56 protein-coding genes, 1 pseudogene and 1 riboswitch (1 of these 58 running past the window's edge) are annotated in these 57,671 nt (G+C 44.0%); of the genes and pseudogenes, 17 read left to right on the forward strand and 40 right to left on the reverse strand.

What is annotated here, in order from left to right; translation table 11 throughout:
- A pseudogene (locus tag L5L97_RS19445) lies at positions 1-233 on the forward strand (IS4 family transposase); the annotation flags it as partial.
- 88 nt (positions 234-321) lie between these two features.
- Here the strand turns inward: L5L97_RS19445 and L5L97_RS19450 are convergent.
- From L5L97_RS19450 to L5L97_RS19470, 6 genes are all read right to left on the reverse strand, one after another.
- Positions 322-627 (reverse strand): hypothetical protein, encoded by a 306-nt coding sequence (locus L5L97_RS19450; protein WP_263181016.1) that lies wholly within the window; start codon positions 625-627, stop codon positions 322-324.
- Complete coding sequence (locus tag L5L97_RS22995) at positions 593-961, reverse strand: DUF5677 domain-containing protein (protein ID WP_372835315.1); 369 nt, start codon at positions 959-961, stop codon at positions 593-595. The genes L5L97_RS19450 and L5L97_RS22995 overlap by 35 nt, the downstream gene beginning before the upstream one ends.
- A 784-nt stretch (positions 962-1,745) precedes the next feature.
- On the reverse strand, positions 1,746-4,580 hold the full coding sequence (locus L5L97_RS19455; protein WP_263181018.1) for an ExeM/NucH family extracellular endonuclease: 2,835 nt from the start codon (positions 4,578-4,580) through the stop codon (positions 1,746-1,748).
- A gap of 283 nt (positions 4,581-4,863) precedes the next feature.
- Positions 4,864-5,379 carry a GDYXXLXY domain-containing protein gene (locus L5L97_RS19460; protein WP_105252757.1) on the reverse strand — a complete coding sequence of 172 codons (516 nt, stop codon included), beginning with the start codon at positions 5,377-5,379 and terminating at the stop codon, positions 4,864-4,866.
- A complete protein-coding gene (locus L5L97_RS19465; protein ID WP_263181020.1) occupies positions 5,379-6,542 on the reverse strand; it encodes a DUF4401 domain-containing protein in 1,164 nt (387 codons plus the stop codon). The genes L5L97_RS19460 and L5L97_RS19465 overlap by 1 nt, the downstream gene beginning before the upstream one ends.
- The gene (locus L5L97_RS19470) at positions 6,529-7,626 is read right to left on the reverse strand and encodes a DUF2157 domain-containing protein (RefSeq protein WP_263181021.1); all 1,098 of its coding nucleotides are present in this window, start codon (positions 7,624-7,626) and stop codon (positions 6,529-6,531) included. Before L5L97_RS19470 ends, L5L97_RS19465 begins: the two co-directional genes overlap by 14 nt.
- A gap of 137 nt (positions 7,627-7,763) precedes the next feature.
- On the opposite strand from L5L97_RS19470, the gene L5L97_RS19475 reads away from it, so the two are divergent.
- Entirely contained in the window at positions 7,764-8,579 is an 816-nt protein-coding gene (locus L5L97_RS19475; RefSeq protein WP_263181022.1) for a substrate-binding periplasmic protein, read from the forward strand.
- A gap of 65 nt (positions 8,580-8,644) precedes the next feature.
- On the opposite strand, the gene L5L97_RS19480 is transcribed toward L5L97_RS19475, so the two are convergent.
- The 13 genes from L5L97_RS19480 to L5L97_RS19540 all read right to left on the reverse strand — a co-directional run bounded on the left by L5L97_RS19480 (position 8,645) and on the right by L5L97_RS19540 (position 19,460).
- Complete coding sequence (locus L5L97_RS19480; protein ID WP_105252761.1) at positions 8,645-9,040, reverse strand: hypothetical protein; 396 nt, start codon at positions 9,038-9,040, stop codon at positions 8,645-8,647.
- 328 nt (positions 9,041-9,368) lie between these two features.
- Positions 9,369-9,773, reverse strand: a complete 405-nt coding sequence (locus L5L97_RS19485; protein ID WP_105252762.1) for a hypothetical protein — start codon at positions 9,771-9,773, stop codon at positions 9,369-9,371.
- A gap of 32 nt (positions 9,774-9,805) precedes the next feature.
- Entirely contained in the window at positions 9,806-10,270 is a 465-nt protein-coding gene (locus L5L97_RS19490; RefSeq protein ID WP_131525841.1) for a GNAT family N-acetyltransferase, read from the reverse strand.
- 19 nt (positions 10,271-10,289) lie between these two features.
- Positions 10,290-10,895 (reverse strand): GNAT family N-acetyltransferase, encoded by a 606-nt coding sequence (locus tag L5L97_RS19495; RefSeq protein WP_131525840.1) that lies wholly within the window; start codon positions 10,893-10,895, stop codon positions 10,290-10,292.
- Positions 10,896-11,280: 385 nt separating this feature from the next.
- Positions 11,281-11,904, reverse strand: a complete 624-nt coding sequence (locus tag L5L97_RS19500) for a 2OG-Fe(II) oxygenase (protein ID WP_028760290.1) — start codon at positions 11,902-11,904, stop codon at positions 11,281-11,283.
- A gap of 193 nt (positions 11,905-12,097) precedes the next feature.
- Positions 12,098-12,595: a GNAT family N-acetyltransferase gene (locus tag L5L97_RS19505; protein ID WP_263181023.1), complete on the reverse strand. Its 498-nt coding sequence runs from the start codon at positions 12,593-12,595 to the stop codon at positions 12,098-12,100.
- A 31-nt stretch (positions 12,596-12,626) separates the two neighbouring features.
- Positions 12,627-13,175 carry an NAD(P)H nitroreductase gene (locus L5L97_RS19510; protein WP_263138254.1) on the reverse strand — a complete coding sequence of 183 codons (549 nt, stop codon included), beginning with the start codon at positions 13,173-13,175 and terminating at the stop codon, positions 12,627-12,629.
- Between the two features lie 185 nt (positions 13,176-13,360).
- Positions 13,361-13,954 (reverse strand): DoxX family protein, encoded by a 594-nt coding sequence (locus L5L97_RS19515; RefSeq protein ID WP_263181024.1) that lies wholly within the window; start codon positions 13,952-13,954, stop codon positions 13,361-13,363.
- Positions 13,955-14,035: 81 nt separating this feature from the next.
- Complete coding sequence (locus L5L97_RS19520; RefSeq protein WP_263181025.1) at positions 14,036-14,893, reverse strand: DUF6279 family lipoprotein; 858 nt, start codon at positions 14,891-14,893, stop codon at positions 14,036-14,038.
- A gap of 192 nt (positions 14,894-15,085) precedes the next feature.
- The gene (locus L5L97_RS19525) at positions 15,086-16,183 is read right to left on the reverse strand and encodes a phosphotransferase (protein ID WP_263181026.1); all 1,098 of its coding nucleotides are present in this window, start codon (positions 16,181-16,183) and stop codon (positions 15,086-15,088) included.
- Positions 16,183-16,836, reverse strand: a complete 654-nt coding sequence (pnuC, locus tag L5L97_RS19530) for a nicotinamide riboside transporter PnuC (RefSeq protein WP_263181028.1) — start codon at positions 16,834-16,836, stop codon at positions 16,183-16,185. The genes L5L97_RS19525 and pnuC overlap by 1 nt, the downstream gene beginning before the upstream one ends.
- A 46-nt stretch (positions 16,837-16,882) precedes the next feature.
- The gene (locus tag L5L97_RS19535; protein ID WP_028760297.1) at positions 16,883-17,143 is read right to left on the reverse strand and encodes a hypothetical protein; all 261 of its coding nucleotides are present in this window, start codon (positions 17,141-17,143) and stop codon (positions 16,883-16,885) included.
- Positions 17,144-17,240: 97 nt separating this feature from the next.
- A complete protein-coding gene (locus L5L97_RS19540; protein ID WP_263181030.1) occupies positions 17,241-19,460 on the reverse strand; it encodes a TonB-dependent receptor in 2,220 nt (739 codons plus the stop codon).
- 54 nt (positions 19,461-19,514) lie between these two features.
- Positions 19,515-19,653: riboswitch (TPP riboswitch) on the reverse strand.
- 197 nt (positions 19,654-19,850) lie between these two features.
- Here L5L97_RS19540 and L5L97_RS19545 point away from each other — a divergent pair.
- Entirely contained in the window at positions 19,851-20,522 is a 672-nt protein-coding gene (locus L5L97_RS19545; RefSeq protein WP_263181031.1) for a Crp/Fnr family transcriptional regulator, read from the forward strand.
- Between the two features lie 67 nt (positions 20,523-20,589).
- Here the strand turns inward: L5L97_RS19545 and tsgA are convergent, their stop codons facing one another.
- The 6 genes from tsgA to hinT all read right to left on the reverse strand — a co-directional run bounded on the left by tsgA (position 20,590) and on the right by hinT (position 24,751).
- On the reverse strand, positions 20,590-21,765 hold the full coding sequence (tsgA, locus tag L5L97_RS19550; RefSeq protein WP_263176032.1) for an MFS transporter TsgA: 1,176 nt from the start codon (positions 21,763-21,765) through the stop codon (positions 20,590-20,592).
- A 50-nt stretch (positions 21,766-21,815) separates the two neighbouring features.
- On the reverse strand, positions 21,816-22,520 hold the full coding sequence (gene deoD / locus L5L97_RS19555) for a purine-nucleoside phosphorylase (protein ID WP_263181032.1): 705 nt from the start codon (positions 22,518-22,520) through the stop codon (positions 21,816-21,818).
- Positions 22,521-22,821: 301 nt separating this feature from the next.
- Complete coding sequence (locus tag L5L97_RS19560) at positions 22,822-23,217, reverse strand: YcfL family protein (RefSeq protein WP_263138248.1); 396 nt, start codon at positions 23,215-23,217, stop codon at positions 22,822-22,824.
- A 169-nt stretch (positions 23,218-23,386) separates the two neighbouring features.
- Entirely contained in the window at positions 23,387-23,884 is a 498-nt protein-coding gene (locus L5L97_RS19565) for a PaaI family thioesterase (protein WP_168823948.1), read from the reverse strand.
- The gene (locus L5L97_RS19570; protein ID WP_028760303.1) at positions 23,871-24,398 is read right to left on the reverse strand and encodes a PaaI family thioesterase; all 528 of its coding nucleotides are present in this window, start codon (positions 24,396-24,398) and stop codon (positions 23,871-23,873) included. The genes L5L97_RS19565 and L5L97_RS19570 overlap by 14 nt, the downstream gene beginning before the upstream one ends.
- A complete protein-coding gene (hinT, locus tag L5L97_RS19575; protein WP_263181034.1) occupies positions 24,395-24,751 on the reverse strand; it encodes a purine nucleoside phosphoramidase in 357 nt (118 codons plus the stop codon). The genes L5L97_RS19570 and hinT overlap by 4 nt, the downstream gene beginning before the upstream one ends.
- 406 nt (positions 24,752-25,157) lie before the next feature.
- Here hinT and L5L97_RS19580 point away from each other — a divergent pair, with 406 nt between their 5' ends.
- A complete protein-coding gene (locus L5L97_RS19580) occupies positions 25,158-26,924 on the forward strand; it encodes a M61 family metallopeptidase (RefSeq protein ID WP_263181037.1) in 1,767 nt (588 codons plus the stop codon).
- A gap of 117 nt (positions 26,925-27,041) precedes the next feature.
- Here L5L97_RS19580 and L5L97_RS19585 read toward each other — a convergent pair whose 3' ends face one another.
- A complete protein-coding gene (locus L5L97_RS19585) occupies positions 27,042-27,677 on the reverse strand; it encodes a LuxR C-terminal-related transcriptional regulator (protein WP_028760305.1) in 636 nt (211 codons plus the stop codon).
- 297 nt (positions 27,678-27,974) lie between these two features.
- On the opposite strand from L5L97_RS19585, the gene L5L97_RS19590 reads away from it, so the two are divergent.
- A complete protein-coding gene (locus tag L5L97_RS19590) occupies positions 27,975-28,721 on the forward strand; it encodes a cytochrome b/b6 domain-containing protein (RefSeq protein WP_263181038.1) in 747 nt (248 codons plus the stop codon).
- Positions 28,722-28,818: 97 nt separating this feature from the next.
- On the opposite strand, the gene cctA is transcribed toward L5L97_RS19590, so the two are convergent.
- The 3 genes from cctA to L5L97_RS19605 form a co-directional block, all read right to left on the reverse strand.
- Positions 28,819-29,169, reverse strand: a complete 351-nt coding sequence (cctA, locus tag L5L97_RS19595) for a tetraheme c-type cytochrome CctA (RefSeq protein ID WP_105252823.1) — start codon at positions 29,167-29,169, stop codon at positions 28,819-28,821.
- Between the two features lie 509 nt (positions 29,170-29,678).
- Positions 29,679-30,761, reverse strand: coding sequence for an AI-2E family transporter (locus tag L5L97_RS19600; RefSeq protein WP_028760308.1), 1,083 nt, complete (start codon positions 30,759-30,761; stop codon positions 29,679-29,681).
- A gap of 224 nt (positions 30,762-30,985) precedes the next feature.
- Positions 30,986-31,219 (reverse strand): sulfurtransferase TusA family protein, encoded by a 234-nt coding sequence (locus L5L97_RS19605; protein ID WP_131523892.1) that lies wholly within the window; start codon positions 31,217-31,219, stop codon positions 30,986-30,988.
- A 111-nt stretch (positions 31,220-31,330) separates the two neighbouring features.
- On the opposite strand from L5L97_RS19605, the gene L5L97_RS19610 reads away from it, so the two are divergent.
- The 4 genes from L5L97_RS19610 to L5L97_RS19625 all read left to right on the forward strand — a co-directional run bounded on the left by L5L97_RS19610 (position 31,331) and on the right by L5L97_RS19625 (position 35,964).
- The gene (locus L5L97_RS19610) at positions 31,331-32,800 is read left to right on the forward strand and encodes a M48 family metalloprotease (protein WP_173496555.1); all 1,470 of its coding nucleotides are present in this window, start codon (positions 31,331-31,333) and stop codon (positions 32,798-32,800) included.
- 128 nt (positions 32,801-32,928) lie between these two features.
- Positions 32,929-33,279, forward strand: a complete 351-nt coding sequence (gene arsC / locus L5L97_RS19615; RefSeq protein ID WP_105252827.1) for an arsenate reductase (glutaredoxin) — start codon at positions 32,929-32,931, stop codon at positions 33,277-33,279.
- Between the two features lie 52 nt (positions 33,280-33,331).
- On the forward strand, positions 33,332-33,706 hold the full coding sequence (locus L5L97_RS19620) for a DUF2069 domain-containing protein (protein WP_028760312.1): 375 nt from the start codon (positions 33,332-33,334) through the stop codon (positions 33,704-33,706).
- A 302-nt stretch (positions 33,707-34,008) separates the two neighbouring features.
- Positions 34,009-35,964: a hypothetical protein gene (locus L5L97_RS19625; protein ID WP_263181041.1), complete on the forward strand. Its 1,956-nt coding sequence runs from the start codon at positions 34,009-34,011 to the stop codon at positions 35,962-35,964.
- A gap of 118 nt (positions 35,965-36,082) precedes the next feature.
- On the opposite strand, the gene hda is transcribed toward L5L97_RS19625, so the two are convergent.
- Both hda and L5L97_RS19635 read right to left on the reverse strand, forming a co-directional pair.
- Complete coding sequence (hda, locus tag L5L97_RS19630) at positions 36,083-36,793, reverse strand: DnaA inactivator Hda (RefSeq protein WP_168823935.1); 711 nt, start codon at positions 36,791-36,793, stop codon at positions 36,083-36,085.
- Between the two features lie 62 nt (positions 36,794-36,855).
- Complete coding sequence (locus tag L5L97_RS19635; RefSeq protein ID WP_219250545.1) at positions 36,856-37,947, reverse strand: DUF2066 domain-containing protein; 1,092 nt, start codon at positions 37,945-37,947, stop codon at positions 36,856-36,858.
- 215 nt (positions 37,948-38,162) lie between these two features.
- On the opposite strand from L5L97_RS19635, the gene L5L97_RS19640 reads away from it, so the two are divergent.
- Complete coding sequence (locus tag L5L97_RS19640) at positions 38,163-39,413, forward strand: uracil-xanthine permease family protein (protein WP_028760316.1); 1,251 nt, start codon at positions 38,163-38,165, stop codon at positions 39,411-39,413.
- Between the two features lie 161 nt (positions 39,414-39,574).
- Here L5L97_RS19640 and grxD read toward each other — a convergent pair whose 3' ends face one another.
- Entirely contained in the window at positions 39,575-39,907 is a 333-nt protein-coding gene (grxD, locus tag L5L97_RS19645; protein WP_011846572.1) for a Grx4 family monothiol glutaredoxin, read from the reverse strand.
- A gap of 225 nt (positions 39,908-40,132) precedes the next feature.
- Between grxD and sodB the strand changes: the two genes are divergently transcribed.
- From sodB to L5L97_RS19665, 4 genes are all read left to right on the forward strand, one after another.
- Positions 40,133-40,717 carry a superoxide dismutase [Fe] gene (gene sodB, locus L5L97_RS19650; protein WP_028760317.1) on the forward strand — a complete coding sequence of 195 codons (585 nt, stop codon included), beginning with the start codon at positions 40,133-40,135 and terminating at the stop codon, positions 40,715-40,717.
- 286 nt (positions 40,718-41,003) lie between these two features.
- On the forward strand, positions 41,004-42,938 hold the full coding sequence (locus tag L5L97_RS19655; RefSeq protein ID WP_105253139.1) for a PrkA family serine protein kinase: 1,935 nt from the start codon (positions 41,004-41,006) through the stop codon (positions 42,936-42,938).
- A gap of 66 nt (positions 42,939-43,004) precedes the next feature.
- Entirely contained in the window at positions 43,005-44,273 is a 1,269-nt protein-coding gene (locus tag L5L97_RS19660) for a YeaH/YhbH family protein (RefSeq protein ID WP_006081286.1), read from the forward strand.
- 9 nt (positions 44,274-44,282) lie between these two features.
- Positions 44,283-45,809 (forward strand): SpoVR family protein, encoded by a 1,527-nt coding sequence (locus L5L97_RS19665; RefSeq protein WP_173496550.1) that lies wholly within the window; start codon positions 44,283-44,285, stop codon positions 45,807-45,809.
- A gap of 84 nt (positions 45,810-45,893) precedes the next feature.
- On the opposite strand, the gene fadR is transcribed toward L5L97_RS19665, so the two are convergent.
- Entirely contained in the window at positions 45,894-46,610 is a 717-nt protein-coding gene (fadR, locus tag L5L97_RS19670; protein ID WP_028760321.1) for a fatty acid metabolism transcriptional regulator FadR, read from the reverse strand.
- A gap of 301 nt (positions 46,611-46,911) precedes the next feature.
- Here fadR and nhaB point away from each other — a divergent pair, with 301 nt between their 5' ends.
- The 3 genes from nhaB to L5L97_RS19685 all read left to right on the forward strand — a co-directional run bounded on the left by nhaB (position 46,912) and on the right by L5L97_RS19685 (position 51,921).
- Positions 46,912-48,513: a sodium/proton antiporter NhaB gene (gene nhaB / locus L5L97_RS19675; protein ID WP_263181042.1), complete on the forward strand. Its 1,602-nt coding sequence runs from the start codon at positions 46,912-46,914 to the stop codon at positions 48,511-48,513.
- An 89-nt stretch (positions 48,514-48,602) separates the two neighbouring features.
- Positions 48,603-49,130: a disulfide bond formation protein DsbB gene (gene dsbB / locus L5L97_RS19680; RefSeq protein ID WP_263181043.1), complete on the forward strand. Its 528-nt coding sequence runs from the start codon at positions 48,603-48,605 to the stop codon at positions 49,128-49,130.
- Positions 49,131-49,290: 160 nt separating this feature from the next.
- Positions 49,291-51,921, forward strand: coding sequence for a PAS domain-containing protein (locus L5L97_RS19685; RefSeq protein WP_263181044.1), 2,631 nt, complete (start codon positions 49,291-49,293; stop codon positions 51,919-51,921).
- An 11-nt stretch (positions 51,922-51,932) separates the two neighbouring features.
- Here L5L97_RS19685 and L5L97_RS19690 read toward each other — a convergent pair whose 3' ends face one another.
- The 7 genes from L5L97_RS19690 to speA form a co-directional block, all read right to left on the reverse strand.
- On the reverse strand, positions 51,933-52,295 hold the full coding sequence (locus L5L97_RS19690; RefSeq protein WP_263181045.1) for an STAS/SEC14 domain-containing protein: 363 nt from the start codon (positions 52,293-52,295) through the stop codon (positions 51,933-51,935).
- Positions 52,296-52,718: 423 nt separating this feature from the next.
- Positions 52,719-53,075, reverse strand: coding sequence for a DUF3802 family protein (locus L5L97_RS19695; protein ID WP_028760326.1), 357 nt, complete (start codon positions 53,073-53,075; stop codon positions 52,719-52,721).
- Between the two features lie 176 nt (positions 53,076-53,251).
- On the reverse strand, positions 53,252-53,827 hold the full coding sequence (locus L5L97_RS19700; RefSeq protein WP_028760327.1) for a YceI family protein: 576 nt from the start codon (positions 53,825-53,827) through the stop codon (positions 53,252-53,254).
- A gap of 155 nt (positions 53,828-53,982) precedes the next feature.
- Positions 53,983-54,435, reverse strand: a complete 453-nt coding sequence (locus L5L97_RS19705; protein ID WP_006081277.1) for a YaiI/YqxD family protein — start codon at positions 54,433-54,435, stop codon at positions 53,983-53,985.
- Positions 54,436-54,503: 68 nt separating this feature from the next.
- Positions 54,504-55,142 carry a pyridoxamine 5'-phosphate oxidase gene (pdxH, locus tag L5L97_RS19710; protein ID WP_131523902.1) on the reverse strand — a complete coding sequence of 213 codons (639 nt, stop codon included), beginning with the start codon at positions 55,140-55,142 and terminating at the stop codon, positions 54,504-54,506.
- 28 nt (positions 55,143-55,170) lie between these two features.
- A complete protein-coding gene (locus L5L97_RS19715) occupies positions 55,171-56,112 on the reverse strand; it encodes an S-adenosylmethionine decarboxylase proenzyme (protein WP_263181175.1) in 942 nt (313 codons plus the stop codon).
- 159 nt (positions 56,113-56,271) lie between these two features.
- Positions 56,272-57,671 carry the 3' portion of a biosynthetic arginine decarboxylase gene (gene speA / locus L5L97_RS19720; protein WP_028760330.1) on the reverse strand. The gene runs 514 nt beyond the window's last position, so 1,400 of the gene's 1,914 nt are visible here — the last part of the coding sequence; its start codon lies off the right edge, out of view — the gene reads right to left on this strand; the stop codon is at positions 56,272-56,274.

Consider the following 57,671-nt stretch of genomic DNA (forward strand, 5'->3'; position numbering starts at 1 on the left):
TCTCTATGCTGGCTGAAATCGTGTTGTGGTGTATTGGGTTAGCGGCACAACACCTTGGATGGCAAAGATATTTTCAAGCCAATACAGTGAGAAAGCAGGCTGTGCTATCAATTGTTAGACTTGGAAAGGAAGTACGCAAAAGAGACAAATATCCGGTAAAGGAGACAATTTTTCGCTGGGCATTAATCGAATATATAAACTTAGTTCATGACGCTGGAAAACCTCAATTATGAGGGGATCCCCCAGCGCCGCGCTAAGCGGACAAAAATTGTTGAGGCATGAAACATAACAAACTGTTTTTTGTTACGTTTAATCGCCTTATTATAAAGCTTTATTAATTTTATCTATGATTTTAGTTGGGTACTCTACTGAGGCGAAATCAAAATTATAGAAAACTAAGGTATCTTTAATAGACAGCGCAACTAGATTAATAGCTTGATCAAAATATTGTAAAGATTTCTCATCATTGAATGCAGATCCAAGTAAAACTTGCTCTCCGACAGAATTTTCAACCAAAGCACCGACGTTTCCATGAGAGTACATAGAAAGAACTGAATAATACCCATTGTATAACTCAACCAATTCCGATTTATTAAAGCGTTCCCAAACAGATAGTTTTTTTCCCACGTTTTTTGTGCTCTTCCGCAGTATCACTCTTTACATGTTTATGGAGTTCGTAAAGTCGCCAGTATTGTGCCTTAGTCATAGCGTCTGGGTGATTAGTATCTTTTATACAACATTGAAGGTCTGCATACGACTCTAAAGCTGAACGAAGGACAATAGGAACCGATGTCATTCTATGATTGTTTAAAAGTATTACTGCATCTAAGCATAATTCAGTAACTCTTATGCTCAAAGCGAGAATGTATTTCTCTTGCAAGTTACTATGACTTAGAGATTTGAATTTTTCATCTCGAAACTTTAGTAAGCCGATCCAATCATCTACCGTACCAGAACTCATAGCTACCTTGCTTTATAACGTCTTAGTATTTATACACTGCGCTGTTTGCAGGGCATAAATCGCTTGTTGGACTTGGCCGATGCCACATCCGTGTCAATTGGTATAAATGATGCTATAGGAATTTGCTTTTTTGCGGTAGCGGTTTTTTATACAGTTTGATTGGTAATCACTTGATATCGTTTTAGCTTTCTCATTTTTCGCGCTTATTTTTTGCTGATGAATCGCTATCTAACGACTCGAAACTCCAAGGAATATACCTCCCCTCGGAGTTGCCGCAGGGCGAATAGACAAATTGCGTGAGTTCGGTCATGGATGACCGACTAGCTTTCGCAGGTGCAGGGACGCATCCTTCGGAAGCGATAGCAAATTTGTCAATGAGCACAAGGGGCTTTCAACTCCGTTGGGGGCGTCTTGGAGCATCCAAGGAGGATAGGACGAGCAGTCCTCCTTGGTCGGGTGTGGGGTGAAGCCCCACGACTTTGATTTTGATTAAAGCATTCAAACTACGAAACACACTTTGGGGCATTAGCTTTTCAGCTAATCGAACAACGATAGGGTTAATGAGGATTGTCATTGTTGCACCTGTAACCTTCTAAAACAGGGATATTTTATTAGAGCCCTCAGGGAGGCTTCTTGTTAAATAAAGAGGTGACGAGTCACTGGGGAAACAATGACAATTGATGCGTCACAACTGACAACAACTTTATTTTGCTTTTGGGCAAAAAGAAAAGCCCGCGGCTGCGAGCTTGGCGTCACTTAAAATCAACGGAATAAAAAGACTGGCTTAACGATAAGTCAGCGTCGTAGTATCCGTTAACTTGTCGTTATCTTTAACGGTCAGTTCAACTGTGTGTTGTCCACGGCGGGCAAGGCGTAATACCACTTGACCGTTAGCGCGAGTGCCATTGTCGAACGTCCATTTATGTTGCTTGATTACGCCATCGGTATCAAAGCTAGTCGAAATAAACATATCGACAACACCGAGATTGATACGCTGAATTTGCGCAACGGGTGGTTGTTTCACGTTATCAGCAACCACTGTCACCATTTGCGACGTGCTATGGGTTAGGCCGTCGTTATCAGTCACAGTTAGCGTGACCAGATACTCACCGCTTTGGCTGTAACTGTGAGTCACTACCTCACCCATTGCGACGGTATTATCACCAAAGCTCCACTCAGCTGACACGATTTGTCCGTCGCTGTCGGTTGAAGTGGATGTCAGTTGTACCGCAGCGCCATTCACCACTTGAGTGAAACTGGCCACTGGCGCGGCTTTTTCCGCTTCGAGCAAGAGTGAAATCACCACAGGATCGTGATCCGATGAGCGATAAGCATCACTTGCGAATAAGTCTTGGATTTGAGCAGGCGTCTTAAACTCTTCGTTGTAATCCAATACACGTGGTTCGTCGGTATTGATATGCCACTGCGTCACATCCACCACTTTATCCACCAGGGCAGCGTTTGCTAAAGCATGGTCCAACTGACCCGATTCAGCCGAGAACACATAGGAATAAGGATTTGGCTTTTCAAGTTTGGCAAACAGCTCACTAAAGCCTGCATTACCTAACGCCGTTAATGGATCTTCCTTCGCATAGGCGTTCAAATCACCAATCAGCAATACGCCTTGATCTGGATATTGCTCGCTAATCCATTGACCTGCAGCCGTCGCCGCACGGGTACGAGTGATATTACAGTTGCCTTGACCGTCGTTAAGATCAGGTTCGCCCGCACATTCACTGCCCTTAGATTTAAGGTGATTAACCGCAACAACCACGCCTTCTTCACTGCCGTTCACGCTAAAGGCTTGCGTCAGCATTGGACGGTTTTTGCTATCGTCAAACAGGGGCTGTTGATCGCTATCTAATGGCGAATTGGCACTGGATAAAATACGCGCAGCGCCCTGCGGCGTGACTTTATCGCTGCGATAAATCAAGCCGACTGTGATGGCATCGGTGCCAATCGCATTCATGCCTGTTGGCGCGATATAAACGTAGCGCGCTTCACCCACAGCGGCATTCAAACCTGCGACTAAATCGGCAATGGCTGAATTAGCGCCGAAACCATCGTTTTCAATTTCCATCAAACCAAATACGTCGGCACTAATGCCCACCATGGCACTGACAATCTTCGCCTTTTGACGCTCAAACTCGCTTAAGGTATTGGCACCGCGGGCGGTTGGGAAACCCGCACCTTGACCATCGCCATTGAAGTAGTTAAGCACGTTAAAGCTAGCGACTTTTAGATTACCACCCTCAACCAATGTGGGCGCAACTGGGCGTGGGTTTTCCGCCAAAAAGTTCACCGTTTCGATTGGCATAATACGATACAGATTAAAGCCATAGTGCATTACACCCGTAAGCGATGTGGCTTTATCGCCTACACGCACAGTGTTTGATGCGCTCAAACCAGGAGCGGGGAATTGCACAGGATCAGGATTCTGCGCCGTTAAACCGTCATCCAGTAAAATACTGTCCCGTTGGTTGGTTGCACTCACCGCCAGCGCATCCGCGCCCGGCGCAGCGACTTGCGTACCGATAAAGTGGCGCTGACTGCCTAATGAAATCTCGCCATAACGACCGAGGTTATAGACTTCATTCACCACTAAATCTTGGCTAAAACGAACACGCATGCCCTCAAAGGGCTCAAAATCATCACTGCTGTTAACAGGTAAGGTCACTAGCGCGGCCGTCGGTAACGTTTGTCCTGTGGCACACAACTTGTGATCAGATAAAGTCGTTAGTTCAGTTAAGCCTTGATATTCAGTGACTTTGGCTTTTAAACGAATACGATCGCCTGCCATATAAGCTGTGGGTGCAGTGCCGGTATACACAAACACACCTTCCGAGGTTTGGGGATCGCTATCGGCTTCATTATCAGCCATTTGTACAAAAATGCCCTTAAGACCTGCTTCTTGATTACTGACGACAACCGCCTCAACCACTAAAGTTTGTCCATTGAGAGGGCTGGAAGCACCCGCACCTTGAAGCGCATGAATTGCTGTGGCCTCTTCGCCGCACACTAAAGAGCTTGGTGGAGGGTCGACGGGATCGGTTGGCGTACCCGCACTGAACTTACCAAGATCAGAAACATCGTCCTTCGCAAAACCTAGCCAAGTGCTAAAGCTTACTGCATCAGTACTGATAGGATCGGCAATCAGCAGATCAGGATTACGGCGTAGGGTATTATCTTGAGTGGAGAGATCACCACTGCCCCACTCGGCACCGGGATCAACACCGACTTGGCCTAAACTATCAATGACTTGATTTTGATAGGTCAGTTCAATCGCATCGTCGCCGTTAAAGAAGCTGGCGGTACTTTGTTGATTGGTAACCGCAAGAATATCGGCAGAAGAGTCATTATCGGCAACCACATAAGTCGCCCCCGCCGCTAATGAGCCAGTGAGCGCAATGGTCGTGCCGACGTTTGTGCTGCCATTAAAATAGAAGCGCAATTGGTATTGGCTTAAATCAATAGCGCCCGCGGTTGGGTTATACAGTTCGATAGCTTTATTATTACTGCTGCCTTCGACATATTCAGAAATGATCAAATTATCCGCGCCATGGGCAAGCCCACAAACGCTGCTGATGGCTAACGCCAGCACAGTTTTAGTGTTAAACATTGAGACCCCTAAATGTATTGTTTTAATATTTGGTATTTAATTGATGCGCTTAGATGCTTCAAGGTGATGTCACCTCGAAGACTGACGATACTATAGGCGGTCAAGGTTACAAATTGGTTGCATCAAAGTTGCAACTTAAGGTGGATATTATTCGTGCGATTTAGCGATCAGAACTAGGAAGAAAGCAGTACGGGAGATGCTGGCCGCACTACACAGTGCGGCCAGAGATAAATCGAGGTTAATCAAGTAAGCAGAACAAATGGATGACAATCCTGACACAGGGTTATAAGGGCTGAAGCTTTTCATCGAGTAAACTGACGAGCAGTAACTCACCTTGCAAATTCACTCTAAACTCACCGTATTTTGCTGCACTAAAATGATCGGCTTGTCCTTCTTCAAAGAAAAAGCTGTTCGATGCGAGCTTAATTTGATTACCACGGACACGAAACTGCACTCGTAATTGATCTTTACCGAGTGCTTGGTCGGTATAAAAGTCTACAAAACGCGCCACTTTTTGCCCATCAACAGCCAGTAATAACTGGCCCTGCATTTGTTGCGGCGCTAAGGCGCTACGCACATCGCGCGCAATGGCATATTCAAGCGCCATGTAATCACCCTGCATTAATGAGCGCGGATCGACCGGTGCTAATGCAAAACGCACCACTTGGCCGTGATTAAGCAGCTGTTCGAATTTGAAAATGCGCCAATTCACGCCAGCGAGAATCGCCACTGTTGTGAATAATACGAGCCCAAGCGCCCATTTATGTGAAGCCGACAGTTTTCCCATCACATTGCCCATCACACAGTCTCCTTGGCATTTTCATTGGCAGGAAATAACCACCACATCACTAACCTTGCCACCAACAGCAAGGCGCCTAAGCCCATCAAATAACCAGATTTAAGTAACAGAGTCGTTTCTAGGGAATAATAATACCCGCTGACAAATAACAGCGCCGACACCATTCCCATACCTTTCAACCAAGACTCGTTGCAATAATGACCAAGCAAGATCAATAGAATAGCCGTTGATAAACCCTGCATAGGTAAGGATAAACCGCTAACGATGACTAAACCGATAACACACTCTAGCGCCGCTGGTGAGCTTAGTGATTGCTGGCGCTCGCGCAAGATTGTCACCAATAAAAATCCGCAAATAGCGAAAATAATCAACAGATGAGTCAGTGTCAGCCACAGGCTTTGCTGCCAAGGGCTAAATAAGGCTTCAAAAATACTGTCCATACTAAAAGCGTGCATCAACTGCAACGAAAGCAACGCGAGTGCGAAACCATAGATGAGCATCCGAGCCCTGCGATAATGACGCCCGAACTGATTGATATTTAATAACACTAGACTAATGACTACGGCAAAAAGGCTCGGGCTAAAATTGAGCAGTTCAAATTTAGCCATCAGGCCAATCACGCACCAACTTAAGCAAAAAGCGAATACAAACTGGGCTAGCCCATGGGCAATCAAGCCCCACAATAACAATGTAATACCCGCCATACAGAGATACCATGTGAGGCTAAAATCATTGTTAATTAAATCAAATAATCCCCATGCCACACTGATCAAACCACTCAAACAGGCGGCAAAAGCAAATTGTTCAATAAAAATCTGTTGCCGCGGTAAAAAATACAGCCCAATCCCCAAGGCTAAATAGGTTAAGCCAATAAATAAAATGACATCTTCTTCAACATGCTCAAAAATGGCACCAAACACTGCCATCATAAAGCTCAATAAAAACAACGCCGCTATCCAAGCAGCAAACGCCTGCATAGTGGCAATATACCAAGGGATATCATGGTCTTCTGGCATTTGAGCTGCACTAACATTGCCTTCGGCATACAAAGCTTGCCAGTGTTTGATTAGACTTAATTCACTCGAAGCGTCAATTGACGTAACACTATCAGTGCAGGGTCGAGTGATCATTTCGCTATCCTGTAAACCATTATTGTTGCTCATGAACATCTCCCACGCCCACGCTCCCTTGGGTGGCGATTCCTACAGACTGTGGTTTAAGTTTCCGGCTTAGCTCCCTCAACCAAATACTCAAACCTGTGCTTGCCAAAATGATATAAAGCCCAATAAACAAAAATCCACCTATGGGGTCATTATCCTCAAACATCAGCTTTATCAGTAACGCGGCGCCTACGGCAATCAGACTAAAACCGCCCAAGGCCAAGGGATATATGCGTGGTAATCTATAACGAAAAATAACGAATCCGAATATAAGATGGGCAAAATAACCACAGAAAATCCCAGTGCTGAAGCTGTCACGTTCAAGGAAATCGTCGAAAATAAGCCAAGTGATTAACCAAGTAAAACAGCCCATAGCAAACAATGAACAGGCATATTCAAGGATTGGCGCATGCCAGCGCCCCGCGACTTTGTGGTCTAAAAGTACAAAAGCATAATAGATAAATAAATTCAAACAGATAAAGATCAGCAATTGTCCTTGAGCGCCCCAAAATAATCCCCAGAAATGGGAAAAGGAATCCAGAAATATCCCTATGCTGAGGTTTAGCAATCCCACCAGCAACAGCCACAAACCATCAAATCCCGCCACCCAAGCAAAGGGTAAGATAACGAATGCCCATAGCGCGAATAACTGCCAAGGATCGGCGCCCGTTTGATAGGTTTGCCCAACTAACGCTAATAAGCCACCAACTAACACACTTGCGGCCAGTAGCACGCCATTGGCGGTCGTCGCACCAAAAGTGCTGTCTTTACGATAAGAACTAACAGGGGAATAAATGTTGGCACGATAATAGAGCCAAGCAAATGCGCTGATAGCGAGTATTATCGCCACTTCAATCAGTCCAAATTTGGCAAATCGCCCCAAAGATTGCCAATTATAAGCAAAGAAAAAAATCACCCCACAGGCAAAACTTAACGCACCGAACCAGAGTAATAAATGAGCGATTAAGCGACGCCAACTCGACCCATCCGGCAAGACTGTCACCTGTCGATAAAGCTTATTCGCCTGCTCTTGCGTGATATGTCCCTGTTCAACCCAACCACACACTTGAGATTTTATCTTGCTCAATGTGAAATCTCCCTCATCCTGTTTGCGCTAGCTTACTATGACAGATTTAAAATTCGCACTTTATCGACAGCATTGAACAAATTAAATTGTGTATACTTGTAAAAAATCATTCATGCTAAAAATAACAAGGGGTGACTATGATATTGAGCCAGTTGTGTCGTCTACTCTTTTGTTTAGCCTTAAGCATTAGCGCATTTACCACGGCTATCGCCCAAGATAAAGTTCAGTCGCCAGCGATTCCCAAGTCAATTCCGACAATTCATGTCGGTGGTTATCAATTTGCTCCCTATGTTCATCAACAACAAGACGGCCGTTACACAGGTCTCACACTCGATATCATTAATGCATTAAATCAAGTACAACAAGAAGTGGTCTTTAAATTTGCCGTCACCAGTATTGAGCACAGATATAAAGCCTATTCCTTAGGTCGCTTCGACATGATGCTCTTTGAGAATCCCGCTTGGGGATGGCAAAAAATAGCGACTCAGTTTATTCCGCTACATATGATAGATGGTGAAGTCTTTATTGCACTTAAAACTAAAGCTCATAACCAAAGCTATTTCAAAAACTTAACCAATAAGTCAATTGCGTTCATCAAAGGATATCACTACCAGTTTGCCCACTTTGAAACCGATGCGAACACGCTGGCAAAGCAATTTCGCCCCTTGTTCGTCAGTCACAATAACGCCTCTATCGAAAGTATTCTGCGTGAACGCGCCGACATAGCGCCCGTGACTAACTCTTACCTGCAGTATTATTTAAAGGTTCATCCAGAAGAGAGAAAATTACTTTTAATATCAGATGAATGGGACCAAAAATACGCCAATGGCATTTTACTCAACCCCAGTTCACAGCTCGATAGCAAAAGGCTCTCACACTGGATTGAACTGCTCATTAATAATGGCAAACTCGCTGAACTCGCCGCCCAATACGGTATTCAATTAACCCCATAATTCGCTGTTTGTTTTTCAAACTCTGATGCTTCAATCGCGATGATTTACAAACTATCATGAGCAATTTACGCGGCAGACAAGAGTGGCCCTAGCATAGCCAAAATACCAATGAGTAAGAAAATCAGCGCTTGCACTATGATCATCTGGCCACTATTGGGTGGACTCAGAGTGGCAATGTAAAACTGCCAAATCGCAAAGATCCCATAGTTCATCCCGAGGAATAACAACAGGCTAAAGGCATACATCCCAGGGATCACCTTTAGTGCACAGGCTAAAAGTGCAGCCGTTGAAACCACAAAAAATACCGATTGGCAGTGAAATAAGCACAGTAGCATTTGCTTGCTTTGCTGTGACACATTTGCCTTCAAGAGCGGCGCCAATAAAACCCGCTTACCATAGATTAAATGGTAGCCACAGACTCCAGCACTCAAAACAGTCGCTGCCATTATTGTTAATACCATAGTGCTCCCATTTAGTACTCATATGTGATTATCTTTGAATATCGTAAACTGAACTAAGAATTTAAAACTGAGGAGAATTTAAACCCAAGGCTTAAATACTTGACCATGTAACTAAGACCCTAAAAACTGAGGTTGAGTTTCAGCCGAGCGAAAATAAGCAACTTGGTTCTAAGCCCCTAAACCAAACGGGGCTAAAATCTATGGGGAAACCGACTCAATATGAATGACCCCATCAGCTCCTTAGTGATTGTACTTTAACGCAAAAAAGGAGCCATCAGGCTCCTTCTCTTCACAATCCGTAAACGATTACCCTGACTAAAACCTACGATTACATCGTCGCCATAGTCCAATAATTTAAACGCTTTTGTGGATCGGCTAACAGGTTTTTACATTCTTCTTTATATTTACCCATTAACGCACCTAAGTTGCTTGACCCACCTAAGCTTTCGATTTGACGGGCTTTAGCATCGGCAACCGCTTGAGTGACCTCTGCTTCAGAGCTGTATTTCTTAGCTAAATTCTCAGACTCAATTTTAGAACTTTTTAAACGCTCACCCACGGCCTGCATTTGCGGTGCATTCATCGCCCCAATGGCTTCTGAGCTAATTTGATAGTAAGCGGCACATTCAATGGCTTCTTTACTAAACGCTTTTTCTGCTTCATCAGCCCAAACTGCAGTACTGGCACTTAAGACTAAACCACCTAATACTAACGTTTTTACCTGAGTTAACATGTTACTTTTCCTTTTAATCGCCATAAATAAACCTACTCAAGCCCTCGGTGGAGCTCAAGTTCGTAGATATAAAAATCTTGGTTACGCACAAAGCCTAAACCTTCATACAAGCCCTGCGCGCGCTGGTTTTTTTGCTGTGTTTCTAACATCAAATAACTCATATTATGCGCTTTGGCATAACTGGCGGCTTGTAGCACTAATGCCCGCCCAATACCGACACATCGGGCATGTTGAGTCACATACACATCATTCAGGATCAACATAGGGGCCAAACGTAACGATGAAAAACTGGGATACATTTGAACAAAACCTAATCCAAGCCCTTGATTATCCTTAGCTATAAATATCACCGATGAGCCATCTGACACTCTTGAATAAATAAACTGCTCCGCAGCCGCGAGATCATCCCTACGCCCATAAAACTGTCGGTACTCATTGAATAACACTGCAACCTCATGGACATGAGTCACATCTACTCGAGTTATGATGCTTGCCATGGGCTTTTCCTATTTATCATTAGAGTGTTGGCGGTCGTTGTCGCAATCGAAATTGCAGACTGTTTTTCACCGTTGGCCACTCGGTATCAATAATGGAATACACCACGGTATCGCGGATAGTGCCGTCCTTAAGAATCTTATGATTTCGCAATACACCATCTTGCTTAGCGCCCAGTCTTGCAATGGCTTGTCTCGAAGCTTGGTTATGCCAATGAGTACGAAACTCAACGGCAATGGCGTCTAAGGTTTCAAAAGCAAAGGTCAATAACAGCAGTTTAGCTTCAGTATTAATCCCAGTGCGCTGGGCACGTTTAGCATACCAAGTGTATCCAATCTCAAGACGGCGATTATCAGACTCCCAGTTGCAAATTCGCGTGCATCCGACGATTTCCCCTGACACTCTATCCCGCACCGCAAAGGGAAAACTCAGGCCCCGCGCTTTTTCTTCGAGTGCTTTAGCCACATAGAGCTTCATCTCCGTTGGCTCAGGGACACTGGTAAACCATAAACGCCAAAGTTGACCATCTGTCACGGCTAGACTCAATGCCGCCACATGGGACAAAGATAAGGGCTCAAGTACAATATGCTCACCACTTAAACAACCTAAGTTATCTTCACAGCCCACAGTATCGCCTCCGTTAGATGATAGAAAAGTGTGTTGTAGCGCACGTTTTTATCTAGCCTAACATTAAACGAGAATAAAAAAATACCCTATTTTCAGTATGATTGGACAAATTTACCCCATTGTCGGCGGCTTAGATTACCTAAAGCTTAAGAGTGTAAAAAAAATTGAAAAAATGAGTACAAGGCAGTTAAAACAGGTTGGAATAAATACTGCTGCGGAAGAACACGCCGTGATATGACCAATCAATATCCGAGAAATAGCCAATGACATTGCGCAGTCGCGATAAGTGATTGGTGATGACCAAAAGCGACAATCGAGAGCAAAAACACCTAAACCTGTGGGCAGCATTTAGGCGTTTGTTTTCAGGTGAAGTTAAAAGCTAAAGTTAAAAGCCATGAACACTGTTACTGACCCTAAACCAGCCCGCAATGCTATTGCGCTGTGCCAAGGTTTTGGTCACTTCATGGGGAAAACGCTCACTGAGGAAAATCACAAAATGGCCCATTTTAGGCGCGATGCGCTCAATCTCAATATCGGCTTCATCATAGATAATCAACTCACCACAATCTGCCGCTTTCCAATCAGGATTTAAGAAAAACACTGTGGTTAAAATACGATTTTGGCTGCCCTTAAGTGCATCAACATGTTTTTTATAAAAGGCCCCTGGCTGATATACCGCATAATGGCTTTCATAATCGAATAAGCCCATAAACAAGCGACGATTCAAGCCATTTTTGAGTTGTGTCATCAACTCAAGATACTGGGCATCGGGCTCATTTTGCTCTTCTAGCCACTGTATTCTGTCACGACGAATGTCTGGATTTAAGTGCTGTTCAGAACCTCGACCAATAGAGGCAGCTTTTAATTCATATATTTCAGTTGATTGAATTTTTTCCAATAGTACTTGGCTAATACAGGAAGGAACTAAGTCAGATAAAAAGATATAGCCTTTGTCTACCAAGGCATCAGCGATCACGTCCAGCATTGCTTCACTTAATTGCGAAACCATTATGCTACATCCAAAAAAGGGCTACGCTTTTGCTGTACTCAAGGGCTCAAGGAGGGATTAAGTGAGCCTGATTTTCGAGGGGCGTCGATAAGAGATATGATTGCCATATCTCAACGATAAATTTTGCGAAATTCTAGAATAAAGAAGACGGAATTACAATAAAATAAAAACCTATATAAACAACACGTTAACATTAACCAAACAGTTCAACAGGCGCATCATGATCACTAAGCTGCAAACAACGCTCAAAGTGTAATCCAAGTTTGTTCAGCAAAGCTTTTGAAGCACTATTATGACTGCTAACAATCGCGATAATACGCGCTATTCCTAGGCTTTTGCCTAAGTCCATAGAAACTTTAGCCGCTTCGAATGCATAGCCCTTGCCCCAATATTGCGGCAAAAAAGCATAGCCTATATCGACATTGTCCAGTGTCGGCCGTTTGATTAAACCGCAGATGCCAATAGTGAATCCATTCTCGGCGAGCACTACAGCATAAAAACCAAAACCGCACTCGGCATAACTTTTCATCGGTCCATTGACGATATAATCCTTAGCCTGCACAAGTGTGCGTACTCCTCTATCCCCGATATTCTCTATAAAGCCTTGGCTATTGAGCAAGACTAACATAAAAGAAGCGTCGGCTGGGGTTAACTGCCGCAGGATGAGTCTAGGAGTACGCGCAACTTGCATAGAATTTCTCCACTAAAAAAGAGGGGCGGATTTATAAATAACGGACGTACTGACTGCCGTCCTTTTGCGGTTTCTTAGGAGCAGTAACGGCTGGCGTACCCACATACAAAAAGCCGACAATTTGATCGTGTGGCTCAAGACCTAAAGCAACATTCACATTCGCATCAAAGGCAAAATCCCCTGTACGCCACACTGCCCCTAAACCTAAGGCAAAGGCAGCCTGCTGCATCGCCATGGTCGCACAACCCGCTGCAATAAGCTGTTCAAGTACGGGGACTTTGGGATGTTGCTGCGTTTTCGCCACGACAGTAATCACCATAGGCGCACGCATTGGCATGCCCTTAGCTTTATTGACAAAATCCTCGTCGGCGCCGCTCGCTTTCGCTGCCTCAACAAAGATATCTGCCAAGGTATCTAACCCTTTTCCTACGGAAATAATAAATTCCCATGGTGCTAGGGCGCCATGATCTGGCACACGAATGGCAGCATCTAAGATGATTTTTAATTGACTCGCATCTGGAGCAGGAGCAGTTAATCGTGGAGTTGATTGGCGAGTGAGTAAAAGTTCAATAGCGTCCAAGTTCTTATCCTAGTTCGATATAAATTGCGCTCAAGCATAGCAAATTGCTGACAAAGAGGCATAAAAAAATCCCACCGCTTGAGTGGGATTTAACTTGTTGAGTGCACTTACCATCGAGTGTACTTAAAAATTAAATGCGCTTGAAAATCCGATGCAGTTAACAATTGAGCCCGCTTGAGAAAGACTTACTTAATCCTACAGCGCTTAGCGATGAAATAATCTAGGCTAGTGTAACGACCACCGCCTAAGGTAAAAAGTGTCAACAACATAATAAAATAGGTGATCGCAAACTCAATACCATTATTAAGCACAGCAAAATTACCTGAACTGGTCAGCCAGTCATAGTTACCGTGCTCCTGCAATAACTCTTTGGCTTTTATCAGTTTATCCCCTGCCTCAATCACTCTGTCATTCGCAAGCCAAGAACTACCATCGGCAATCGCTAACCAACCATTTGGCCAATGCACAGTCAATGCGGCGACCAACATAGTGACCATTAAAGGGATTGAAATCAGTCGCGTCGCGAGCCCAAGCAGTAACAAGATAGCGCCAAAGAACTCAGTTCCCGCCGCCAGTCCTGCCATTAACGCCGGCATTGGCAGACCTAAGCCCCAATCGGGATTGGCAAACCAAGCAACCGTATCTTCAAAGTGAGCGAGCTTGTTATAGCCTGCTTGCATTAACACAGGTGCAAGGTAAATCCTAAGGGCTAATGGCGCTAAGCCTTCGAAATAGCGGCTCATATTGAGCAGTTTCTGATAAAGGGATACGAGTGGCATAAGGTCTCTATTTAGTCGTTAGTAGGCTGATTTATTGGCTTGCAGGAATAGACCCAAGCAAGGCAATAAATCTTTCATGGCCTAGGCTTCTTTTTCAATCGCTTCCTGATTCAGTTCCTTGAGATCTTGAATGAGTCCACCTAACTTTTTATAAAAATGCTTCGACTGCTGCTCCGATAAGCTCGCATTCATCGCCAACAACAAAGTCCCAAATGCCTCAGTATTTTTACGTAAAAACACTTTATGTTGTTCTGACTTAAGCTCATCGGGCTGCGTCATCAGCAAGGTCAAACGCTCGGTTAATAATGCTTTATCAGCGCGCTGACCTAGTGCAACTTCAAACTGGCGTAACCATTCGTGTCTGTACTCAAGCCACATATCTAAGGTAGATAAACGCTGTTGATTATATTGGTGAATAAGCACTTTTTGCTCCGCAGTTACACTTCCAAGCCAATCATCAAATTGGGTTTGAAGGTTTTCATCGGCATCTTTTTGTAACTGTTCAGGGGTTTTACCCGCAAATTCTTTAACGAGCTCCAGCTCTTCCTCCCGTAATTTTGTGAGGATCTGCTTCACCTGTTCATCGGACAAAGACATTATGATAGGTAGAAGCTCGGGCAAGGCGAACTCAAACAATCGAAACCAATGCCGCTTAGCAATATTCACATGGTCTGCCCATAGCACTGGCGTTAACGTATTGGTTTTTATGAGGCTTTCGACTTCGGTCAATTGCACCACATAATGAGCTAACTCTTTGGATTGGTGCCAAATGACAAATTTTTCAATGAGGGAATCGAATGCCTTTTGCTGAGATTTATCTAAGGTAACATAATCCTCTTGCTCCCAGCCGATGGCCCAGTCGAGGAAATGGTAACTGAATTTAGTGGAGCAGGCGCTTAAGCCTAAGAGACACACAAGTAGCATCACGCCTTTTTTCATACTGAATAATCCATCCTAGAATTGTTGCTAATAAGACGCTTGAGACTATATAAAGTTGCTTTTTATATCAAACAAGTTTGTCTAATAAAGGTTTTCAGTATGTTCTACCCGCATGTCCCACCATAGCGCGGTCAATGCCATAAGGGAATGAGCCATTATCATCAGATGGAAACTAAGCACACGCAATAATGACTATTTGGGGGTGATCAGCGGCCAGAAGCAATCAAACCAAGCAAGGTAGTCGGCGCTACGACTGGGTTCTGTTTGCGCTGCCATCAATAATGCCCAGTAGCAAGCAAATACCCAATACATGTCAATAGCGGCAGGCACTGCCGTTACGGCTTGTGCAGTAACATAAGGATGTCCACTCAGATACTGTTTCACCAAAACACTTTGCTGATAGGGCGTTAACGCATGGGTAGCTAACACTACAGCCAACTCACACAGTGGATGCGACGCCATCGCATACTCAAAATCAATACAACACAAGCGGTTATTTTTAAGTAACAAATTATGGGGATTAAGATCGCGATGGCAAAACTGCGGCTTGATTATGCAGGCTGCTAACTCATCACACCAATGTTTAATGTCGATTTGAATTGCAAGCAGCTTAGCCACCCGCTCATTCCAATCGTGAGTATTGCTATCACCAATATCACTACCCTGCTTCAATGGCACAGGTCGCCTTAATACTGGCTCACTAAATGTTGCAGAAGCCTGATAGGCAAGTATTTGCTGGTGATATTCCTGCCACTGCTCAGTGATACTAATAGCGTAAGGCCCTGTAGGCAGATCGCGTAATTGCAGCAATAACGCCAATAGCAAACAATGGGCTTGGTTAGGATGCGTTTCTTGTTCTGCTGCCGGATACTGTAAATAATTAAACGTCGATTGCCCCAGCACAAAATCAGCAGCACTCGTTTGGCGCTCTAACGCTGGCCAGTGGATTAAGACCTCGTTTTCAATATCGTCACTTTCAATAAAATCACTGAGGTAATAACGCTCATCTTCGCTCACCCACAACAGTTCAGGAGCAAGTTTAGCTTGAGCCAATTGCTGCCAGTAAAAACGCTCCTGCTGGCGGTTGCAAAAACTGTCCGCCGCATCGGCATTCACCCGCAACACATAACTGCCTGTGGGCGTAGTGATTTTATAATTATGATTACTTAAGCCGCCCGCAAGCTCATGAATACTTAACACGTTAACTAGCCCTGCACTTTTGAGTATGGGGTAAAGTGCTTTGAATGGCTCGCCTGCTGAGCGTTGCATCGAGGCGTTTATATCGAGCATTAACTAAGTAACTTCAAGGTATTAGCTTCACGGGCGTCGGCTAACGCGGTTCGCCACAGGAAATACCCCACGACCGCTAAACCCACATAAAGCACGAATAACAAGGATGTCAGCATCAAGCCTTTGCTGAGATAAAGGTAAATCGACACTATGTCGATAACCGCCCAATAAAGCCAATTCTCAAGTACCTTTTTTGCCACTAAATAAGTCGTCATCACGGCGAAACAGGTTGTCGCCGCATCTAGATACGGGAATGCGGCTTGGGTATACGTCGCCATACCGTGACCAACCAAAAGCGAAATCACACCCGTCGCTGCGATCAACTTTAAATGGGTTTTCAATGGCCAAGTGGTCACTTTTACTCCTTGATGCTTATCACCACCTTGGGTCCAGAGCCAATATCCATAGAGCGCCATCGCCATGTAATAGACGTTAAGCACAGACTCCATCAGTAGCGACACCTTCCAAAACAACACAGTGTAAATGGCGGTACTGGCAAAGGCCGCCGCCCAGCACCACACACTGGCCTTCATCGCCAGCAGTAAATATGCCATCGCCAGCAATACCGCGAGGGCTTCCCATACGGTCATCACATGGACTTCACCAAAGGCCGTATTAACGCTCTCGACCAAGGTTAACCATAAATCTGTCATAGTGTTGTTCTCATTGCCTATTTGTCGCTTACATGGCGGTCAATCATTATTCGCTGTGGGCTAAATTCAGCTCACCACCGATAAACTTACACACAAATACTGCCTTGCCCCATTTCTCATGGGCCGCTTGCATCTCGGTCGCTAGCATAGTCATCACATCTAAATAATCGCCGCACACTTGAGTTGCCATCGCATTAGTCACGCGCTCGATATTGGGATAACTATCCACGCGGCCAATAAACCACTTGATAGGATCGAGGTAATTTTCATTAAAGGGATACATGCTAATTTCTGCGGTCAGTTTCATTTTAATTCCTTGATATTCTGAAGTAAGGCTGTAGCCCAAATACTGGGCTACAGTTCAGTTAACACTTAAATGATTATGCTCATTTTAAAATGAGCTATTACATAAACTTAACGTTAAAGGTTACGCCAATCTGACGCGGATCGCCGTAACGAATATATTGCTTTTCCGCCCAACCGTTATCTGGCTCATTGCCAAAATAGAAGCCACGCACACCGTATTCTTCATTAAACAGATTGCGTCCCCATAAATATGCCGACCAGGCGCTCGCCTCATAACCCACGCGGGCATTGACGATAGTGTAGGGTTCAGAGCGGGATTCATTGCTGTCTGAATAATAGAATTCACTCTTACCGCTAAGATTCAGGTTCGCAAACCAACCCGAATTAGCACGATAAGTCCCGCCAAGGCTGTAGGTAACGTGTGGAGAATGGGCTAGATCGCGGCCAGTTAAATCCACCTCAGTGCCATATTTGTCCTGATACTGATAGTCACCGTAGGCCGTTTCTAACCAACCTAAGCTTGAGTAAACTTGCAGATTATCCGTGGCATACCAGGTTGCATCTAACTCAGCGCCATAGTTATTCGAACTGCCTGCATTTTCAGTGAACAAGATAAAACGCTGTGGTTTATCGGGATCTTGCTGTGATGCTGCCACCTGTTGATCTTGTCTGTCCATATAGAACAGCGCCAAATTAGTATCGATAAGTCCCGCTAACCAATGGGATTTAAGGCCGATTTCATAGTTATAGAGCGTCTCAGTACTAAACTCTTTTTTATCGTTCAATTCGACTGGCAAAGTCATGTTGAAACCGCCCGCCTTGTAACCGCGTGCGACTCGGACATAAGCATTGTGTGAGTCGTTCAGCACTTTACTCACAGCAATATGACCGCCCCACATAGTTTCGCTCGGGTCGAAATTATCGTTATTCGTATCAGAGTAATGGCTGTTGCGACGCTCTAAACGTAGACCCACAGATAAAGCATAATTTGAGCCCAAATCCGTATCGAGCTGACCAAACAGTGCATAGTTTGTCGCCTCATACTCTGAGTCTAAGACTTCATCCGGCCAAGCATTGTATTCAGAATACAATTGGTTATCTTCTTTCAGATTCATGGCATACACACCAAGCAACCAATCAGTACTCTCTGCAAAAATACGGCCCTGCTCGGTAGAACTTAGGCGAAACTCTTGCGACGCGGTTTTACGCTGACCCGTTTTATCCCAAAAATAATCGTATTGACACGGCGCCAGATTGCCATTGTCATCATTGCATTGCTTAGAGGCCCAATATTCTGAGTTAGCCCAATCGCCATCGTAACTGTAATGGTGATCGGTATTCGCAAAAGAGGTTAACGAAGTTAATTCGAAGTTTTCGGCGCCGGAATAGGTCGCTTTAAAACCCGCGCCTGTGGTGCGTTGGCTATCGACACCCGGTTGATCCGATGTTGTCTGGGTTGGTGAATTGGTTAAACTCCACACATCATAGCCATTATCAAAATCGGCATGCAGCACAGTTAAATCAAACTGCAAATCATCTGTCGCATACCAGCGCAGCTTAGCGCGGCCGCTGAATTCATCGCGGCCATTGGTATCATCACGGTCTAAATACAGGTTATCGTGGTAACCATTTTGCTGGTGCTGCTGCATTGACACACGATAAAGCAGCTTGCCAGAAGCCGTTAATGGGCCAGAACTGAAACCGCTAAACGTGCGCAAATCATCATCGCCTAACGACACTTCGCCGCCATGCTCAAACACATCAGTTGGATCGTTACTCTTCAGATAAATCAATCCCGCTAAGGCATTCGCGCCGTAACGCGTCCCCTGCGGTCCACGAAGCACTTCGACCTGCTGTAAATCGTACATGCTCGACACCATACCAATACCGGATAAATCGATATCATCTATGATGTAACCCACGGAAGAATTAGGTGCGCCTTGGTATTGTTCCTGCTCTCCTACACCGCGAATTTGAAAATATTTCGGCCGCGAGCTTCCACCTGACCAGTTAAAATTGGCGATAGAATTAAGCAGATCTTCAAAGTGTTGCGCACTTTCATCTTGAATTTTTTGACTGTCGATAACGGTAATGCTGGAGGGCATTTTTTCTAAGCTTGAACTGCGAAAATCCGCCGTCACCACCATGACTTCCATCTCAGTGCTGGGATCGGGTTTATCGATAGCGTCGGTTTGTGCAAAAACAGGGGTGCTCAGCGCTGCGGCGATGGCTAACGCCAGCGGCGCTCGGGCTAAAAATAAGCTTGGCGATACGGTTGAAAATGGAGATTGATGGTTTGACGTTTTACGGTTTGACATAGGACCTCAAATATAATGTTTGAGATCCGGCAACGAATAAGCGATTCAGAAGTGTGCTGTTGATTGGCCCATTCCTACGCCGGTATTAGCCGGATCAGGTTCTAAGGGTTCGTCAGATGACATCTCAGTTTGCAGCCGTTAACGTTAAAATCAGAGTAACATTAATGCACAACAAACACCCCTTGGCGGCGCCTAGTATACATGACGGAAATAAAAAGTGGGCACTCTTATCTCTGCGATTCAATTAAATGTCGCGAAAACCACTGCCCTTCAGTTCGTATGATGAAAATATCTTTAGTAGCCGCCTAAATCCTTTCGTCCATTTGACCGCCTATCATGATAATGCTATAGAAGGTCGCAATTTCGAACACAGTAAGAGGACAATAGTCGATGCAGCTAAAACCTTTATCGAAAGGACGTTATAGCCAGCGATGGGAGCAAGACTATCCACTTATTGAAGCGGTTGTACTTAGCTGTATCAGCGAAATAAAAATGCTCAAAAAAGGCGCTCACCTCATGACGCAGGGGGAAGCGATGGCATCACTTGTATTGGTGAAGCAAGGTCGCGTATCACTCGGCCATACCGCGAGAAATGGTCGGTGTTTTCAATTAGGTACTATTGATTGTGATTCACAACTGTTTGGCGAAATGGAGTTCTTCACCCAGTACCACTGTCAACTAGACATTATTGCCAGTGAACCCTTAGAAATCATGTTGATTAGCGCTGAAAAACTACAACATTGCCTCGGTCAGCATCCTCAACTCGCGCTATTCTTCGCTAGTGCAATTGCGATTGACTACCAAGACACAGTGGATATTTTTACTCGGCGACTGCTCAGTTATAACGTGGCATTTGATATTTATCATGAATACTTAAATGACTTGCCTGTAGATGGCTTTAGTAAACGCTATTTAGAGGCTGAACGATTTGGCACTACCGACCGAGTCTACCGTCGGGCGCTACAAAATCTTGAGGAACGAGGCTTAATTGAGCGGAGAAAAGATGGCATTCGGATTTGTGATCTCAACGCACTCAAGAAATTTGTTGAAGCAGGCATATAATCGCTTTCAGCATAACCCACACTCGACATAATTTAACAACCGAGTGTGGGATGGATGCACAGGTAAATTAACTTACCGATGGCGAGTGTTGTTCCATAGCCGGTTTCATCCGACTTGAAACGATCAATAGCATAAATATCGCTGCGTAAAGCAAAGGAATCACATACATCACAGTTTGTAATCCGATAATACGTTCAAAGAAAGAACTGATGGCTGGGCTAAACATCGCCCCTGCACTTCCGCTAATAAGTATATATGACACATTTTTGCTACTGGCTTTTTTTACAAAAGACACGCCATAAGCAATAAATGCATTATAAAGAGCAGCACACACAAAACCATAACCATAGGTTAAATAAGCTATCCAATTAAGATTATTGGTACTGACAATGGCAGCGGTGATCACCATAGCTAAAGCAATAATACCGACTAAGAAATGGTGAATTTTTACACGAGTCACAATCACAGTCGAAATTAACGCCCCAATTAGCGCAGCGGACCAATACTGGGTAATAATATTACCGGCATCTTCAAACGGAATATCAAATTTTTGTTTTACAAATAAAGGTGCCCAAGTTAAAAAAGTATATAAAGCCAGCATTCCTAAAAATAAACCAATACCTCCACTAATAATACCGAGATTCCATTCAGACTGTTGTTTCTCTTGTGTTGTAGAAGATTGCTCGCAAATAGAGAAATGAGTGAACAAGGTAATAATGACTGTACCGAACGCCACTAAACCTACGGCTAAATAGCTATAACTCCATGATAGTGAACTTGTTAATGCATAAGTCGTTATCAATGGAAAAATAACGCCTGCAATATTAAACGTCGCATCTTGCACCACTAACATTGTGCTTTGTAATTTCTCTTGCCACACAGACACCACAATCGTACCAGCAATACATAAACCGATACCGCCACAAAAACCAATTAAGGTCATTGCTACCATCACAACTTGTAGGAAACTGGTTAGATGTAAAGCCAGAGCAGAAAGAGCAACCAGACTGTAACTTATCAAGGTCATTCTTTTGATACCCATTTTTTCAATAAAGAAAAATGCTGCAATCGTCCCCGCGAGTGCACCACCATTGAGCAATGAAAAGATTGATGCAACTTCGTTAACATTAGCGGCAAATTTCTCAGCTATGGGTTCAATCAACATCCCAAATTGGGTCGCAAAGCCCGCCATAATAAAATTGGCGAGAAAACTGATGGCTGTTAAAGTAATTTTATTATTCATTATGTCATTCCATAAGTGAAATGCTAAGGGTTCAAAGGATGGCTTTAAACCTAATTGAGGGCGGTTTCTAACGCGAGCTCAATCATATTATTAAAAGAGAGTTGGCGTTCTTCTGCCGTTGTTTCTTCACCGGTTAAACAATGATCCGATACCGTTAAAATGGCTAATGATTCGATACCTTGTTGGTGTGACAATCCATAAAGCCCCGCCACTTCCATATCAATACCTAATACCCCAAAACGCTCAAGTGCGGGGATCATATCTTCATCGGGATCGTAATAAAGATCACCACTAAAGATATTGCCAACTTTTACACTAATACCTTTCTCATTCGCTGTTGTATAGGCTTTATGCAATAAAGAAAAGGTCGCAGAAGTCGCCATTTGGTAGCCGCTACTACGCTTAGCGTTAGTAGGTGAATCCGTGCCTGCGGCTTGGGCTAAAATGACATCTCGCATTTGTACATGTTTTTGTGTTGCACCTAAACTGCCAATACGAATAATGCGTTTCACGCCAAAATAATTAATCAGCTCATGGCCATAAAGCACCATAGATGAAATCCCCATACCATGACCCATAACGGAAATGCGCTGTCCTTGGTAAAAGCCCGTGTAACCAAGCATATTGCGAACATTCGTGACTTCTACGGCATCGGTGAGATAGGTTTCAGCGATATATTTAGCACGGAGTGGATCACCCGGCATAATAACAGTTTCAGTAAAATCAGTAGGTTGAGCATTAATATGAGCAGTCATCTTTCTATCCTCATGTGGTAATATGCTGATAGTAGTGCTCAATCACTAAATGTATTTAGGACTAAAGTCCGGATTTCACCTTGCCGTAAACCTTTTTGCTTAAAAATGGGTAATTTATCGCAACTTTCAATGTCAAAAAGACGAAAGCTAATAACATTTGAATGACCTTAAGGTCACTAAAAGTTGATGTAAAACGAATAAAAAAGGCTTACTCCTTAAAAGAAGTAAGCCTTTTTAGAACGGGTTTAATATCAAAAAATCAATTAAACCCGGAATAAACTAAACAGAAGCAAACTCAAGCTTAGTTTGAAAAGGTTTCACGCACGTATACATCAAATTTAACCACTTGGGCATTAGGTGCTACGGCGCCGACTTGCAATTGCTGTTTGCCGTGTAATTTCACCGATTTCCAGCTGGTCGCTTCATCTTCGATAGTAAAGCCGCTGGCATCGTACCAAGTGAATTTATATTGCACACGCATATCGGACGAGGATTTACTAACAATCAACGCTGTGCCCTGCACTAAATCACCGACTCGGCGTGCATCCACACTCTGTACCGCAATATCTCGAGCAAAGCTGGAATTATCGACGCGGGTTTCACCCAGTGAACTCACTGAAATCCCTGCGGTATGTGAGGCACAAGCACCTAAGGTAAGTGCTGCGGCCAGTAATAACCCTGTATAAACTTGTTTCATATATTTCTCCTAGTCACGCCACAAAATACGCAGCTAGCGCATCATTTCCCATTAAACGACAAACTAATCGAACAGTGCTGAACTCATGCTTAATAACATAGGCTAAATAAAGCATTCTCAATCTAAAATAGTGAATCAGTCATGCTTCATCAATCTAAACTTAATCAGATTAATCAATCAAAAAATGTGCCCGTGCCGTAGCAATAAGCTGCTTACGATTGGTTTGCCAACAATCAATATTCACGTTGGCGACTCGTCGACCCTGACGGGTAATACGACACTCAGCAAAACTATCCTTGTGCAGACCTGCACGTAAATAGTCGATTGAAAAATCAACGACTTTAGGCACCTTTGCTGTTTGCATAAATACCATTAACTGCACTATCGCTGACATTTCCATAAAGCCCGCAATCACGCCGCCATGAATAGCGGGCAACACAGGATTACCGATATTGTCGTCTTTAGCGGGCAATTTAAAAATCAGTTCATCACCAAAACGCTCCACCTTCATGCCAATAAATTTGGCATAGGGAACGTGTTCAAGTAAATGGCCAAAATCATTAAGTTCAGTGGCGCGTTTAACTATACCTTGCACATCAATAGGCGCTTTAACCTGTGCGTTTTGAGTTGTACTGGCTGCATCTAGTATCGAATTATTTGCGCTCATCACTCTCTCCTATCGCAGGCACGGCTTCACCCATTAACGCTTGCCTAAAGGCATCACCAACCATTTCAGGGCTTATCCGCATAAAAGAGCCGACGGCATGGGCGATGGGATCGTCAATACTGTCTTGGTAAGCAATTGCACGGGTAAAGGCAATATTAGAAGACAACTTATAGCATTCCGCAAATCCAAATACAGGCTTATGGGGCTGAGCGGGCTTCATGTAGTCCACCCGCAAATCGAGCGTAGGTGATATTTCTAATAATTTGAATTTATGGAAAATAGCGCTCACGACTGCACTGCCACAGGCAGTATCCATTAAGGTAGTGATCACTCCACCATGGATAACGCCCGTATCGGGATACCCAATTAATTCAGTGCTGTAGGGCAACTCAATCAACACATGGTGCTCACTCGCCTCCAGTACCGTTAAACCGAGGCGACGACACTGAGCTAGTTGATCCACAAACCGCTGCGCCATTTGGGTCAGCGGGAAAAAATCCGAATTGACCTTCATTTTCCTTGGCTCAACATGGGCCCCAGAGGCTTCCCGCCCACAAGGTGGAAATGAATGTGATAGACTTCTTGTCCACCGTGTTGATTGCAGTTCATGATCAGTCGGTAGCCATCTTTAGCGATACCCGCTTCAGCCGCCAATTTCGCTGCAACTGTCATCATACGGCCAAGCACAGGCTCATCAGAGGCTTTCATGTCGTTCGCCGTTTGGATCAAATGATTCGGCACAATCAAAATATGGGTTGGCGCCTTAGGGGAAATGTCTCTAAAGGCAGTCACAAGTTCATCTTGATACAGAATATCCGCGGGAATTTCGCGACGAATAATTTTGCTGAAAATCGTTTCTTCGGCCATGGGGCGTCCTCCTTGGGTTAGTTGGCATAGTATATACCCAAACAACTTGAAGATGCATGATTCAGCGGGAGTTTAACGCACTTTAGGCAAGGCGGTTATTTGCGGACCTAGTGGGCTAAGTTAAAAATAACCAACACAGCATAAAGTGCGTTAAAACCCGCCGGGACGGAGCGTCTAGGGTACTCCACTCCCGTGTTGCATCAATTCAAAAGGTGGCCGACATTCTGTCATTGATGCGCCTTGAATTGAAGCACCCTAGGCGCTCTGAACTCGTATCTTCAGGTTGCTTGGGTATATTAACAATTCAATACTTTGTGTCTGCAGATATTTTGTTTTTCATTTGCCAGTTGCAGGCATTTTTGGCAGCATGGCCACCATTAAAACACTCAGGTTTTGCAGGATAAATATGATCCATTACCAGATAATCCCCGTCGATCCGAAAGCCCATTTATTCGCTGTTACTATGACATTATCACAACCCAAGCCAGTGCAGGTCTTTAGCCTACCCGCTTGGCTGCCAGGCAGTTACATGGTGCGCGACTTTGCCAAAAATATCATTGAACTCAAGGCACAAGATGCACAAGGCCAAACGCTTAAGCTCACCCAACTAGATAAGCAAACTTGGTCAGTTGATAATAATAGCAGCGAAATTATTCTGACTTATCAAGTGTATGCTTGGGATCTGTCGGTGCGCACCGCGCATTTGGACATGACCCACGGCTTCTTTAACGGCAGTAGCGTATTTTTATCCGCCCATGGTTTCGAAGACACTTTACACACCGTCTCTATAGATCCACCCACAGAGTCAACATTAAGTGACTGGCGCCTTGCGACCAGCATGACCCGCACCAGTGGTGACGATTTTGCCTTCGGCCAATTTTCAGCTAAAAGCTATGACGAGCTCATCGATCATCCGGTGGAAATGGGCTTATTCACCTTAGGGAGTTTTGATGCCTGTGGCGTGCGGCATGATATCGTACTCAATGGTCGCCACCGTGCTTGTATGCCAAGGCTCTGCCAAGATTTAAAGGCCATTTGTGAGTATCAGATTAACTTCTTTGATACGCCTGCACCGTTTAAACATTATTTGTTTATGACCACAGTATTAGACAATGGCTTTGGCGGTTTAGAGCACAGAGCTTCTACTGCATTAATGTGTTCACGCAAAGACTTACCGCTGTCGCTAGATATGCCAATCAATAATGACTATCGCACTTATTTATCCCTGTGCAGCCACGAGTATTTCCACAGCTGGAACGTTAAGCGCATTAAGCCTGAATGCTTTTTACCCTATAAACTTGAGGCAGAAACCTATACGCCACAATTATGGGCCTATGAAGGCATCACCTCCTATTACGATGACTTTCTTACCTATCGTGCAGGTCTGGTAGATGAACAAAGCTATTTAGATATGCTGAGTGAGACCTTCACCCGTGTCTATCGCAGCCAGGGGCGCTTTAAACAAAGTGTTAAGGACTCAAGCTTTAATGCTTGGACTAAGTTCTACAAGCAGGATGAAAACGCACAAAATGCCATCATCAGTTATTACACTAAAGGGGCTCTGTTTGCGCTGTATTTAGATTTAACCCTGCGCAGCGAAACCCAGGGCAAATACAATCTCGACCATGTTATGCAGATTTTATGGCAGGAATATGCTCAGCAAGATAAAGGCACCACAGATACTTGCCATCAAGCCATCGTGGAACGACTCCTTGGTCGTGATTGCCAAGATCTGTTTGCCTACTTAGATAGCACTGACGATATTCCGTTAGCGGCTTTACTTGCCGAATTTGGGGTCAACTTGAGTCTTCGATCCAGTCAAGGTGCGCAGGATGTGGGCGGCGGGCAACTAAAAGGCTATGACATAGCCTTTGGCGCGAAAACCCAAGCAGCACCTGTAGGATTAAAAATCGTGACTGTCACCCAAGGCAGCCCTGCACACCTTGCAGGGTTAAGTGCAGGTGATGTGTTAATTGCCGCGGATAACCTACAAGTCACAGGACAATTTGAGGCGCAGCTACAGCAGTATCCGCTGGGTGAATCGTTGAATTTACATTGGTTTAGACGGGATGAATTGATGACGGGTGAATTGATGATAACTGCCGCGCCTAAGGATACTGTCGCCCTATCCATTCGTGACAAAAGCAAAATAGCGGCTTGGCTTGGACGTTAATAGGCTTTCGGCTTAAGACTACTTTTGAGAAATAATAAAAGGGGCTTTAGCCCCTTTTATCTGAGATAAGAATTAACTTAAACGTATATCCGTTTGTATATCAATACTGATATCGACTTAAACCACCACATCGTGCAAATAGGTTTGTGCCCACGCAATCGCTTGACCACGGCTAGACACTCCAATTTTACGGAATACTCGGTACAAATGGGTTTTTATCGTGCTTTCACTGACAAACAACTGATTGGCGATATCTAAATTAGTACTTCCCGTCAACAATGCTTGTAATACTTCACGCTCACGGATAGTTAACGGTTCAGTGTCTTCGAACAATCCAAAATCATCATTTACCCCATTAATGAGCTGAATTGGGATGACCCTATGACCTCGTAAAATATTCGAGAGTCCGAGGCTTATCTCAGTTAAACCTGCATCGAGATAAAATACCCCTGCAGTTGTGGCTGCTTGCATTAAGAAACGTGCATCCACTTGTTTAGGGAACTGTAAATAGACAACTCGCACACTAGGTTGCTCACGGGCAAGTAAACGTTGAAATTGATGGGCTTTTTGAAGATCAACAGTCGCTAAATCGATCACGACCATGGAGGCATTATTATCTTTGATTTTCTCACACATCTCATCAGGGCTGACTTGGGTCAACTTAACGAGAAACTCCTGCGGCCAACGTCCTGCGAGCAATTCCATCAATACTTGCGATCGTGACACTACAATCCAATGTAATATTTTGAACATCCTGCTCACTCCCTGTCTGGTTAACGATTATTCACTTTAAGGATCTAAGATCCTCCAAATACGACTTCAACATCCGTTCAATAGACTTCCAAGTCTACCGTGGTCACGATATTAGCATTAGATAAAACAGATTAAAAAGACTTACGTAAAAAATATTTACCGTACGCAAATCAAAAACTTCTAACACTTTCGTTGACTACACTATCAATCAGAAGTCTTAATTGAAACTGAAAAAATTTACTGAAATTTTAGGATAAAAGCGTAAGATCATACCAACACAAAAAATAAGGAAATTCCATGTCCAGCAGTAACCCCACCGCTTTTGAAATAAAATCCTATCCTGTGTGGGACAAACCGACGCGATTATTTCATTGGATTAATGTCATTCTTGTGCTCGCACTCATCTTAGTCGGTGGCATCATGATGTATCGCACTGAGCTAGGCATATCTGAGTTAACAGGTAAAATTGGCTTGAAAACTTTACACGTGTGCATAGGATATGCGTTCGCAATAAACCTCATCGTCCGCCTTGTGTGGGGTTTTATCGGTAACAAATATGCGCGTTTCAGCCACATGTTTCCCAATGCTAATAGCAAAAGCGAATTAATAGCTTATAAGACTGAATTAGCCGCGGGGAAAAATCCGCAGTATTTAGGTCATAACCCTAAAGGTAAATTTGCCGTGCTGGCCATCATGTTGCTATTAGTGACCATAATGATCACTGGACTTTTGCGTGCAGGTACAGATATTTATTATCCGCCGCTAGGTAGTGCTGTACAAAGCTATCTTGCCGATACCAATGTCGAACCAACAAGCTTAAAACCCTATGATGCAACGGGTGTGAACGCAAAAAAAGCGGATGCACTTAAACCAATGAAAGGATTGGCAGGTCAAGTGCACGTCTATGCGGTTTATGTGTTGTTACTGCTGATGTTATTACATGTATTCGCGGTGATTTATACTGAAGTAAAACGTCAACCAGGGATTATTTCAGCCATGTTCTCCGGCAAGAAGATCATCCAAGGTCAGCCAAAAGACGAGTAATCGGTTAGTAAACGGATAAAAATAACGCCAGCATTTGCTGGCGTTATTTATTTAGACATGAAGGTATATACCAACTTTTCTAAACGTATTTTTGAGATTATTTTTTCAGAACAGTTGCTGGGGTACGACCATCATCATGGCAACTTTCACAGGTAGGTTTTTGACCGACATTCATATCATGTACCGCATGACAATCTGCACAGACTAAATTACCGTCATGTGGCTTATGCACAGCGTCCATTTCAGCATAGGTACCATGACAACTTTGGCACTGTGCAAATTCAAAAGCACCATCCGCAGAAGGTGTACCATCTTTATGACAGCTTTCGCATCCACCCGACTCAGCATGGAAATCAGACAATTTTTGATCTGCAGCAAATGCGGTTGGCGACAGCGCTAACGCTGCAAGACTTGCCCCGAAAAGCGCACTTAATAGTTTTTTGCTCACAATAGTATCCTCCAATGGCGATTGTCAGTGGAAATTCTTGTCAGGGTGACTTCCATCTCTCAACCAAAATAAATAGCACGACTCGATATAACTTAGCTAAGGATGAACGAATAAGCAAACCCAAACTAAGCGACACAACTTTATCAACATACTCAAGGGTAAAATGTGCGCTGCATCATGTAACCACATGCTTATATAAGAGTTTTACATCTACCTAACCTAGAGGCTACATAATGTAAATCCCTAAACTGGCAAGCGACAGAATAAATGCCCTTCATCTAAAACTAAAAGCTCGATTCATGATGATACTTAAGACAAAGTGATAATAAAAAGGAATGACAATAAGTGAATGGGTACAGAGTACTAGACGAGGATGCTTTAAATTGTGAAGGCACAACATTCAACCCAAACGCCTCTGGCACTTAATTCAAATGCCAAGAGGAATTAGCGATAACGGTTAACTAGCCCACTATAACCAATAATACAAATGGCGGTTAGACAGGTAAGCATCAACTCGCATCAAGTTTATTGTCAGCCTCAAGCTCTGTTTTAGGCCAAGCGTTAATCACGGCTTTGACCAACGATGCCAATGGAATGGCAAAGAATACTCCCCATACACCCCATAAACCGCCAAAGACTAAAACGGCCGCTATGATGATCACCGGATGTAAATCCACCGCATCGGAGAACAAAATAGGCACGAGTAAATTACCGTCGAGCGCCTGAATAATACCGTAACCCAACATTAAATAGCCAAATTCAGAACTAAAACCCCACTGAAAAAATGCCACTAGGGCGATAGGTAATGTAACTAAGGTTGCACCGACATAAGGGATCAATACCGATAACCCTGTTAACACACCAAGCAACGCCGAATATCGCAGTCCCATCAAGGCAAACAAAATATAAGTTGCGACACCAACAACCACGATTTCGATCACTTTGCCACGAATGTAATTAAAAATCTGTTGGTGCATTTCAAACCAAACTTTACGGGCTAACTGGCGATTTACGGGAAAAAATCGCTTACTGCCGCTAATCAGTTGGTCTTTATCTTTTAAAAAGAAAAACACCAGTAAGGGGACTAAAATCGCGTACACCATCAAGACGAGTAAAGAAGCTGAATAACCGATTAATTGCTTAGCAATATCCAACACATGTTGAGTATCGAGCAGTTTTTTAAGCTCACCAACCATCAGATCTAACTGCTCTGGATTGATAAATCGTGGATATTGATTGATCAGCGTTTGTATTGTCAGCAAGCCTTTATCAATCATGCTAGGCAAGTCGGCAATTAAGCTAACACCTTGACGCCACACACTCGGAATTAAGCCAAATGTCAGTAAAACCACGATTCCCAAAAACAACACAATAACCAAGGACGCACCAGCGGTGCGATTAATCCCCAATTTAAGCATTTGCGCCACAGGCCATTCCAATAGAAATGCCAACACAAGAGCGACCAACAGCGGAGCAAGTAAACCTGCCGCAAAATAAATCACTAGCGCGAGCCCGACAAGAATAGCCATTAAGGTCACAGCTTGCGGATCACTAAAGCGCTCTTGGTACCAACGAGAAAAAACAGTAAACATGGATCATTCCAATAGTGATGGTTGGCGAGGCTTCCCAAACGCTCAGGAAAGTTTATTTATCATGATGCTATTCGAGACTTTACTCAGTTAGACTTTCGCTCCTACACGTCAGCTAAATCAAAAATAAACTGATAGGAGTAAACAACCGAGCCTGAGCGGCACTCTGGCTCAGAATTAAGCGATTAATGTTAGTCTAAGAGGATTTAAACATAAAAATCCTCAATTTATCCCTGAGATAGATCAACTTTGGTGACCATCAAGGCTAACAGACCTGCATCATTACGCAACTCTTGCACGACATGCCCTTGTTTTTTTAAATATTGGGGAACATCTCGCCGCGAACCAGAGTCTGAGAGTAAGATATGCAACTGCTCACCCTCTCGCATTGGCTTCAATGCAAGCTTCACTTTCACTAAGGGTACTGGACAACGAAAGAGCGTTAAATCAATAAAAATCATAATGAACTTGCTATAGACGAACTTGGGCCATTATCCTAAGTTGCACCTCAAACTACAAGCTAAGTGCAGTATCTGCCTTTAGTTGAGATAATTAGAAATAAAAGGATCCGCTTGCGTAACTTGACTTTTTTGACTCGATTCAAACCTTTTGTTGCAGGCGCACTCTCCTTGATGCTGCTAACCTTCGCCGCCAAAAGCTTTGCCAACAATGACTTACCGGATTTAGGTACGGCCGCAGTTAACACCTTCAGCCTTGAAAAAGAAATGGTTTACGGTGATGCTTATATGCGCATCATTCGCTCATCAGCACCTATGCTAAATGACCCCGTGTTGAGTCAATATCTTACCGAGCTTGGCAATAAACTGGTCGCCCATGCCACAGGCGTAAAAACGCCGTTTTATTTTTTCCTATTACAAAATGATGAAATCAACGCCTTCGCCTTCTTTGGCGGCCATGTTGCCGTGCACACAGGCTTATTTCTCAATGCCGACAATGAAAGCGAACTCGCTTCAGTATTAGGCCACGAAGTGACTCACGTTACTCAACGTCACCTTGCCCGATCACTTGAAGCACAGCAAAAAAGTAATCCTGCAACAATTGCCGGTTTACTCGGCGCCATTTTATTAACTATTGCAGTACCACAAGCAGGTATGGCGGCGCTTGCGACAACCCAAGCCATGGCGACACAATCGAAAATCAACTACACCCGTTTGCATGAAAAGGAAGCCGATCGCATCGGAATGCAAATTCTAGTGGATGCAGGCTTTAATCCCAATGCTGCGGCGGATTTCTTTGGTAAATTAGCCAGTCGTTATCGCTTTACCACAACACCACCACAAATGTTATTAACTCACCCATTACCTGAATCGCGGATCACTGAAGCCCGTAACCGTGCCGAGCAATACCCTAAACGTTATATCCCTGATAATCTTAATTTTCAGCTAGCAAAAGCTCGTATTCAAGTCCGTTTTTCCAGCTATAGCGACGAAGCAGTATTAAGCATGTTTGATCGGCAGCTCAACAAACAGACCTATACCTTCAAAGAGGCAGCACTTTATGGCAAAGCGCTGGCTTTATATAGATTGAAGAAGTTTAATGAATCAGAAAAAATCGTCGATGAACTGTTAAAAATCGATAATAACAACCTGTTTTATATAGACACTAAATCTGATTTACTGATCGAACGTAAGGACTATGCAAAAGCGATTACTATGCTCGAAGCCCAGCGTAAAATGAAACCAACGTCTCAAGTGATCAATGCCAACTTAGCCAATATATATATCGAAGCCGATCAAGCCCCCAAAGCAATTCCTTTGCTGGAGGATATGATTTTCCTCGATAAACAAAATGAACTGCCCTATCAATTGTTGACTATGGTGTATAAAAAAACCGGCAACCAAGCATTGGAATATTTTTCCACCGCAGAGCTGATGGCCTTAGGTGCTAACTATAAGGGCGCAATCGATCAACTTAACTTTGCCTACCGTGCATCCGAAAATAATCCATTACAGCTTGCACGTATTGAAGCACGTATTCGCCAGTTTAAAATGGCTGATAAAGAAATGGATGCGCTTAAGTAATAAGTTGTTTTACAAATAGATTAAAGACAATAACCCATTTATGCGCCCCGAACACACTGACGGGGCGCGGTTTTTTCTGTTATTATCCGCGCCATTGTTATTTCAGCCCGTATTGAGCCTCTAGTACTATGACCCAAGCGACGATTTACCATAACCCACGTTGTTCAAAAAGCCGTGAAACCTTAGCTTTACTCGAGCAACAAGGCTGCGACATTACCCTAGTGGAATACTTAAAAAATCCCCCTACGGCTAAAGACATCGGCGACATTCTGGCTAAACTAGGCATAAGTGCTCGCGAATTAATGCGCACCAAGGAAGCAGAATATCAAGCCTTGGGACTTGCAGACTCATCACTAACAGAATTGCAGTTGATTGAGGCTATGGTCAACACTCCTAAACTCATCGAACGGCCAATTGTGCTCGCCAATCAAAGCGCAGCCATCGGCCGTCCTCCTGAGAATGTGCTCACTATTCTTTAATCCATGATTTTTAAACCAAAATGGCTTTTATTTTCAACCCTTAGGTAGACTTATGACGTCCAACACCTTATTTATCCTTAGCCGTTTAGGCTACTTTGCGCTAGTGCTGCTATTAGGCGGTTGGTTTGTTGGCCAAGGGATTAGCGGTGAATACACCCTGCTATTTAGTCTCTTATGGATAGTGCCGTTATTACTACCCGCAAAGGGTGTTTTCCAAGGTAATCCATACACTTACGCTTGGGCAAGTTTTATTCTGTGCTTATATATGTTACATGGGCTCACCCTGCTTTATGTCACCAATGACGCCTTCGCTTTTGCCTTAATCGAAGTATTATTGATTGGCGTACTGCTAATCGCTTTCCCATTTTATGCCCGCATACGTGGTCGTGAACTGGGATTAGGCCTGAAGAAAAAATCTAAAGAATAGTCAGTTCAATGTATTTTCAGTGCCGTTTAACCTTGCTGGGTATGGCGGCATTTTTTATATTAGAAGGCCAAACCTTGGCTCAAATATCCCTTATGATCTCAGTCTGAATATCCATTTCAACCTTAGTTTCAACCTCTGTTCCGACGTCAATTCCCATCACGACAAAATTAACACTTATTATACTTACACTGACTTTTTGCAACTAAGTACCCGTGCTATAGTCAGTTTCTCACAGTATAAGCGTCCCATGACGCCACAAAAGTCTAAATAGCACAGCAGAGTTAGCAAGGGAGAATGGTGTAATGGGAATGTCGATACCACTGAAATTTTTCGGATTTATGGCTTGCTCTGGCCTACTTGCGGCATGCGGGGGTGGTGGTGATAGTAAACCAGATGATAGTGTAGTCACGCCCCCCTCCACCTCACTAGCACGCTGCACAGATAGCATTTCGCCACTCATTACCACCACGTCATCCTCAATTCGCTTTCAAACCGAGCAAAATTATGTGGCGGGTCAATCTAGTACTATCATTGCCAATATCCTAAATCGTGACAGCCAAGACTTAACCTTCCGTTGGCAGCAAATCGATGGCCCTAACATAGCACTCGTCAGTCAAAACAGCCCGGTATTAGCCCTTGATACTCCCACCACAGGCGGCTACCGTTTTAGCTTGCATGTGACGGGCAGTAATCTAGATGTCTCCGGAGAAATTGGTATTAATGTCGATCCCGCATCGACGGGTATGCTAAACGTCCGTCAAGATCACCAAGTGGTTGAAGGCAATAATGTGAGTTTAAGACTCGGGCAACAATCGGAATTAAGCGCAGCAAATATCTCTTGGTGTGTAGCATCTGGCCCAGATTTAATGGTCGATGTGAGCGATCCGTTTAGACCCTTGTTTACCGCGCCAACGGTCACTCAGGATACAATCACTCGCCTCAAAGTGAATGCCAACGTCAATGGCAATCAGCTTAGCGATGATGTCTTTGTGCTAACAACCTCAGCGCCAGCGATCAGTTCGCCATACTTCGATACCCCAGTTGCGCGCACCCATGCCTATCGTCCGACTTCACCTTACGCCAATGTGCTAGCAAACTGTGTTTACTCCAATCAGCTTAATGATAGCTGCACTATCAATACCTTACCTTTGATAGGTCAAACCTCAAGCGATCTAAATCGTGAGACCATTCTAAATCGTGTACTGGTTTCACACGACTGGATGGGCGATAACTTTGCCGCTTTCTTAGCCCAGATGGACCCCAACAGCGATTTTGCCCGCCTGTTACAATCCGTCACGGCCGTGGTGATTAGCTATGATGTACGCCCTTCTTTTTATTGGGTAGTTACAGGGGCGATTTATCTCGATCCCAATGATTTATGGCTTACGCCAAGCCAGCGCGACACGATTAATGAAGCGCCGGATTACCGCAGTAATTTCGGAAATGATCTTAACTTTGTGATGCCTTGGCGTTATGTGAAAGATAACCAATTTGCCTCCCTTGGCGTGCCTATCACAGTCAGAGCAAACCGCACATTAGCGCAAATCAATCCCGATCTGGCCTCCTTGTTGTACCACGAGCTCGCCCATGCCAATGACTTTTTTCCACGCAGCGTGCATGCCACACTCACAGGGCCAAGACTGTTAGATGACTACCGCCGCCGCAATGCCAGCAAGAGTCTAATTTCAGATCAAGTCAGCAAAACCTACCCATTAACGAGCACTGAAATGATGGGACTTGCCAATGTTAGTTTCCTCGGCGCAGCGGCGAGTAATGTGCAAAAGACCTATCAAGCATCGGATGTCAGTACTTTCTTTTCTACCGATATCGCCAGCGACTTCTATGCCTATTCCAGTACCCGTGAAGACACGGCCATGTTATTTGAGGAAGCCATGATGAGTTATCGCTATCAAATATTGCGTGATGTCGCCGTCACCAATAAACCTGCGATTTTGACTGCGGATTCGCTGATTATTGACTGGGGACAAAGGGGACGAATTGCGCAAGACAGTCTAGAAAATCGCGCTGCGTTGGTGATTGATGAAATGCTGCCAGAGCTTAATGGGATCAGTCTGGTCGAAAGCCTACCCGAGCCAATTAATATGGTGCAAGGTCAAAGCTGGCGTCAAACATTAGCAATATCGCCTGCGAATACGCAGCTCAAAGGCCAAAGCAATGCAACTGCAATTAATGCCGAGTCTCGTTTTGAAGCCGAACTTCGCTTAAGTGGTGACCGTCACCAACATCCACAACAATAGCGTTTTAAATTTTAGATAAACAAAAGCCCGTATGTATTCAACATGACGGGCTTTACTCTTTTTGGCTTTAATGCCAGTAGGTTTTGTATCTTCAGAACGAACACAAGCCATGCTGTATCTAAAGGTGTAGCATCTCTTTAGCAAACGGAATCGTGAGCTTACGCTGATGCACTAATGAGGCCTTATCTAACTTATCCAATACATCAAACAAGGTACGCAAATCCCGCGCCATACGGTTCAGTAAAAAACGCCCGACATCTTCCGGTAATTGCAGGCCACGCATAGCTGCGCGGCGTTGCAGTGCGGCAAGTTTTTCATCATCTGCCATGGGTTGCAGTTGGTAATTCAACCCCCATTGCATACGTGAAACAAGATCTGGCAAGAGGAACCCAGCATCCGCAGGAGACGAGCTGCCGCTGACCACTAAGGCGCAATTCTTATTTTCTGCGACGCGATTGTAGAGATCAAAAATCGCCTCTTCCCAAACGGGGTGGCCGGCGATGGCATCGACATCATCGATACAAACCAAATCCAACTGTTCTAGGCCTTCAAGCAATGCGGTCGAAATACTCGCATGTATGCCTAAGGGAATATAAAAGCTGCGACGCTCCACTTCATTAGCGTGCGCGCAAGCAGCGTGCATTAAATGGGTTCGACCCGATTTAACTGGGCCCCACAAATAGATGGCGGCTTCACCATGCCCTTCGGCATTCGCTCTCAATTTTTGAATAAGTTCATCATTACCCGCGGCGGGGTAATAACTATTAAAGGTTTCGTCGTCTGGCAAATGCACAGGTAACGAGAGTTGCAGAGGTGAGTTTAAGGGCACTCGGTCTTCTCAATATTAAATAAAAACAATGCCGTGCTTAACTAAGCACGGCCGATAACATCTTAATGTAAACGCCATTCATACACAGGTTTGCCAGCTTGATTAGAGACAGGGCTAAATTCACCTGCACTCACAGGTGCGACCACAGAAATACGCGGCTCTAAGCTTAATAAGCGTTGTAAATCCGTCTCTGAGCCAAATAAATCTAACGAGAAAGTCACGGTGTTACCTTGAATATGCGTTAACGTGGCATTTTTAATCGCGCTGAGTTGCTTCAAATATTTTTCAACTTCAACTAATTGCGCCATTTTTTGGATATTAACGAAGGTAACACTCGCACCAAGCTGAGTACCAGTATCGGCAATCGCATACTTAGTAAAATAGTATTCACCTAACGCCGCCATCATAGCGGTAATCGCTTGGGCCGAATTTTCAGCAGTACCGTTGTAACTGAATAACGGTGGCGTCAAAGAGTCAATGGTAGCCTTAGTATAAAGATTTAAACGATAACGAACCTGATTCCCGGCGGCATCAATTGCCACTAGCGCCAAAAAGTCAGCTTGATAGCGGCCAGATACACTCGCCACGATGTCGGCAAACATCCCTTTAATATCGTTAGGATTTATACCCATCAACTCATCAAGATCTAAGATAGGCAAGAGTACAGGTATACCGCGGGCATAGGAAAAATCGCTAAAAATCTTACGTTCGGCTAACGCAGATGAGTCACCCAATATCATAGTGTCGCCATCACCAGGCATAGCGACCCAAAATAAGGTCAGCGGGCGTTGAGTTCCCCAAACAGGCAATTGTGCCTGGCGCAGTAACGCCACTATGCGGCGGTGCTCAAAACTCGCGGTCAACAGCAATTGGCCATTTTGCTCGATATAACCATACTGGCTCAGCAAGGTATCAGGATTACTGAGCTGAGATTGGATTAGGCTGTTATCGAGGGATCGCGCCGTCCCAGTGTTCTTGATAATGACTTGCTCAAGTGCACTTTTTAAGGCTTTGTCGCGTTCAGCAACTGCGCGCGAAGACACAGGCACATTGGCCTCATCTAATTTACTCACCTCAACAGCATTGACGCTATTAATCGTGAACAGACAATATAGAAATGCAATTAAGCTCGGCTTCAATAGGAATTTCAGCATCTTTGAGTAGTTGAAGTAGCGTCAGATGAGGCAAATTGTACCATAGTTAGCGCCTTAAGCGAGTCTTGCCAAAATTTAGCCCCATTTCCGAGCCTGCCACAGCACAGAAAACCCAAACAGTGATCAACGTCGGCAAAACAGGCGATTTTCTCCTGCTCAAAATCCAACAAACTGTTATCATTTGGCGGTTTACCCTAAATTAACGAGAATAATAAATGAGACGACTCGCTATCCCCCTACAGGGCGCGCAAATGCTATTTGTGGCCTTCGGTGCCCTAGTACTAATGCCGCTACTTACAGGGCTCGACACCAGTGTGGCATTGTTTACCGCAGGTATCGGTACCCTACTCTTCCAATTGATTACTAAACGCCAAGTGCCTATCTTCCTCGCATCTTCCTTCGCCTTTATTGCCCCCATACTTTATGGCGTGCAGACTTGGGGAATTCCATCCACAATGGGCGGCATTATGGCCGCGGGCGTGGTCTACGTCATGCTCGGCGCCTTGGTTAAAGTGCGCGGTACTGACTTTATTCACAGACTATTGCCCCCTGTCGTAGTGGGACCCGTAATCATTATTATCGGCCTTGGCTTAGCCCCCGTGGCGGTGAATATGGCATTAGGCAAGAGTGGTGATGGTAGCTTGACTTTAGTCGCTACAAATACGGCGTTATTTATTTCGCTCGCATCGCTTGGTACCACTATCGCGGTGGCCATTTTCGCAAAGGGCCTCCTCAAAGTGATGCCTATTTTAGCAGGTATTATAGTAGGTTACAGTTTAAGCCTAGCCTTTGGTATTGTTGATTTTGCAGTCGTGACCGCTGCAAGTTGGATTGCTATTCCTAAATTTGTCGCGCCAGAATTAAACTGGTATGCCATCGCATTTATGATCCCAGTGGCAATCGCCCCTGCGGTAGAACATATAGGTGATATTCTGGCGATATCCAACGTCACGGGTAAAGATTTTATGAAAAAACCCGGCCTGCATCGCACGCTAACGGGTGACGGGATTGCCACAATTGCAGCCGCAGCCTTTGGTGGTCCACCGAACACAACTTACTCAGAAGTGACAGGTGCAGTAACTTTAACCCGAAATTTTGATCCTAAGATCATGACTTGGACTGCCATTACCGCCATCACTTTAGCCTTCGTTGGCAAACTCGGTGCGCTGATGCAAACTATCCCCGTCCCAGTGATGGGCGGTATCATGTGTTTGCTATTTGGTTCCATTGCCGCAGTTGGCCTCAACACCCTTATTCGTAATCATGTGGATTTATCAGAGCCACGTAATTTAAGTATTGTCGGTGTTACCTTAGTCTTTGGTATCGGCGGCATGGCATTTGGCATAGGTTCATTCAGTCTGACTGGTATTAGCTTGTGCGGTATTGTCGCTATTACCATGAACTTACTATTACCCGCGACTAAGCCACACAATAAACACCACGAGTCTGATGTGACACCTCATTAATCACGGCTTGAAGACACGATCAATTTAGAAGTAGGTCGTTGAAAAATGACCACTTTATAAAAGTGATCGTTTCTTAAGAAACCACCATAAAAAAGCCGCCGTGATATCAATCACGGCGGCTTTTTTATGAAGCAATATTTTTATGAAGTAAGAATTAACTCTTACTCCTCAGTCTTGATCTTAGCGGCAGCAGCTTTAATCAAAGGTTGTAATTCGCCTTTTTGGAACATGTCCACGACGATATCACAGCCACCAATCAACTCACCTTCAATCCACAATTGTGGGAAAGTCGGCCAGTTAGCAAACTTAGGTAATTCTGCGCGAATGTCTGGATGCTGAAGAATATCCACGAATGCAAACTGCTCGCCGCAGTTAATCATGATCTGAGCTACCTGTGACGAGAAGCCACAGCTTGGTAACTTAGGAGAGCCTTTCATATAAACAATGATAGGGTTTTCCGTGATCTGCTGCTTAATTTTCTCTACTGTTTCCATTTTGATTCCTAAGTAGGATGACGTTGACTCAATGCGACTATTGTACGTCAGCTAGACGCAGAACAAAATCCCACAGTTTGTAAGGTTATGTCGACATTTGATTTTTCGATGGCGTCTATCTAGTCAATTAGCTAAACAATGATTCACATCACAAATTTTATCGGTACAATAGTCCTAAGTGAGCACGTTTAAGAAACGATAACCTAAGACCATGGAGAGATACTAATGGCTTTCGAATTACCCGCATTACCATATGCAAAGAACGCACTAGAACCACACATTTCTCAAGAAACCATAGAATACCACTACGGCAAGCACCACAATACTTATGTTGTGAAGCTAAACGGCTTAATCGAAGGAACTGATTTCGCTGGTAAATCTTTAGAAGATATCATCAAGACTTCTACGGGTGGCGTATTTAACAACGCAGCTCAAGTGTGGAACCACACTTTCTACTGGAACTGCTTAGCCCCTAATGCTGGCGGCGAACCAACAGGCCCAGTTGCTGATGCAATCAATGCCGCTTTCGGTTCATTCGACGCATTCAAAGCGCAATTTACTGATTCAGCAGTAAACAACTTCGGTAGCGCTTGGACATGGTTAGTGAAAAAAGCCGATGGCACTCTTGCTATCGTTAACACTAGCAATGCAGCGACGCCACTGACTGATAGCACAGTAACGCCAATCATGACAGTTGACGTGTGGGAACACGCTTACTACATCGATTACCGTAACGTGCGTCCTGACTATCTTGCCCACTTCTGGCAATTAGTTAACTGGGACTTCGTTAACCAAAACTTCGCAGGTTAATTCATTTAACCTAACGTTGTTTACTGCCGAATAAGCAGTGGGTTAATCCCAGTAAAAAGAGCCCTAGAGGCTCTTTTTTTATGCCCCTCGTTCGCCGCCCATCCCTTATCCTACCGATTTATCCTCCGCTAACTACAAGTGCAATAATTGCGTTTGCAACTATTTGTTATTGTTTTTATTTGATATTTTTTTGACACAGATAGTGAGTTTGTGTCTAAGATTAGAGTAGGAGGCTGGCTAGCCAGTTATCCGTTCCATGACATCACTGGCGTTTCAGGGGGTTTATATGGGCATTTTCGAGCATTACCAAAAGCGCTACGAACAAAAACTCGATGAAGAATATTCTTTGCAGGAGTTTCTGGACATCTGCAAGGGAGATCGCAGCGCTTACATGTCAGCATCAGAGCGACTACTGCTTGCAATTGGTGAAGCAGAAGTCATTGATACCGCAAAAAATCCAACACTTAGCCGTATTTTTTCGAATCGACTTATTTCACGCTATCCCGCATTTAAAGATTTCTTCGGCATGGAAGACGCCATAGAGCAAATTGTGGCTTACCTAAAGCACTCGGCTCAAGGATTAGAAGAATCCAAACAAATTCTATACCTACTGGGCCCAGTGGGCGGCGGTAAGTCATCACTCGCCGAAAAACTCAAAGCCCTAATGCAAAAAGTGCCCATTTACATTCTGAGCGCGAATGGAGTCCGCAGCCCAGTCAACGATCACCCCTTCTGCCTGTTTGATGTGGAAGAAGATGGACAGCTGTTAAAAGAGGAATTCAACATTCCCAACCGTTATCTGAAAACTATCATGTCGCCTTGGGCGGTAAAACGTCTGCATGAGTTTGGTGGCGATATCTCCAAATTTCGCGTGGTAAAAGTCTTTCCATCCATTCTGGACCAAGTGGCAATAGCGAAAACTGAACCCGGTGATGAAAACAACCAAGATATTTCGTCCCTTGTCGGTAAAGTCGATATTCGGCAACTCGAACATTTCTCCCAAGATGATCCCGATGCTTACGCCTATTCAGGCGCATTGTGCCGTGCAAACCAAGGGGTGATGGAATTCGTCGAGATGTTTAAGGCACCCATTAAAGTGCTGCATCCACTACTGACTGCAACTCAGGAAGGTAACTATAACGGCACAGAAGGCTTATCGGCCTTGCCCTATAGCGGGATTATTCTGGCTCACTCAAACGAGTCCGAGTGGTCAACCTTCAAAAACAACAAAAACAACGAAGCCTTCCTCGACCGTGTTTACATAGTCAAAGTGCCCTACTGTTTACGGGTCTCAGAAGAGCTGCAAATCTATCAAAAACTGCTAATCAACTCTGAGTTATCGAAAGCGCCCTGCGCTCCCGGCACCTTAGAAACCTTAGCGCAATTTAGTGTGTTGTCACGCATCAAGCCGCCTGAAAACTCTTCCATCTACTCTAAGATGCGGGTATATGACGGTGAAAGCCTGAAAGATACCGATCCTAAGGCTAAGTCTTACCAAGAATACCGTGATTACGCAGGTGTCGATGAAGGCATGAATGGACTATCCACCCGTTTCGCCTTTAAGATTTTGTCGCGGGTATTTAACTTCGACCATTCAGAGATCGCCGCCAACCCAGTACATTTATTCTATGTCCTCGAACGACAAATTGAACAAGAACAGTTCCCCGGCGATACCGCCGAACGTTATCTTGAATTCCTAAAAGGTTATTTGATCCCTAAATATGTGGAGTTTATCGGTAAAGAAATTCAAACCGCTTACTTAGAGTCTTACTCTGAATATGGCCAAAATATCTTCGACCGCTATGTCACTTACGCCGATTTTTGGATCCAAGATCAAGAATACCGCGACCCAGAAACAGGTCAGCTATTCGACCGCGCCGCCCTCAATGCTGAACTTGAGAAGATTGAGAAGCCCGCGGGGATTAGCAATCCTAAAGATTTCCGTAATGAAATCGTTAACTTTGTGCTGCGCGCCCGCGCGAACCATGAGGGTAACAATCCGCTATGGACCAGCTACGAGAAACTTCGCACTGTGATCGAGAAGAAAATGTTCTCCAACACAGAAGATTTACTGCCTGTTATTTCCTTTAACGCCAAAACGTCGAACGACGATCAACGCAAACACGATGATTTCGTCAATCGCATGATGGAGAAAGGCTATACCAAAAAACAAGTCCGACTCTTGTCTGAGTGGTATTTACGAGTTCGTAAATCTTCTTAAACTTGCGCTAACTAAGTACAGGGCTTTGGTGTTGCCAAAGCCTTCGCTGGGTTTTGGGAGGTGCGTATGGCGAACTTTATCGATAGACGGTTGAATGCGAAAGGAAAAAGCACAGTCAACCGCCAACGCTTTATCAATAGATATAAGCAACAAATTAAAAAAGCCGTCAGCGATGCAGTGACTCGTCGCAGCGTAACGGATGTAGATAAAGGCGAAAAAATCAGTATCCCAACACGGGATATCAGTGAACCTATGTTTCACCAAGGCAAAGGCGGTGTCAGGGATAGAGTGCATCCCGGTAATGACCAATTTACCCGTGGCGATAAAATTGACCGACCACCTGGTGGTTCAGGCGGCGGTTCGGGCAAAGGTGAGGCCTCAAACTCGGGTGAAGGCGACGATGACTTTGTGTTCGAAATCTCTAAAGACGAGTATCTAGAGTTATTGTTTGAGGACTTAGAACTCCCCAATCTACAAAAAAATCGCCTCAATAAACTGGTGGAATACCAAATCTACCGTGCTGGGTTCACCAATGATGGCGTCCCCGCTAACATCAATATTGTCCGTTCATTACGTTCATCCCTTGCTCGTCGCATTGCTATGTCTGCCAGTAAAAAGAAACTATTAAAAGAGTTAGAACAAGAACTTGCCGAACTGGAAAATATTCCAGGCACTAAGGCCGAGTTGATTTTGGATTTAAAAGCCCAAATTGAGGAGTTAAAACAAAAGATTGCCAGAGTGCCGTTTATCGATACCTTCGATCTACGCTTTAATAACTATTCCAAAAGGGAAATCCCTTCTAGTCAAGCTGTGATGTTCTGTTTAATGGATGTGTCTGGTTCTATGGATCAGGCAACTAAAGATATGGCAAAACGCTTCTATATCTTGCTGTATCTGTTCCTCACCCGTACCTATAAAAATTTAGAAGTGGTTTACATTCGCCACCATACCCAAGCCAAAGAAGTCGATGAACACGAGTTCTTTTACTCGCAAGAAACAGGCGGCACCATAGTGTCCAGTGCATTGAAATTAATGCATGAAATTCAACAAGCCCGCTACCCCGCCGATGAGTGGAATATTTACGCAGCCCAAGCATCCGACGGTGATAACTGGGCTGACGATTCACCTACCTGTAGGCAATTGTTAGAACAAAAAATATTGCCACTCGTGCGCTACTACAGCTATATCGAAATCACCAATCGCGCCCATCAAACCCTGTGGCGCGAATATGAATCCCTGCAACAGCATTACGACAACATCGCCGTGCAGCATATACGTCAAGCCGAAGATATTTACCCTGTCTTTAGGGAGCTATTCAAGAAACAAGCGGTTTAAGGGGGCACTATGGGGATAACTAAATCAACATCTTGGACACCACTGAGCGATGGTCCCGACTGGAGCTTCGAGCTACTGCAAGACTACCTCAAGGAAATTGAGCGGGTGGCAGCGCTCTATAAACTCAGCACTTACCCAAATCAAATTGAAGTCATCACTGCTGAACAGATGATGGATGCTTATGCTGGCATAGGCATGCCCATAGGTTACACCCATTGGTCTTTCGGCAAACGTTTTATCGAAACCGAACAAGGTTACAAACGTGGCCAAATGGGGCTCGCCTATGAAATTGTGATAAACTCTAACCCCTGCATCGCTTACTTAATGGAAGAAAACACCATCACAATGCAGGCGCTGGTGATAGCTCACGCCTGTTTCGGACATAACAGCTTTTTTAAAAACAATTACTTATTTAAGACATGGACAGATGCGAGCTCGATTATTGACTACCTTGTCTTTGCTAAAAACTACATCAGTGACTGCGAGCAAAAATACGGTGTAGAACAAGTCGAAAGCGTCATAGACTCCTGTCATGCGCTAATGAACTATGGTGTAGATCGTTATAAACGTCCCTCTGAAATCTCATTCAGGGAAGAACAAGCAAGACAAAAGGATCGCGAGGCTTACCTTCAAAGCCAAGTAAATGATTTATGGCGCACGATTCCGACCCATCAACATGAGCAGTCTCAATCTAAAAAACGTCGTTTCCCCGCCGAACCGCAGGAAAATATTTTATATTTCATCGAGAAAAACGCTCCTTTGCTTGAACCATGGCAAAGGGAAATAATCCGTATTGTGCGTAAAATGGCGCAATATTTTTATCCGCAAAAACAAACTCAAGTCATGAATGAAGGCTGGGCAACCTTCTGGCATTACACTATCTTGAATCACTTGTACGACGATGGCGTGGTCACTGATCGCTTCATGATCGAGTTTTTGCAAAGCCATACAGGCGTTGTGGCCCAACCCGATTACAACAGTCGTTATTACAGCGGCATCAACCCATACGCTTTAGGCTTTGCCATGTTCACCGATATTCGGCGTATTTGTGAAAATCCAACCGATGAAGATAAAGCTTGGTTTCCCGACATTGCTGGCAGTAATTGGATAGAAACGTTGCATTTTGCAATGCAAAACTTTAAAGACGAAAGCTTTATTAGCCAATATCTTTCACCTAAAGTTATCCGCCAATTTAAATTGTTTGGTATCCATGATGATGAGAAACGCAATTATCTTTCGGTATCCGCGATCCACGATGAACGGGGCTATCAAGATATTCGCCAGTTACTATCACAACAATATAACCTGTCTAATATTGAGCCAAATATCCAAGTACATAATGTGGAAATCAACGGTGATCGATCCTTAACCTTACATTATGTGCCAAATAACGATATTCCCTTAGCCAATAGCCATAAAGAAGTATTAAAGCATTTACATCGATTATGGGGTTTCACTGTCACCTTAGAGCAAAAAAATGCAGATGCGAGTATTAGCGTCTTAGCATCCTGCCCTGAAGCCAATAAACCAGAATAATAAGCACAATAAAAAGGCCGTTTCCAATTGAAACGGCCTTTTTGTTTATTTAGCGCTATCTTAACACGATATCACTCACAGAGATTAATGATCTTGAGCAATAGAAGCTGGCATATCTTCGCGTAATTGTAACCACATCTTACCGCTATTCATGCCATAGGTACGCATTAGCGCAGAGACATCGAGGTAATTTTTCGCCTGAGCCAACAGTTCTAATTCTTTGTAAAAGTTCAATGCTAATAAACGCGCATCTGAGCTGGTAAAGTAATAACGACCAACTCGACTATACAAACCTTTAAATCCGTTTAATATCAAAACGTAAAGTGGATTTCCAGACGAAAACGCTAAGGTGTGATGCAGTAAGTAGTCAAATTCAGCATAGGATTCAGCCGTATCTTCAAGCTGGTGAATCTTTGCAAGTACCTCCACAGCGGTATCCGGGTTATAACGCAAAGCACCGCGAAAATAGATAGCACTGACGTTCGTTCTAGCTGACAAGAGTTGGTCAACCAATACCGGAAAACCCTCGGGATTCAAATCAGCAATAGTCTCAAGGATGTTTAAGCCTGAGGTTTCCCAAAAGTTGTTAACCCGTGTTGGTTTGCCATGCTGAATTTTCAACCAACCGTCACGCGCCAAGCGCTGTAGCACCTCACGCAGAGTGGTGCGAGTCACACCAATCAATTCTGAAAGCTCACGTTCAGCCGGTAAAATGGACCCTGGAGGAAATTTGTTTTCCCAAATTGATCTCACAATATACTTCTCTGCAAAACTTGCAGGTCCTTTGGCATTGATAATCATCAGCCCACTTATCCAGTTGTTGTGCTTCGTAATGGTCACTGATCATACCAGAGCGGTAAAAAATGGAAACCATTCACTTAAAATCACTGTGTTATCGCCGTGTAAATGTCACAGAATCGTTCAAAAAAACGACCAAGGTCAATACAGGATGGGCCAATTTTGCCGCTTAGCTCCGCTTTTTGAAATGTCGGTATCAGTAACTCATTACATTAGCTTTCTCTTTAGGCTAGACTCATTTAACTAACGCAGGTATTGATAATAATCACGTGCAATTTTTAACATAATTAGAAGAGAGGCTGCCATGCCGGCGACAATGAGTCAGGCGTTTATTGGGAACTTCTTAGGAAATTCTCCTAAGTGGTACAAAACCGCAATACTGTCATTTTTAATTATCAATCCAATACTCTTTTTCTATGTCGACCCCTTTGTGGCTGGTTGGGTATTGGTTCTAGAATTTATTTTTACCTTAGCAATGGCATTAAAATGCTATCCATTACAGCCTGGCGGATTATTGGCAATTGAAGCCGTCGCGATCGGAATGACATCGGCAAGCCAAGTCTTACATGAAATAGAAGCCAACCTCGAAGTATTATTACTCTTGGTGTTTATGGTCGCTGGTATATATTTCATGAAGCAATTGCTGCTATTTGGCTTCACGAAAATCATTACTAAAGTGCGCTCTAAAATTTTAGTGTCATTAATGTTTTGTTTGGCTTCAGCCTTTTTATCAGCCTTCTTAGATGCGTTAACGGTTATTGCCGTCATTATCGCGGTCGCTGTGGGTTTCTATTCTATTTACCACAAGGTCGCTTCTGGAAAAGATTTCGGCGCCGATCACGATCATACCTCTGAAGGTAAAAATGATGATGGTGAAGATCAGTTAAATGAAGAAGAACTCAGTGCATTCCGTGGTTTCCTACGTAATCTGTTAATGCATGCGGGTGTGGGTACTGCGCTGGGCGGCGTGTGTACTATGGTCGGTGAACCACAAAACCTTATTATCGCCGCGCAAGCAAATTGGCAATTTGGTGAATTCGCCGTGCGTATGTCACCCGTTACTGTTCCTGTATTAATCTCGGGTATCTTAACTTGTTACTTAGTTGAAAAATTTGGCATTTTTGGTTATGGCGCTAAGTTGCCAACGGCCGTTCATCGGATCTTATGTGAATATGCCGCCCATGAAGATGCGCGCCGTACCAATAAAGACAACATGAAGTTAATCGTCCAAGCCTTAGTGGGTGTCTGGTTGATCGCAGGACTTGCATTACACTTGGCTTCTGTGGGCCTAATTGGTCTTTCTGTGATTATTTTAACCACAGCCTTTAACGGCGTTACCGATGAGCATGCCCTCGGTAAAGCTTTCGAAGAAGCACTGCCTTTTACCGCGTTATTAGCTGTCTTCTTTGCGGTTGTTGGCGTGATTATCGACCAGCACTTATTCGCACCAGTGATCCAATGGGCACTGAGTTATCAAGGCAATACTCAGTTGGTGATTTTCTATATCGCCAACGGATTGCTGTCTATGGTGAGTGATAACGTGTTCGTCGGCACTGTGTACATTAACGAAGTGAAAGCGGCATTGATTAACGGTCAAATCAGCCGTGATCAATTCGACTTGCTGGCCGTTGCGATTAATACTGGAACTAACTTACCTTCGGTTGCCACGCCCAATGGTCAAGCGGCGTTCTTATTCCTACTAACCTCAGCCCTAGCGCCACTTATTCGCTTATCCTATGGCAGAATGGTATGGATGGCATTACCTTACACTATCGTGCTGTCTATCGTAGGTGTCATGGCGATTCAAACGGGTTTATTAGAACAAGCTACCCAATATTTCTATGATTCCCAGATAATCATCCATCACAGCGCTAGTGAAGTTTTAGAGCCGATGACTGGACATTAATCTTCTTTATTGACTGAACTTTATTTAATAAGTAGAGTCCAAAAAACGCCCCATGTCTGAGGGCGTTTTTTGTTGATATGGAGCTCACTTTGACTGTAATGACTCGCTTTGCCCATTCCCGTTCATCTTGGTTTATTCTCGCAGGCACAGCCCTTGGGTTAGAAGCAGCCGCCCTGTATTTTCAATATGTTATGAAACTGGAACCCTGTGTCATGTGTATTTACCAAAGACTCGCTATTTTTGGTTTATTGGCAGCAGGTCTCATTGGCATGACAGCACCCAAATATCGAATCGTCAGGATCTTAGCTGCCGTGCTCTGGGCCATCAGTGCAACTTGGGGATTAAAACTAGCCTTATCGCTCGTAGATATGCAAGCCAACCCATCCCCTTTTTCAACCTGTTCATTCTTACCTGAATTTCCAGCTTGGATGCCATTACACGAATGGTTCCCTGCCGTTATGATGCCTACTGGCATGTGTACTGATGTACCTTGGGTCTTTATGGGTGTAACGATGCCCGAATGGATGGTCGTGGCCTTCAGTGGCTTCTTAGTCGCTTGGTTACTCTTTATTGTGCCAATCCTAAGTGGTTCAAATAAACCGTCTCTTTATAAATAACGAGTTTGAGATAAGGCAGGCATAAAACCTGCCTTTTTATTGACGATTATATTCCACTTATCCTATTCAATCCTCGCAACTTAAACATATGCCAATAGCAAAACAGTGAGAAAGCGCTACACTGGCTCAATGAAAAGTGGTGATTTGGAAACTGGGGATTATGGGAAAAAGTTCGACATCTGAGCCACACACGCCATTAACCCAATGGCAAAACAGTTTGCCATTCAAATTTAGCCTTATTCAGCTCGTCATTGCCGCTATTTTGATTTGTAGTACAGCTTGGGTGATGCTAAGCATTCAACGCCAACAAGTTCTTGATCAGCAAGCCGTGTTAAACCAAAACTATGGCCAATTGATTATTGCCAAACTGCAGGAAATGACTTCACAGGTTGAAACCGTAGTCGACTCTATTTCCAGTATTGCCAAACTTTACCGCTATGATCATGAGCAACTGGTGAAAACCATTCCCACGTTGCTGAAACTCGATAGTCAACAACGCATCATCTCTGGCGGCGGCGTCTGGCCGGAACCCGGTGCGTTTAATCAGCAAAAATTTCGAGATAGCCTGTTTTGGGCACACAATGTAAACGATGAATTAGTCGCCATTGATTCCTATAACAAAGACACGTTCCCAAGCTACCACACCGAAGAATGGTATCGCCCGACGCGCTATTTTCCTGCTGGTAAAATTTTCTGGTCAAAATCTTATTTCGATCCGACAACCCATGAGTCAATGATCACAGCCTCAGGCGCTATGTGGATGGACCATCAGTTTATTGGTGCCGCCACTGTGGATATCAGTTTAGAAAAGCTCAATGTGCTATTACGCAATACTATGATTAATGTCAGAGGCTATGTCATAGCCTTAGATCATCAAAACCAAGTACTCGCCTATCCAGATGCCAATAACGATCTTAAGCATCAAACCAATACCAATCATTCTTTCGTCACCTTCAATCATCTCGCCAGCCAACAGCCAGATTTCAACCCCGTCGAAGTCGCATTACAGAGTGCAGATAAAGCCTTTATAGAAGCGGCGATTGCCGAGCGCGTTTTTACCCAAGAACAGATGCAGCATCTAACGAGACTAAGTCATCAAAATGAGCGTGACATGTTAGCGGCCATCGTAAATAACAATGCCTTAAATCATTTTACTGCCCCGAAATTACTGACGTCGGTAACTTTGACCCATGATCCAATCCTTAAAACGGCATCTCTCGTTTCGGTATTTCTCATGCCAAATACCTATTGGAAGGTACTTGTCGTCACCCCAATTTCACCGCTGCAGGATACCGCTAAACATTTAATCGAAAAGGTCGGCATTTATTTAGTCTGTATTCAACTATTAGGCTTAATTCTATTATTCTTACTCCAGCACCGACTATTTATTACCCCCATTATTGAAATCGTCCAAGCCTTAAAACGTAATGACTCCGCCTCTATCGAACTCAAAGCCAATAACAGCCATGACGAAATTGGCTTATTGGCAAAAACATTCCTATCGCGTACTCGACAACTTGAAGTGGCAATGGCGAGCTTAGATGCGAGTAACCTGGCGCTAGAACAGCAATTGCAGAGCCAAAATCTGTTTCAACTGGAGTTAAAGCGCCATAAAGAACAATTGAGGGCTTTGCTTAAATTTTCTCAAAATCTCATCTATATCAAAGATCTTCACGGTAAATATATTCTCGTCAATGACAAATATTGTGAAATATTAGGTATAGAACGCAGACGCATTATTGGCACTTCTGATTTTGAGATATTTCCCAGCCAATTTGCCCACGAGTATCAACAAAATGATCGACGCGTTCTGCATAATCATGAAGCCATAAACTTCGAAGAAGCTATTCCATCGCCCCTAGGCAATCTTATTTATATCGTGACTAAATTTAAGATCAAAGATGATGACGATACCGTTATTGCAGTCGGTGCTATTGCCTTTGATATCACCTTACAAAAAATTAAAGAGCAAGAACAAGAAAAGTTACTTTTAGGGCAAGTCGAGGCGCTTAATCACCTACAAGAACAAGTTCGCCTCAGTAATCAACATAACCATGAACTCCATCTGCTCCAAGACAAATCAACCCAATTACTTGAGAAGCATCATCAACTCAATCTCAGTCGTGAACAAAGCCAACAGCTAATGCAAAATTTTCTAGCTGAAATGATGACGCAAATTATGCATGAGCAAGATCAGCTACTCGCCAAAGTGTGCCAACTTCAGCCAATAGATAATGCTAACGACCAAAATCAGATCACCGAAATCATGGTGACTCAGGCAGATAAACTGCGACATATTGCCCAGTTATTAACGAATCATCAAAATGACATTCGGCCACTACATCTCGCACAATTTATGCGTCATCTCTTAGGGTTGCTAAAGGTACAACTAGCTAAAACAAATGTGGAAATAGCGTTAAATTGCGAAGAAAATATCATCATTGATGGCCCTTCATGGCAATATTTGCAGCTGTTTTATCGTCTAATCACCAACACGTTGAATCATGCATTTAAAGCTCACAATGAACAGCGTGAAATAACCATTAATATCGACAAGTCGAGTGAAGAGTTACACATCAGTATTATCGATAATGGGATAGGTATGACAGAGCCGCAACTCGCACAGTTACGGCAAGAACTAGCGCAAGAACTCTGCCTTGGAACGCTGACCTGTATAAATCTGTGGCTTAAAAATGATCTCAATGGCAGCCTTAGCATCAGTAGCCACTTGAACCAAGGCACACACATTCAATGTCGTTGGCCACTGAGTACAGATTTAGAACCGCAATAAACAAAGGTGCGTTATTGATCTAACCATGCCTTGGCTTGGCTATGTTCATCGGCGGTAAATACCTTTACCGGACATGGCAGCATGCAGGCTAGCGCATTAACCATAGCATTTGTTTGAGTGGCATTAGCAATCATCACGACCCTTGAAAAATCACTTAAATGAAATAAACCTAATACCGCATCATCCCACAAGGCCCCAACGGATATACCTTCAAATTCAGGGGAAAACTCGTACCAAAGGCGAATACTGGCGTGGTCTTGCAGCTTGGCTTCTATGGCGGGAACCAAATAGCCTTCAACATCCCAATGGTTAACACGGCCAGATGCGACCACAGCTAATATATCATCGGCATGACCCGAAGAAATCGTTAGCATTGAACACTCCTTATCAATACATGAAGGGAAAAATAGTTAAAGCTCATACACTAAAGATACACAGACAATGACATAAATGCGGGAAAGATGGGATTTTTATTTTAAGCTAACACCATTTTATACATACACATCAGCAATGCAAATGACGCCAAAAGGAGCGAATCCACAGCGATAACTCGCATAACCCAGCAACAAAACTTAGTCGCAGAACTCGATGAAAAATGGTGACCATACGAAATAACATGAGGTGAAGCAAAGAGCAGATATTTACCTCACACTCAAAGCTGCTGCAGCTCGAGCTTAACAATAAGAGTGAGGAAACACATGGTACTCAAACGATGATGATTTACGCCGCTAAAAATTAGTATTAGTCGTGACTTACCTGAAATCACGCATTAATAGATAATCTAATTGCTATTCTGACTAAGCACTCACTTGAAGTTTAGCGATTTCTTGATCGAACAAATTCTTAATCAAACTAGAAAACTCAGTAATAAATAAAGTCTGTGCGGGAGTCGCTTTATGGTTGGCTACTGAAGCTAAAATCTCTTCTAAATCATACACAATTGCATCCACTTCACGGATAATCACATTACGTTGCGTAAAAGACAACGATGGATTTTGGCCACACACCATAATGATCTGTGCCGACAATTGCTCTTCAAATAATTCCATCACAGTATCGTCTGAAACTACCTCTGAACCTGGTGTTTCAAATAAGCCAAGATGTTCAGTTAAATACTGGACCAAATGCATGTAACCATCTTTATCTGTGACCATTTTTTACCCTTTAAACTCATTAACTTAATATCTATTGTGATGCTATTAATAGCACATCAGAAAATATCAAAGAAGCCAAAAGCTCGGCTTCTTATCAAGATCTAGCATACGCCACTTATTTAACTCTAGCCTATCTTCGATAACAGACGTATTGATCTATACCAATCTTATTGAAGTTACTGAGTTAAGGTTAGTACAAATGACACAGGAACAGCTTGACTAATGCTCGATAAACCCGCAATTTCACGTAATTTATCAATCCCAGCCACAAGATCAAACTCATTGGCATTAACAATTACCGGTTGAAAACTGTTCACTAAAAGTTTGTTATCAGAAACTTTAGTGATAATCACCGAAAAAGCCTTAGTTTGCGATTTGCCGTGTAACGCAATTTTTCCATCAATATCAAAAACTTTACTCTCACCGACGCCAAGATTTTTTAGTATCTTAGGGTCTACTTGTGATGACAGTTTCAGCTCTGGATACAAAGACACTTCAAATAACAAATTTTGCATCCGCTCATCGCGGACATCAATACCCGTTGCCACACCGATTAGTGGAATTGTTAATTCAAATTGACCGTTATCTTTTAGCGTACCTTTGAGTTGTTTAAAGTGATGGACTTCACCTATATCACCTTTCTTTACCGAAATAAAACTGACTCGCGAATCTTGTTCCATCACTTGCCATTGCGCGGCACAGCTAAAACTGGCCATAGCAGATAAGGCGACAATTCCCATCCATTTTTTCATCGTATCCGTCCTTAAAGAGTGAGTTTAAAAGCCATGTCGTAAAGAAATTCGACATCCGCAACAGGCTAAAATCCTGCCCAGTTAAACGTGATCAACATCACCTAACTTAAGCTAAAGATACTCTGTTTATCCATTAGCGACCAGTAAACTATGATTCATACGCGCACTAACCATTTATCTAAGCTATTGGCAAAAGCCTGTTTATCTGCTTGAGAAAACGAATCAGGCCCGCCAGTGTGCACGCCAGAACCGCGCAAATCCTCCATAAAATCGCGCATCGTCAGCTTTTGTTTTATGTTATCGACGGTATAAAGCTCGCCACGGGGATTGAGCGCCAAGGCGCCCTTTTCAATGATTAAAGCCGCTAAGGGAATATCCGCGGTGATCACTAAATGCGTCGGTTCAACATGATCGACAATATATTGATCGGCCACATCAAATCCCGCACCGACGCGAATTTGGCTGATATAGGGAGATGGCGGTACACGGATCATTTGATTAGCCACCAGCACCAGCGGCAGGGCTTTGCGCTCCGCCGCCCGGAACAGGATTTCTTTGATAGGATTAGGGCATGCATCCGCATCAACCCAAATTTTATAATCACTCAATGTCTTTTAACTCTGTTGTTAGGTTCACAAGCTCAGTTTTATGCTGAGCTATCGTACTATGCACCGTACTAAGGCGCTAAACGATCGATTTCCCACTCTGCATCATGGCGAGAATAAATAAAACGATCATGCAGCCTATGTTCTCCACCCTGCCAAAATTCGATACTCGAAGGTCTCACTAAGTAACCGCCCCAAAAACTGGGTAAAGGCACATCGCCCTTGGCGAACTTAGCTTTCATTTCGAAGAATTTGCCTTCAAGTACTTGTCTAGCGCTGAGTTTACTCGACTGCTGCGATACCCAAGCCGCAATTTGGCTGTCCTTAGGACGGGTCATAAAGTATTTAAGCACTTCAGCGGTGGACAGTGCCTGCGCTTCACCGAGCACCGATACTTGACGCTCTAGAGGATGCCAAGGGAAATGCAAACTGACTTTATTATTAGCAGCAATTTGCTGTGCTTTGCGGCTGCCAAGGTTAGTAAAAAATACGAAACCTGTGTCATCAAAACGCTTAAGTAATACTATTCGTTGAAAAGGTTGGCCGTGCTCATCCACCGTCGCCACACACATGGCGGTGGGATCGCTAAGCTCTGCATCCCTCGCCTGCGTCATCCACAGTTCAAACAAATCCATCGGGTTTTGCGGTAAGTCGGCACGTCTTAAGCCGCCTTTGGCATACTCGCGGCGGATATCACTGAGATCTGTCATAGGGTTTCCTTAAGCAAACGCCAAAAATTCACATGAGTTCAGGGATCAGCACTTCAGCCTGAAGCTGCTGATAGTGGCTAAAACCAATGTTATAACCTTGCTCGGTCGTTAATGAACACCGCCCTAAGCATAAATGGGCAGGAAATCCCTGCGTTGAGTCGTCGGTATTAAAGCGGATTGTGTCCCAACTGACAGGAGCAAACAAGGTTAATAGACGCCCCAATAGATCTTGCGGATACTGCGCTAAATCCAGATTCGTTTCAAAGCTCACATAGGAGCTAGCGCACGCATTCTCGCTTTGAGGCGTAATATGCAAAGTAACATAATATTTGCCCCAAATACCGTTCATCGAAAAGCCTGACGGATCAAATAAATGGGCGTCAATCTCAAATTCAGGGAGTAAATCGTTAAGTTCGAGTGCGGCGCAAATCTCATCTTTACTCTGCGAGCCGCCATTAAGATAGTCGGCAAATTCGCCACGAATATGGTACATCAACAGCTCACTGGTTTGATCATCCTTTGGTGCTCGATAATCACTGTCAGAGCAGAAAAAATAGTGATGATGGCTGTCGAGATGGCCCACTCGAAAGGCTTTACCGGTGATACGTTGGCGCAGTTTGCCAATATCCTCGGAAAAACTCGTGGTTTGCAGATGAGCTTGGTATTCGTTTTTACGCTGATAACTCACCAATGCCATGGCAGGCACGCCAAGCGCGCCGATAAAGTAACAGGCGGCGTCCACTAAGGTACTGTTACCACAGGTGAGCATGACAAATCTGTCGTGCCATACGAACAAGCTGGATTCGCTCAAAAGATAGGCATCACAGTCCGCATTACTTAACTGCGACAGTATCTCGGCGTGGGCACAGTTGACTAAGGCAGACCAAAAACTCACATCGAGTTCTCGTAAATTCGGCGCAGACGCCGTCACGATAATCTCGAGTTTTTTTTCTGAACCTTCAAAAAACATCAACCCTTTGACCTCATGATCGTCACTCATCCTTTACTTGATCCTAGAACAACGCGATTTTACACGACTGAAACGGCAATAAAAATGAAAAATCTGTCCTTATAAAAACAAAAATCAGCCGAGGTTACCCAAGGCTGATTTATTTTAACACGCTAGAAATTAAGAAAAATCTTCTAAATAAGTATAGCCTTTCAGCCCTAGTTGCAATTCTTCTAAAATTTGTGCGCGTTCACCTTCGGCGATATGCAGATTCACTAACTCTTCATAAGTGCGCATAAAGGCCACCGCATCTAAGTTAACGTAACGCAATACGTCAGCAACCGTGTCACCCGCCAATACAGATTCGATGTTAGTCACACCATTATCTTCGATGCGAACCACTGCTGAGTTTGTATCACCAAACAGGTTATGCATATCACCCAAGATTTCTTGGTATGCACCCACAAGGAAGAAACCAATCAGGTACGGGCTATCCGCACTCCATGCTGGCACTGGCAGCGTGGTTTCAATCCCTTGACCATCAACGTATTGATCGACAATACCGTCAGAGTCACAGGTGATATCGAGCATGACAGCACGGCGCTCAGGGGCTTTATCTAGGCCCGATAACGGCAATACTGGGAACACTTGGTCAATACCCCAAGCATCCGGTAATGACTGGAATAATGAGAAGTTAACAAAGAACTTATCGGCTAACTTTTCATTGAGTTCATCAATGATAGGTCTGTGATAACGGTTTTTCGCACTCAATAGCCCTTGCACTTCATGACACACGCGCAGGTTAGCTTGCTCAGCCCACGCACGCTCCGCTAAGGTCAATTGACCTAAAGCGAATAGCGAATGCGCTTCTTGTAAGTCACTTTGGCTATCGTGGTAAATCTCAATCAAAGCACGTTGATCGGCGCGGCCGCTGATCTCAGACCATGAATGCCACATGTTATGCAATAACTGTGGTGAATCTTCCGCTGGCGGTTGAATATCTTCAGGCTGATAAGCTTCAGTACCGATAACATCGGTGATAAGCACTGCATGGTGCGCCGTTAAGTAACGACCCGATTCTGAAATAATACGTGGCATAGGTTGCTCGTATTCATTACAGATGTCAGTCAATACGTTAACTATGTTGTTGGCGTATTCGGTCAGGCCATAGTTCATCGAGTTATTACTTTGGCTACGAGTGCCATCGTAATCCACCGCTAAACCACCACCGACGTCGAAGCAGTTAACGCTTGCGCCTAATTCACGTAATTCACAGTAGAAACGACCCGCTTCACTCACACCTTGGCGAATATCACGGATATTAGCGATTTGCGAACCTAAGTGGAAATGCAGCAATTGCAGCGAATCCAGCATATCGTGTTGCTTAAGTTGCTCTACAACCAACAAAATTTGCGCAGCAGATAAACCGAACTTAGATTTTTCACCGCCGCTCGCCTGCCACTTGCCTTTGCCTTGGAACGCTAAACGTGCACGTAGACCTAAACGCGGTGTCACACCCAAACGTTTAGATTCAGCTAACACCATTTTCAGTTCAGACAGTTTTTCTAAAACGATGTAAA

This window comes from Shewanella sp. SM71, from assembly GCF_025653905.1.
In the GTDB taxonomy this organism is placed as follows: Bacteria; Pseudomonadota; Gammaproteobacteria; order Enterobacterales; family Shewanellaceae; genus Shewanella; species Shewanella oncorhynchi.

Excerpts from the sequence above, each read along its gene's own strand:
- L5L97_RS19565 (WP_168823948.1), bottom strand. The coding sequence starts at position 23,884 with ATGAGCGCAAATAATTCGATACTAGATGCAGCCAGTACAACTCAAAAC.
- pnuC (WP_263181028.1), bottom strand. The coding sequence starts at position 16,836 with ATGACAGATTTATGGTTAACCTTGGTCGAGAGCGTTAATACGGCCTTT.
- L5L97_RS19700 (WP_028760327.1), bottom strand. The coding sequence starts at position 53,827 with ATGAAAAAATGGATGGGAATTGTCGCCTTATCTGCTATGGCCAGTTTT.
- L5L97_RS19635 (WP_219250545.1), bottom strand. The coding sequence starts at position 37,947 with ATGCTGAAATTCCTATTGAAGCCGAGCTTAATTGCATTTCTATATTGT.
- L5L97_RS19480 (WP_105252761.1), bottom strand. The coding sequence starts at position 9,040 with ATGGTATTAACAATAATGGCAGCGACTGTTTTGAGTGCTGGAGTCTGT.
- L5L97_RS19620 (WP_028760312.1), top strand. The coding sequence starts at position 33,332 with ATGACGTCCAACACCTTATTTATCCTTAGCCGTTTAGGCTACTTTGCG.
- L5L97_RS19585 (WP_028760305.1), bottom strand. The coding sequence starts at position 27,677 with ATGTTCAAAATATTACATTGGATTGTAGTGTCACGATCGCAAGTATTG.
- L5L97_RS19520 (WP_263181025.1), bottom strand. The coding sequence starts at position 14,893 with ATGAAAAAAGGCGTGATGCTACTTGTGTGTCTCTTAGGCTTAAGCGCC.
- tsgA (WP_263176032.1), bottom strand. The coding sequence starts at position 21,765 with ATGAATAATAAAATTACTTTAACAGCCATCAGTTTTCTCGCCAATTTT.
- L5L97_RS19715 (WP_263181175.1), bottom strand. The coding sequence starts at position 56,112 with ATGTTTTTTGAAGGTTCAGAAAAAAAACTCGAGATTATCGTGACGGCG.
- pdxH (WP_131523902.1), bottom strand. The coding sequence starts at position 55,142 with ATGACAGATCTCAGTGATATCCGCCGCGAGTATGCCAAAGGCGGCTTA.
- L5L97_RS19475 (WP_263181022.1), top strand. The coding sequence starts at position 7,764 with ATGATATTGAGCCAGTTGTGTCGTCTACTCTTTTGTTTAGCCTTAAGC.
- L5L97_RS19655 (WP_105253139.1), top strand. The coding sequence starts at position 41,004 with ATGGGCATTTTCGAGCATTACCAAAAGCGCTACGAACAAAAACTCGAT.
- L5L97_RS19540 (WP_263181030.1), bottom strand. The coding sequence starts at position 19,460 with ATGTCAAACCGTAAAACGTCAAACCATCAATCTCCATTTTCAACCGTA.
- L5L97_RS19600 (WP_028760308.1), bottom strand. The coding sequence starts at position 30,761 with ATGTTTACTGTTTTTTCTCGTTGGTACCAAGAGCGCTTTAGTGATCCG.
- sodB (WP_028760317.1), top strand. The coding sequence starts at position 40,133 with ATGGCTTTCGAATTACCCGCATTACCATATGCAAAGAACGCACTAGAA.
- L5L97_RS19515 (WP_263181024.1), bottom strand. The coding sequence starts at position 13,954 with ATGCCACTCGTATCCCTTTATCAGAAACTGCTCAATATGAGCCGCTAT.
- L5L97_RS19660 (WP_006081286.1), top strand. The coding sequence starts at position 43,005 with ATGGCGAACTTTATCGATAGACGGTTGAATGCGAAAGGAAAAAGCACA.
- L5L97_RS19695 (WP_028760326.1), bottom strand. The coding sequence starts at position 53,075 with ATGGTCACAGATAAAGATGGTTACATGCATTTGGTCCAGTATTTAACT.
- L5L97_RS19460 (WP_105252757.1), bottom strand. The coding sequence starts at position 5,379 with ATGGGCAATGTGATGGGAAAACTGTCGGCTTCACATAAATGGGCGCTT.
- L5L97_RS19590 (WP_263181038.1), top strand. The coding sequence starts at position 27,975 with ATGTCCAGCAGTAACCCCACCGCTTTTGAAATAAAATCCTATCCTGTG.
- L5L97_RS19525 (WP_263181026.1), bottom strand. The coding sequence starts at position 16,183 with ATGCTCGATATAAACGCCTCGATGCAACGCTCAGCAGGCGAGCCATTC.
- L5L97_RS19545 (WP_263181031.1), top strand. The coding sequence starts at position 19,851 with ATGCAGCTAAAACCTTTATCGAAAGGACGTTATAGCCAGCGATGGGAG.
- L5L97_RS19505 (WP_263181023.1), bottom strand. The coding sequence starts at position 12,595 with ATGCAAGTTGCGCGTACTCCTAGACTCATCCTGCGGCAGTTAACCCCA.
- L5L97_RS19625 (WP_263181041.1), top strand. The coding sequence starts at position 34,009 with ATGGGAATGTCGATACCACTGAAATTTTTCGGATTTATGGCTTGCTCT.
- grxD (WP_011846572.1), bottom strand. The coding sequence starts at position 39,907 with ATGGAAACAGTAGAGAAAATTAAGCAGCAGATCACGGAAAACCCTATC.
- L5L97_RS19640 (WP_028760316.1), top strand. The coding sequence starts at position 38,163 with ATGAGACGACTCGCTATCCCCCTACAGGGCGCGCAAATGCTATTTGTG.
- L5L97_RS19465 (WP_263181020.1), bottom strand. The coding sequence starts at position 6,542 with ATGAGCAACAATAATGGTTTACAGGATAGCGAAATGATCACTCGACCC.
- L5L97_RS19500 (WP_028760290.1), bottom strand. The coding sequence starts at position 11,904 with ATGGTTTCGCAATTAAGTGAAGCAATGCTGGACGTGATCGCTGATGCC.
- L5L97_RS19535 (WP_028760297.1), bottom strand. The coding sequence starts at position 17,143 with ATGAAACTGACCGCAGAAATTAGCATGTATCCCTTTAATGAAAATTAC.
- fadR (WP_028760321.1), bottom strand. The coding sequence starts at position 46,610 with ATGATTATCAATGCCAAAGGACCTGCAAGTTTTGCAGAGAAGTATATT.
- L5L97_RS19685 (WP_263181044.1), top strand. The coding sequence starts at position 49,291 with ATGGGAAAAAGTTCGACATCTGAGCCACACACGCCATTAACCCAATGG.
- L5L97_RS22995 (WP_372835315.1), bottom strand. The coding sequence starts at position 961 with ATGAGTTCTGGTACGGTAGATGATTGGATCGGCTTACTAAAGTTTCGA.
- L5L97_RS19690 (WP_263181045.1), bottom strand. The coding sequence starts at position 52,295 with ATGCTAACGATTTCTTCGGGTCATGCCGATGATATATTAGCTGTGGTC.
- L5L97_RS19580 (WP_263181037.1), top strand. The coding sequence starts at position 25,158 with ATGATCCATTACCAGATAATCCCCGTCGATCCGAAAGCCCATTTATTC.
- nhaB (WP_263181042.1), top strand. The coding sequence starts at position 46,912 with ATGCCGGCGACAATGAGTCAGGCGTTTATTGGGAACTTCTTAGGAAAT.
- L5L97_RS19455 (WP_263181018.1), bottom strand. The coding sequence starts at position 4,580 with ATGTTTAACACTAAAACTGTGCTGGCGTTAGCCATCAGCAGCGTTTGT.
- hinT (WP_263181034.1), bottom strand. The coding sequence starts at position 24,751 with ATGGCCGAAGAAACGATTTTCAGCAAAATTATTCGTCGCGAAATTCCC.
- L5L97_RS19490 (WP_131525841.1), bottom strand. The coding sequence starts at position 10,270 with ATGGCAAGCATCATAACTCGAGTAGATGTGACTCATGTCCATGAGGTT.
- L5L97_RS19665 (WP_173496550.1), top strand. The coding sequence starts at position 44,283 with ATGGGGATAACTAAATCAACATCTTGGACACCACTGAGCGATGGTCCC.
- deoD (WP_263181032.1), bottom strand. The coding sequence starts at position 22,520 with ATGACTGCTCATATTAATGCTCAACCTACTGATTTTACTGAAACTGTT.
- L5L97_RS19485 (WP_105252762.1), bottom strand. The coding sequence starts at position 9,773 with ATGTTAACTCAGGTAAAAACGTTAGTATTAGGTGGTTTAGTCTTAAGT.
- L5L97_RS19605 (WP_131523892.1), bottom strand. The coding sequence starts at position 31,219 with ATGATTTTTATTGATTTAACGCTCTTTCGTTGTCCAGTACCCTTAGTG.
- L5L97_RS19560 (WP_263138248.1), bottom strand. The coding sequence starts at position 23,217 with ATGAAACAAGTTTATACAGGGTTATTACTGGCCGCAGCACTTACCTTA.
- arsC (WP_105252827.1), top strand. The coding sequence starts at position 32,929 with ATGACCCAAGCGACGATTTACCATAACCCACGTTGTTCAAAAAGCCGT.
- L5L97_RS19570 (WP_028760303.1), bottom strand. The coding sequence starts at position 24,398 with ATGAAGGTCAATTCGGATTTTTTCCCGCTGACCCAAATGGCGCAGCGG.